The organism is Microcoleus sp. bin38.metabat.b11b12b14.051 (assembly GCF_013299165.1).
GTDB lineage: Bacteria > Cyanobacteriota > Cyanobacteriia > Cyanobacteriales > Microcoleaceae > Microcoleus.
The window spans coordinates 115,343-173,013 of sequence record NZ_JAAFKD010000012.1; the positions used below are offsets into that span (position 1 = coordinate 115,343).

Below are 57,671 nucleotides of genomic sequence, written 5' to 3' on the forward strand. Positions count from 1 at the left end.
CGGCACGGTGACGACTGACATTGCTCGGGCGATCGATGAATTCAAAGGTGGTAAACTAGAATTCCGTGCCGATCGCACAGGCATCGTTCATGTTATGTTTGGCAAGGCAGCTTTCTCAGCGGAAGATTTGCTGGTAAACCTTCATGCTTTGCAAGAAACTGTTGACCGCAACCGTCCTTCTGGTGCGAAGGGTCGCTACTGGCGCAGTTTGTACATATCCGCAACTATGGGCCCATCGATCGAAGTCGATATCAGTGCTCTGCGCGATACCAAACTTGATGCTGTCTAGCAAGTATTGATCCGAAGGCAGAAGTAAAAGACAGCTTCGGTTGTCTGTGTAAATCTCTCAGGAAATTTGCATGATACCCTTGCTAATGTCTGCCTTCTGGTGATAGTCTAATCAAAAATCCATAAGCTGAAGACCGCAGGTGCCTAGCGCTTAATTTCCTGCCGAGGCCCAAGAAATAAAAAGTCAAGAAAATCAATTAAAAAGTTCTATCTTTTAATTCCTAATTCTTAGTTTTTAATTCTATGCCCCGGCTATAAGGTTGGGGTTTTTGATTGGCAGTTTGAGATCCTAAAAGGAGGTGAAATTAGTATGGGCAAAAGTTTAGCAGTAAAAAATGAGATTATTGCAAACCTCAAGCAAACCTTGAGCGAATCTCAACTGGTAATCGCGATCGACTACAAAGGCTTAACTGTTGCTGAAATAACAGATTTGCGGCGGCGTTTGCGTCCCAAAGGCAGCAGTTGCCAAGTGGCAAAAAACACGCTGATGCGAATTGCTGTTGATGGCGATGAAACATGGCAGCCGATACAGGAATTGTTGACTGGTACGTCGGCATTCATGTTCGTGCAAGAAGATATTGGCGGCGCGATAAAAGCTTACCAAGAATTCCAAAAAGCTTCCAAGAAGACAGAACTTCGCGGCGGCGTAATGGAAGGACGGGTGCTGAAAGAAGCTGATGTGAAAGCATTAGCTGATCTGCCGTCGAAAGAACAACTCATGGCTCAAATTGCTGGCGCTATCAACGGTGTCGCAACCAAGTTGGCTGTGGGTATCAATCAAGTTCCTACTTCGATCGCACGTGGTCTCAAAGCTTATGCTGAAAAAGACGGCGATGCAGCAGAAGTAGTAGCAGAAGTAGCAGCAGAAGCATAAACTGCTTAGTCATTAGTCATTGGTCATTAGTCATTGGTGTTGATTAACACGGTGACGAATGGAGACAAGAGACTAATAATTAACGATCGCAAATCCAAAATCCAAAATCCAAAATCCAAAATCGAACTAAGGAGTTTAACGAATGTCTACTGCAACCGACGAAATCTTAGAAAAACTGAAAACTTTGACTTTGCTCGAAGCTTCTGAATTGGTCAAGCAAATTGAAGAAGCTTTCGGCGTCAGCGCTGCTGCTCCTGTAGGCGGCATGATGATGATGGGCGGCCCTGCTGCTGCTGTTGAAGAAGTAGAAGTACAAACTGAGTTCAGCGTCATTCTGGAAGAAGTTCCTGCTGACAAGAAAATCGCCATTCTGAAGGAAGTCCGGGCAATTACCGGTCTGGGCCTGAAGGAAGCGAAAGACTTGGTAGAAGCCGCACCGAAGGCAGTTAAGGAAGCTATTGCTAAGGAAGCTGCTGAAGAAATGAAGAAGCAGCTTGAAGCTGTGGGCGCAAAGGTTTCTATTAAGTAGTCATAGACTGTAGCCGACAGGTTTCTACCTGTCGCTATGTGACCTCAGTTTGCTGTGCAGACTGAGGTTTTTTTGGGTTAGTTAAAGCGTATTGAGATATTTCGATATGCAAGAAAATAACTAAATTCAATTTAGACAACAATTCTTTACATATTCTTGAAAAACAGAAGACAATTTAAACAAGATTTTATCCTCTTTTATTTTCGTCACTAAATACCTTTGTTGTAAAGACTGTAAACCATTAATTAAATCCATTGATGATAAATCTAAACTCTGTCTTAAATATTCTCTGGATACAGGTTGATTAAACTTACTTAATTCTAAGACAAGTTGCTGTTCTATAGGTGATAGTTTGTTAAATAACTGGTTAAAATTATCTTGCATATTTTTGGTAATAATCAAGCTATTATCCGCTAAAAACTCAGCAACATCCCCATCAAAAATCTTTTTGATTGAAATAGCAATACTTTTCAAATAAACCGGATTACCCTCATATAAATTAATTAACTTTAACCAACTATCCTCATTTTTTAATCCTGTACCTTTCAGAATCTCCACATCATCTAAACCTGATAACTCTAAAGACTTAATAGGATATAATTCTTCATCTAAACACTGCATTTCTGCACATTGTTCTTGACTAATTAAAATTACATGACTCTGATGTTCAACTTCTGCGAGCGTGGTAAAAAAGTTTTGATAATCTTGATATTCTGATTTATATTCTCCAGCCAATTGACCGTCAATAAAGACATTATGAACATCATCAAAGATAATCAAACATTTTTTATACATGAGTATATCTAATAGCTGTTTTAACTTCTCATCTAGATTTTCGGGAATATTTTGTTTGTTACAAACCTTCAATAAATCATTTATAAGTAATTCTAAAGATTTAGAATTCTTTAGACTTCTTACCTCAAGAGTTATTTACTACAACTAAAGCTGTTTTTAGTAAAGATTTTTCTGACCAAGCTCATGTTTTTATTGCTAAGTCACAAGATGCTTTAACAAATGCAATTGCTTCAGGATGGTATCCTTTAGTTGTCGATGGAAGAGTAATTGAAAAACATTTAGCAGACCATTATACTTTTGGAAAAGCGCTAGGTTATCCTCACTGTTGTCTTGAGTTTTTTCAAAAGCGAAATCATTGGAATTTTTATAATAATTACTATGAAATTTATCGCAATACAATTAACAAGTCTACATATTTATCAAATGGGTTGTTACGCCATACTCCATTTTCATTGATTCCCCATATACCTTGCTCTTTTAATTGTGAAGCATCTATCGAGTATGCTAAAAGAAATCGGCTTCTAATTAATGAGGAGAGCCAAGAATATTTAGAAGAAATAGAACATCATTTACAAACACCAATTTTATGTTTGTCAGAACTTAAAATTTATCGTTTTGAAGGTAACATTGTTGCTGAAAATGTAGTCAACTATCAATCTGTAGAGGCAATATATCCTACATCACAAAATGATTTACTATATCAAATACTTGTTAAAGGTGATACTTGTATTGTTGAGGGGAATATTATTAGAGTTTACCGAGATAATTTTCAGATAAGTGCTTATTTTGCTAGAGGTGACAAACATGAAGTAGAGATTCCATTTTTAATTAGTTTTTCCAAAGATACTTAATTGACAAAATAGGTATTATTAAAAATATTTTAGGGAGCAGATAAAATGTATACTTTAGTTTTAATTAGACGAGGATTAATATCATGAATCTTGTAGAAAAAATTATTAACAATATTCAAGAAAAAGACTTACAATATATTCTTGATTTAGAAAAAGAGATTTTGAATTCTAAATTAACTTTAGATCGAAATTTGTTAATAGATGTGGAGGATCAAAAAACCGCACAACGATATTTCTATCTTCATACACTACCTATGTTAGAAGGACTAGGAGTTTTAGAGCAGCAGGAAAATGCTATTTTTTGGGGGACTGTGCAATTATGTTTAGATTTACATCTAAGATATGTGGATTACATCATAGATGATGATAAAATAGACATAAGCAGATTATTAATTACGCAAAAATCTTATAACTATTTATTCCGAGCGCAAATGCTACTAAATCAAAAAGGCTATTTGTGGGGTTCCGATCAAATGGCTATTTATACGCAATATTTTGACTACGAGAAGGAGGCAAATACCGATATGTTTCATGATTTTGGTAGCTTATGGAGACGAGTATCTCCTCTATTCATTGTTTCTGAAAGTTACTTAAAATTATCTGGTCAAATAGTTGATTTTGATTTTTATTACAAACGGTATATAAGTTCTTGGCTGCTCAAAGCAGATTGCTCGGATATTATTAAGGATATTCATAAACAAAAAACTCCGATTACCCATTTAGTATATGATTATGATGCTCAAATTGATAAGAATGTAATGTTGATGGCTAAGACTATTAACTCTATTGATGTCAAACTCGATCGAGGTTTAACTCAAATCAAAAACCACATATTTAACAAACTTCCAATATGGACAATAATTATTGAAAGTTTGTTGTCTTAAAGTTTCGCTATAGCCTTTCGAGCGAAAGATGGAGTACGCCGAAACCCTCTGTTGTCAAGCTTTTTAGGTTTAATTATATACCTCATCTATCCAAGAACCGCTATATCAGGCTTGAACGGCTTTGGTTGTCACTGTCTTTGTTATACCATTTATAAAAAGTCGTGCTACAAAACAATTGTTGGGCGGAGTGAAACGGAGGGTTGTTTCCACGGGCCCGAAGTGTAAGGTGCGTCGCCATGAGATTGTTAACTTAATTTAGGGATTTTTCTGGGCGACACACCCTACAAATACTCCAATTATTTTGCCAAATTCTCAAAACTCGGCTTCCATTTGTCGCACGACGGTTAAAGCAGAATAGGAAACACCGGCTGTACCTTCTCCCGGATGGGTAGAGTCGCCGACTAACCAGAGGTTTTTAATTGGTGTGCGGTTGGCAAAGCCGAACGGGCCGAAGTTTGGTACTCGCTGGCCAATTCCACCGACAACTCCTTTATCGCGCGCCGTGTAGCGGGCAAAGGTGCGAGGTGTGGCTGATTCTTGGTGTACAATTTTTTCGGGTGTCAAATCGAAATATTCGCTTAAACGCGCGATCGCCCCTTCAGCGTATTTTTGCTTCAATCCTTCATAATCAGCGGAATTCCACCACATTCGAGTATCAGTAAAAGACGAAGCGATAATTGTCACCATTCCCTCCGGTGCTCGGCCGTCGCCCGCATGACTCACGGAAACAAATAACGAATTATTCTCGCCAATCTCGCCGTCGTAATCGTAGAGAAACTGAAGGTGCGGCGGACAATTCGCTGGAATTGCGCTTTCATGCACTCCCAAATATATCACAAATGCGCCGGATGCGGGTGGCAATTTATCAACTCGATATTTGTAGCCGGCCATTTGATTTGGCAGTTGGTTTGTTGTATCTAAATTATCTGTTAAAGTTTCTACAACAGACTCGTTTGACATCAATTTTACAAGATTTTGGGCTGTGACGTTGGCAACAATACGATCGCCAGTTTCTGTCCAAACTTCGCCTGTTTTTTGATTGCGAATCACTGTAGCTGTGGCTTTACCGTTAGTGGTGACAATACTTTCGACTGTGTGGCGCAGCAGGACTTTGCCGCCGTAAAGCTCGATCGCACTTACCAGGCGATCGCTCAACACCTGCATACTTCCTTGTAAATGATACAATCCCAGCGGCGCTTGGGAAACTCCCAAAGCCGTCGCCGCGTAAAGTAGCGCCGTTTCTTCGGTATCGACTTGGGAATACAATTTTAACTGCAAATCCAGAAAAGTTCTTAACCGCAAATTGTCGCCCAAACCGCACAAGCGCAAAGCATCTCCCACTGTCATAAAAGTGAAAGGTAAAGTAATTAAAGTATCAGGGCGAACTGCTTGAATTAATTGCCAGAAATCCCAGAAGTTTCTCGGCGGTAAAACTGGATCGCGCCCTTGAAAGTTCCAGCTAGCTTGGAACAATGTAGATAGTAATTGCCAAAAAGGTTCGCTTCCGGGGAATTGTTTTTGTCTTTCTTGCTTCCACTTTTGCGGATCTCGCCACACGCTAATCGGTGCGGTTTCTCCCGGCAAAAATACCGCACAAGCCGGATCGCAGGGTGTGGCGGGGGGAAGTTCTATTTCTAATTCTGAGAAAATTCGGTGGTGAATCCCTCCGGGTTCCAATCCTGCAACCTGTGTCGCGCCGACATCGAAGGTAAAGCCTTTGCGTTTGAAGGTGGAAGCGCATCCTCCAGGGACGATCGCCTGATCTAACACTAGCACTTGGTATCCTCTGCGGGCGAGCAGGGCTGCTGCTGTCAGTCCACCGATGCCGGCTCCAATTACCGTGACGCGGCCCTTTGTGTCTGCTGCACTGGGTTTGCTCTCAGGGGTGCGATCGCTCGTCATAATTTATTTATTGTAATATTTCTTAATATTATGCTCATACTTAGCAATAAAAAGCTTGTGCAGATAGCACATAACGGCTGTCTCATGTCCGATCGATTACCACCACAAAAAAGGTTCGTAGTGCGGACTTGAGTCCGCTCTAATGCTGCGGACTGAAGTCCACACTACGAACCGACACAAAAAAGGTTCGTAGTGCGGACTTGAGTCCGCTCCAATGCTGCGGACTGAAGTCCGCACTACGAACCGACACAAAAAAGGTTCGTAGTGCGGACTTGAGTCCGCTCTAATGCTGCGGACTGAAGTCCGCACTACGAACCGACACAAAAAAGGTTCGTAGTGCGGAATGCGAGTCCGCTCTAATGCTGCGGACTGAAGTCCGCACTACGAACCGACACAAAAAAGGTTCGTAGTGCGGACTTGAGTCCGCTCCAATGCTGCGGACTTAAGTCCACACTACGAACCGACACAAAAAAGGTTCGTAGTGCGGACTTGAGTCCGCTCTAATGCTGCGGACTTAAGTCCGCACTACGAACCGACACAAAAAAGGTTCGTAGTGCGGACTTGAGTCCGCTCTAATGCTGCGGACTGAAGTCCGCACTACGAACCGACACAAAAAAGGTTCGTAGTGCGGAATGCGAGTCCGCTCTAATGCTGCGGACTGAAGTCCGCACTACGAACCGATCGCGCGTGCGGTTAATCTGGAGACGATATGAGATGGTGCGTAATTGACCGGATCGTGATAGGAGACTTGTAGGAACAGGGCATTGCCGTGTCCCTACCCGCAGCTTTAAAAAAATCGTATTAGAATCAGGAACGGCGCCACTTATTGAGATAAGCTTCGCCAATCCCAGCCACAGCTTGCATTTGAACGAGCTGTTCCCGTAAACCTTTGATGGTTCTTTGCTGTTCTTGAGACTGTTGCTGCAAATCCTCGTAATTTCGCTGTTTCGCCGCACTTTGACTCAATTGATGTTCTAGAGAGTGGAACTGGACGAGTTGAACTTGCAAGTTGCCGATCGCACTTGACATTTGTGCTAACTGGTGCTGCAAATCTTCGTAACTCGACTTAGACACTGTTTGCTGCAATTGGCTGGCGAGATTTTGCCTTTCCGTAGCGAATTGCTGGTGCAATTGGGCGATCGCACTTTCTTTGTCGGCTACTTGATGCTGCAAAGTTTCCAAATCGCTCGACTTGGAGGCTAATTGCTGCTGCAATTCGTTAGCCCAATGTTCTTTTTCGGCAACTTGATGCTGCAAAGATTCCAAATCGCTCGACTTGGAGGCTAATTGCTGCTGCAATTCGTTGGCCCAATGTTCTTTTTCGGCAACTTGATGCTGCAAAGATTCCAAATCGCTCGACTTGGAGGCTAGTTGCTGCTGCAATTCGTTGGCCCAATGTTCTTTTTCGGCTACTTGATGCTGCAAAGATTCGTAACTTGACTTCGGTACAGTTTCCTGCAATTGACTTTCGAGATTTTGCTTTTCGGTAGCTAATTGCTGCTGCAATTGGGCGATCGCACTTTCGCCTTCGCTCAACTGCTGCTGCAAAGATTCGTAACTTGACTTCGATACAGTTTCCTGCAATTGACTTTCGAGATTTTGCTTTTCGGTAGCTAATTGCTGCTGCAATTGGGCGATCGTACTTTCGCGTTCAGTCAACTGCTGCTGTGAAGCTTCATAACTTACTTGCAGGGGATTTGACTGTACGCTCACCGAGTCCAATAGAGTTTCTGCCGTTATCGCGTCATTACTGTCGCTTTTTTCGGCTGTTTCCCCTTCCAATTCAGCGGTCTCGACCGCAATTTCTTCACCTTTTTTCCAAGTGACACTAACTTGACTCTTGTCCTTAGAAATATCCAGAGCGCCTTTTGCCAAGCGTTCTAGGAGTTCCGACCTTGATATTCCCAGCTTTCGAGCGATCGCGTTCAACCGATCGGCACTAGAAGGAGTCAGCGAAAGTCCGACTTTGACTTTGCTGTCTGGATTTGAACTAACTACATTGCGATTTTTTTTGACCATTGGCATTTTCCTCATGCCAACCTACACTTATTAGTATAGTGGCTGAAGCTTGTATTTAAAATCAATTTTTGTTACTTACCAATTGTGGCAGATTCCGTTCCCAATCTCACAAAAATTCGTGAAGATTCTCTTGGGTTCATTCCTCGCAGCAGAACCGCTTAAACATTCCCCGGGCGGTTTTTTTGCGTCACGATCCCGCAGATAGCACATTTGAGCTTGTCAAATACTATCTAACTTGGCGCTGTTTGTCACGGGTGCGGCGCGATCGACCAAATCCAAATCAGCCGCCCGATAGTCTTTGGAATGCTGCAAAAATAGGAGTCTCCACCATTTCCGTTTCCTTGGGCGACTCCACAGCAACGCCGGCGCGGGAAAATCGGCACCTCAAGCCAAGTACGGTTGATGAGCTTGCCAAATTTGGGCGATCGATCGAGTATACTTAGCCTCGCAGTCAGCGTCACAGCCGAACAGAGGCTGCACATCCAGAACAATCAAATTGCCGCTGGGGATCGTTCTAAATTATCGCATTAATCGATCGGCAGTGCGATCGTAAATTGGGCCCCCTCACCCAACACAGAAGAGCAAGTCAAAGTGCCGCCGTGCATTTCTTCCACTATCTGGCGGCTAATAGACAAACCCAACCCCGTCCCTTCACCGACTAATTTCGTAGTGAACAAGTGGTCAAAAATGTGTGCTTTTACATCCTGAGAAATCCCTTTACCGTTATCTTTAATTTTGACTACGACCCTTTGTCTGTCTTCACTTAATTCGGTTGTAATAGTAATCTTATTAGGAGACGCTTCAATGTCATGATAACTGCGTCCGTAACTGCACTCATTCACAGCATCGATCGCATTTGAGATCACATTCATAAACACCTGATTCAGTTGTCCCAAATAACATTTTACGGGAGGGATATCTTTATATTCCTTAAGAACTTGAATTTCGGGGCGAGTATCTTGAGCTTTCAGGCGGTGCTGCAAAATCATCAGCGTGCTATCAATACCGTCGCAGATGTTAGCCAAGACTTTCACAGCCGTATCGGCGCGGGAGAAGGTGCGGAGGGAAGTGCTGATGTTGCGGAGGCGATCGCATCCGATCTCCATTGATGATAGCATCTTCGCTGTATCTTGCAATACATATTCTAAATCAATGTTTACCGCGTGAAATTCAATATCTTTCCCTGGATTTGGACATTCTTGCTGATAAAGCCGCAAATGCTCAACAATGTCTTGTAATGCCAAATTTAACTCCTTGATATTGCCATAAATAAAACCGACTGGATTGTTGATTTCGTGAGCCACACCAGCAACTAAATTGCCCAAAGCCGACATTTTTTCGTTCTGAATTAACTGAAGCTGCGATTGCTTGACTTGCGCCAAAGCAGAAGTTAGTTCCGCCGTGCGCGAGGCTACGTGCTGTTCTAGTTCTTTATGCAAATTTCGGAGTTTGATGTGAGTATTGACACGCGCCAACACCTCCATTTCTTCAAAAGGTTTAGTGATATAATCAACAGCACCGATCTGAAATCCTTTAATCTTATCTGCTGTATCCGACAAAGCAGTCATAAAAATTACAGGAATGTCCTTGGTAGCTGGCGAAGCTTTGAGGCGGCGGCAGGTTTCAAAGCCGTTAATTCCCGGCATCATGACATCGAGTAAAATTAAACTCGGCAGCGTATACTGAACTTGCTTGAGAGCTCGTTCGCCGTCAATGGCGATCGCAACTTCATAACCCGCATCCGTCAACGCCTCCGAGATGACATCTAGATTAGCGGGCGTATCATCTACTACTAAAATTAACTCAGCTTCTGACATAAATATTTCTCCTGTTAGTTCAGATACTGCTTGAGCAAGTCTTCAATTTTATCAGTTTGAAAGCTCTTTGCCAATTCCAAAATAGGCTGCACAAATTCAGTATAACCCTTGTTTAGTTGTGCAATGCGTTTAGCTTCTTCAGTCAATTTTTTCAAGCGCCCCTGCTGGGCTAAATTGAGTAACAAAGCTAACTCTTCCGGTGCAGGAACTGCCATTGCTGAACTTGGCAGAAGTGAATTACCTTTAGGTTTCGGTGTTAATTGTTCCCCAGCAGTTTCATTGGAGGCTGTCTGCTGATAATTCCATTTGATTTTCAAGTGCTTTTCCACAATAAAAAATAATTCCTCAAGCTGCACAGGCTTCGGCAAAAAATCATCACCCCCAGCATCCAAACTTTTTTGCCTGTCCATCTCATAAACAGAAGCAGACGAGACGACAGTACGCAGATTTTTTAACGATTCAGAACTCCGCAACTGCCGCAGCATTTCAAAACCGTCCATCACAGGCATCGACAAATCAGCGATAATTAAATCAGGTTTTATTTTAGCTGCTTTAGCTAAACCATCCTCGCCATTTTCTGCTTCGACAACCGCAAAACCAATTGGTGCCAAGAGGCTGACAATCACTGAACGGTTCTGCCAGTTGTCATCGACAACGAGAATCGTTTTCTGAGTTCCCTGATAGCCAACAATTTGCTTTCCCGTAGCGGTGGCGGCGGCATTTACCCAGTCAGCAGCTAAGGGGAAATTGACGGTAAAAGCGAAGGTGCTGCCGCTGCCAAAATCACTGGTTACTTCAATTTTACTGTCCATTAAATTGACAATTTTGGTGCTAATTGCCAGCCCGAGTCCGGTACCTTCAGTTTTGCGGTGGGTATCTCCTACTTGTTCAAAAGGTGTAAAGATTTTGGTCATCGAATCAGGAGTCATACCGACGCCTGTATCTTCTATTTGAAAGCGAATCAGGCGATTTTGGATTTTCGATTTTCGATTTTCGATTGAAGATTGGCAATCTAGCGATTCCTCATGTTTGGTTACTTCGACTTTGAAAGTAACGCTGCCTCGATCGGTAAACTTGACTGCATTTCCCAGTAGATTAATTAAGACCTGACGCAAGCGCTTTTCATCGGCTTCTATGCCTTCGGGAAGTTCAGAGTCGGGGAGATAAATCAAATCAATTTGTTTTTGTTCGGTGCGGATGCGAACAATCTCAACAATGCTTTGTAAGAAAGATGGGAAATGAAAAGCTTTCGGATGTAAATCTAATTTGCCTGCTTCGATTTTAGAGATGTCTAGAATATCATTAATCAGTGTCAAAAGATGCGACCCGCACTGGTAGATAATGCTGACACCATTGCGCTCTTTTTCTCCCCAAGATTGCGAACGGTTCATGATTTGAGCGTAACCCAAAATGCCGTTGAGGGGAGTGCGAAGTTCGTGGCTCATGTTGGCGAGAAAGTCGCTTTTGGATTGGTTGGCGGCGTCAGCGGTTTGTTTAGCTTTTTGAAGTTGGGCGGTGCGTTCTTCTACTCGCTGTTCTAACTCATTATTGAGCTTTTTGAGCGTGGCTTCTGCCTGTCTATTTTCATTAATTACCGCAGACAAAACAAAGGTAGTAACAGCGACAACACCGATAAAAGATTGCAGCAGCAACAGCGATTCACTAACGGAAGGCCTGACAAAAGAACCCAAACCGCGGGCTGTGCCAAAAACTGCGATCGCCGAAACAATTACCACCAGCAAAGTCGATTCCCGGGCGCTGAATCGAAATGCCGACCAAATCAGCAGCGGAATCATCATATATTCGACGGGATACTGTTGCCAAAAGGCAATTTTGCTGATGACAACCAGCGATAATAGCAAAAGTCCAAATTCCGAAATCTGTTGCCACGAAAATCTTTGCTGCTGCTTGGGTTTCTGAGCCCACGCCAAAATTGCTGGCGTCACAATCAGCGTACCGATAATGGTTGAGGTAAACCAAACCCAGCAAACTTCTGGGTAAGCACTCCAAGGGCTAATTCCTCGCTGACACAGCACGGTAGCGGCAAGAGTGCCACTAATAATAGGCGTGGGTATCTGTAGCACGAAAAACCTAAAAACATCCTGCGATCTAGCTAGTAAATTTCGGTATTTTACAAAGTGATTTATCAGAAAACTTGCTGCTAGCGGATCTGCAATATTGCAGACACCAAGGAGACAGGATGTGAGTAACTCATTCTGGGGAATTATAAAGCTATTCACTAAATCCGCGAACAAGAGAGCAGGTAAAATGGGGGGCCCTATCAATAAAAAAGCAGCCAAAAATAGACCTCCTGACGGCCAAACTGCTGATATGCCATTTTGGAAGGATAGCAAGAATGATATCTTGCCAAGAATCAAGTGAATCGGAATCACTATTAATGATGCTATCAGGATTTTTTGATCTGGTATAAATGAAAAATTCCGCTTCGCTATGTGTTTTTTTTTAGCTGTCCTAGTATTTTTTGCATTCAACTCAACACTTAAACGATATGGAACTACTGTACTCCAAATTTAGGTTGGTTTGCAGTGATGCCGATCGCAATTCTGGTCAACTTCTAATAAGCCATCTCCGAGCAATTACCGACTAGCCATGTGTCTTGGACTCTCCAATTAAGCGCCCAAGCCAAATAATCAATCCCCAAAGCCCAAACAGTCTGGGAAAATTCGTACTTTTCCGAAGCAATACAACTCATGCAGGTTGCTAAAAGCACAGGCCGCTATCTCGCCGATGGAAGATTGGCAACAACTTCACTCATCGAAATCAACATCGATTGATACTCCCGGGTTCCTGCACGACTATTTGCAACCCTAATTTTCCCGCGCGTAAAACCCTAAATGATTGGAAATCGGACGCTGCTGCATCGGAATCTTGTTCTGAATCGGAGCATTTAATAATTTTGCTCCCGACGGCGACGCTACTGCCAAAGTTACCGATCCGCCACCATCCAAATTCAGCACTGTATCGGCTCCCAACTGCCTCGAAATCTCTGTTATTTCGCTTAATTTCAGCCCTTCGCTGTACAGCCTTTGCTTGCCATCTGCTACAATCAACCACAATTTTTCGCCAGTTTTGTCGATCGCCACAATTGTTCGCGGATAAGGTTTATCATCCTTGATTTTTTCCTTACTTTGTGCTACTGCTTTGCCATTTTTCACCAGCACCGTATCTCCCGCAACCCCATAGGCTGTGCCCTGAGGACAAACACCGTTTTCGACGATTTGAGCGCGGTTTTTGGCGTCAAAACAAAGGGCGGGAAAGTGTGATTCTGCTTGAGAGTAAGCCTCACCTTTAGAAATCGCGTGTCCGACGTTATTTACGCGATCGCCACTGCGGGGATAATAATTCCAAGGTGCTTCCTCAACGCACGGATAGAAGAAATTGGCGTTGACAGCTAATTGTAATTTAAATTCTTTGAGGAATTCAGTAGCGGTGCGGGCGTCGGTTTCTGTTAAATCGGGTGTGGCGCTTCCGGGTGTGACATAAATTCCAATTCCTGGCGCTTTGAGGTCGATACTAACAGTGTGAATGAGGACGGGACGAGGATTTGAGCGAAATTCGCGTCGGTAGGCGATTCCTGGAAATAGCGATCGCACTTCGTTGGTTTGTGCTGGACGCGAAAAGTAGGGAATGTTGTAGGTTAGTATTGGTGCGAGCAAGATTCCAAAACCGAGAATGTGGGAAATTTGTTGGATTTTGTGATTAAGTTTCATTTGGTGACGGAGATTTGTTTTGAATGAACCGCGTTGGCGCAGCCTGCGCGAACCGCTTAGACGCTAAGGACGCGAAGGAAGAGAAGAGAAATATGAGTTATTCTGATACCAATAATTTTAGCAATCAAGTTTTGTGCGATCGATCGTTCCGGGGACAAGTTCTTAACGGTGCTGATTTTGGCGGTGCGGATGTTCGAGGCTGCAATTTTAGAAATGCTGAGTTGGTGGGGGCGAATTTTATTGGTGCGAAAATCGGGCTTTCTGGGCGACAGATTGCTGTTTTGAGTGGCGTGGCGATCGCGATTTGTGTGATTGTGGGCGATGTTGTGACTCGGCTGATTTTGAGCACGCAAGGACAGGTACCGGGTTCTCGCAGTTGGCCTTTTGTGTTGTTGCTGTACGGGGTTTTGAGCGCTGCTGGTGTGGCTGGGGCGATCGCCCGCACGCAGCCGTCAACCTCAAAAATCGGTAGATTGGCGGGCACAATTTCTGCTATGCTATCAGGAGCTTTGTTGGGATTTTTCTATGTTGGGACTGCAACTAACAATAATTCCCAGGCTGCTTTGGCGGGAATGGCGATCGGCGGCGTGTTAATGTTTTTTGTGAGTTCTCGGATTCGCCGTCAAGTTGCTAAAATTGCGATCGTGGCGGCGGGAAGTGTGGCGACTTACGGAGCAGCTTTTTTGTTGTCTGCAACTGCTAGCGCTTTTTTGACCACTCAGAAACTGTTTTTGGGTACGTGTTTCGCTTTGCTGTCGTTGCTGTATCTTTGGTTGGCGTTTGTCTCTTTTTCTGCTATTGTTCGAGAGATTGCCAATGCTGATGGTACTTCGTTTCGAGGGGCAAATCTCACCGATGCTAAGTTCGATATCAATTGCATCAATCTCAAATCTCAAGTTTAGTCGAGTTTAACTAAAAAGAGTTACGCATCAAGCCCCAAAAACCCGGTTTTGCGATCGTCCGTGCGTTAAACTAGGAACAGGCTCTTCGGCCCCTTACACAGAAAAAAACTATTTGTGTGGAACGGGCCGAAGAGCCCGTTACAAAATTAAATTAAAATGACTTTTACAAGATATTTATACTATTTAGTAGCGCTTGCTTAAATTCCGCCGCACTTTTATAATAAATTTCAGGATTGTCAATTAAAGCCAAGTCGATTACCTTTGCTAGCGGTTTGGGAATTGCCGAAGTGCGATCGCGAATTGGAACAGCATCACTTTGCAAAACCGCCAAAAACGGATCTTGACCCTGCAAATTGCGCGGCAAACACCCCGTCAACATCGCATACAAACAAGCCGCCGCCGCCCACACATCAACCTCCGGTTTTGCATACTTAAAATCAATCACCTGTTGTCGCGACATAAAACCCAGAGTCCCTACCGCACTTCCCGTCAGAGTTTGACCGCTTAATCCCGCCAAATCGAAAGCTTTTGCTAATCCATAATCCCCAATTTTCGCAACTTGTTTCCCACCCACATTCGCCAGGAAAATATTCCCCGGTTTCAAATCCCGGTGAATCAAACCGCGTCCTTTACCAAAACTGCCATCAGCCAATTTTACATTAGGAATTTCTGCATTGTGCGTGTAAGTTAAGCCGTCCAAAACTTGCAGAATAATTGCCACAGCTTCATCCACAGGCAAAGTCGTGATACCGCGTTTTTCCATAGAATCAATAACACTACCACCTTGGCAATATTCTAATGTAAAAAAGAACGTTTCATCGGCATAACCCGATTCTTTCAACTCGACAACATTGGGATGTCTTAAACTTTTAGTATTCTCAATTTCCCGCAAAAACCAATTCACCGCCCGCTGATTCGCCGCGACTTTTGGCAACATAACTTTCAGGGCGACTTCTTCGTTTGTCAGTTTATTACGCGCCAAATAAACCAAACTAAAACCACCCTTACCCAACTCTTTTAGTAAAACGTAATCACCCAGAACTCCCACATTAGCTTCTTTGAACAGAAAAGCTTTCAGCATTTCCCACAGCTTCGGTTGATTTGAGGGAACAGTCGGGGGTTTTTCAGATTTGACAGTTTTGAGGTTTTCCGGGTCAAGGGCAATGCCAACTCGAAACGAAGTATCGCTGAGTTTGAATTCATCTCCCCCTTGCAAGTCGCATTCGGGAAATTGGATTTTTGCGGCTTCTTCAGGAGTTTGATGTGATTCTCGCTGACCGATTTTTTTGCCATTAACAAACGTACCATTTTTGCTACCAAAATCGCGGATGCGGATATCGGGAGGATTGATATCGAGGAAGCAGTGATAGCGGGAAATGGTGGAGTGTTTGTCGTCGTCGGGAATTTTGGGATAGCAGTCTTTAGCGCGGCCGATGATGCAGGTGGTGCGAGATTCAAAGGTGAATTCTTGACCTTTGAGATTGCCTTGTGTGATGGTGAGGGTGATTTTTGATGTCATATAAATTGTGAATTATGAATTTTGAATTATAGACACTCTTGCTCCCCCCCTTAGCAAGGGGGGGCTGGGGGGGGGGTAAAAAACCCGATGTTCTCATAGACACTCTTGTCTTGCTCCCCCCCTTAGCAAGGGGGGGCTGGGGGGGGTAAAACACCCGATGTTCTCAACGATTTAATCCCCTCCACAATCACCTCTAAAACCCCATCCAAATTATGATAAACATCATCATTCGTAAACCTCAAAAAATGAATTTTTGCCGACTCAATAAACTCTTGTCTTTCTGCATCATATTCTACAGCGCCATCCACAAAATGGCTGTCACCATCAACTTCCAGTGCTAATTTGATTTCTGGTGAATAAAAGTCGATCGCAAATGCTGCTACACTATATTGTCTGCGAAATTTACAATTCTCAAGCTGTCTGTTTCTGATACGTTTCCATAGCTCCTTTTCAGCTTCGGTCATTTCTCTGCGAAGTTTTTGTCGCTTGAATTTTTCTGAGCTTTTGTTGTAGAGTTTTGTCATTGTTATATAGGATTTTATTGTTGGTTGCTTGGTATTTAACCCCCCCCAGCCCCCCCTTGCTAAGGGGGGGAGCAAGAGTTAGCCCTTTTTAAATCTGGTATTTTAACCCCCCCCAGCCCCCCCCTTGCTAAGGGGGGGAGCAAGAGTTAGCCCTTTTTAAATCTGGTATTTTAACCCCCCCCAGCCCCCCCTTGCTAAGGGGGGGAGCAAGAGTTAGCCGTTTTTTAATCTGGTATTTTAACCCCCCCCCAGCCCCCCCTTGCTAAGGGGGGGAGCAAGAGTTAGCCGTTTTTTAATCTGGTATTTTAACCCCCCCAGCCCCCCTTGCTAAGGGGGGGAGCAAGAGTTAGCCCTTTTTAATGCTGGTATTTTAACCCCCCCCCCAGCCCCCCCTTGCTAAGGGGGGGAGCAAGAGTTAGCCCTTTTTAATGCTGGTATTTTAACCCCCCCCAGCCCCCCCTTGCTAAGGGGGGGAGCAAGAGTTAGCCCTTTTTAAAGGGGAGCACTAAGAGTTTTTGTGTCAGTTTTTTTTGCTGGTAGTCGCGCTTTTTCTGGGCCATCATGGGTTAATTTTGCCCAGGATTCCCAAGGCTGCATCAGTAAGAGTTTTAATAATTGCTGTTTTTTGCGATCGGGTAATTTCTCAGCTAATTCAATTACTTGGTCATCGGTTAATGTCAATGTTAATATTGGCATCGATTCACCTCTCAGTAAAAATCCGCTTTTTCAATATATCTTAACACAAAGCAATAGGCTTAGCAAGATTTAGATTGAAAAACCGAAATATTTATAAACCCGCCGCCACCCCACGCGATGATCAATAAATTCTGAATTTTGTCGAGATTTTGGGTGGGGGAGGGCGGGTTTATTTAGATTGTCGTTGAGTGATATAAATTAGGGTGAACCCGCCCATACAATTCACAATGTATGATGATGAAAGTAATACTTGACTAAGCAAAACTAGCTACTTCTACAGAACGTTCTACCGCTACACTTTTACGCTGGCGTTTAATTCTGTCGATTTCATGGAGTGTTTCGGCTGTGAGATAACTACTGCCACAATGAGGACAGCTTATTACCGGAATGTTTTCTATAACTAGCAAATCTTTGCCTTTACCATAGGTTCTGGGAATTCGGCGAACTCGCACACCTTCTGTTCCGCAAATATCACATACCATTTACTAAGTCTCCTTGCTTAAGGCACGTATACTAGGACTTACGCATGGGTATCCAGAAACCGGGTTTTTTTACGAATTATTCGCTGTAGTGCGTAGATTAGCTAAAAAACCCGGTTTCTAGCCGTGCGAGTGCGTTAGTCTTGATGATGGGATTACTCAATGGCATCCGGCGTTTTTGGCATTGGGTAAGACTTTGGATGAGTGTGCGGCGGCTTATCGCAAATTCTGCAAGCAGTATCGCCCAAAACCAAAATCTGAGAAAAAAAACCATTGGGGAAATCGGCTATTGGCTGGGCTGAAGGTGAAGGGGAAGCCAAAGCAGGCTGCGCGGGGACAGTTGTGTTTGCCTTGGGGGGAATGGGAGGTATCAGGAGAAGTTATCGAGGTGGCTGAAAAGTTCATTTTTGCTAATTGTTACAACCCGCAAATAGCGGGGCAGATACTACAAAAAAATACGGAAAAAGAGCTGGAAACTGTGGATAGTGAGTGCCAGGTATCGGAAACGTAGAACAGGCATGGCTTCGTTCAAAAAGTCTAGTTCACAAGTCTTAATAAAAATCTGTAACGCTTAGATGTTACAGTCTACAAGTCTCGACGCGAGAGAAGAGGCAAAGCACAACAAACACCACCACACCCCACCACGCCACGAAAGACACCGAGGGCCGGCCCAAAGGGCCGGGAGGTGAGCTTCTGGTGCTTTCTCTGAAAAAGTGAGGTCGTTGTAGTACAGCCATGAGTTCTTTTTTCTCCACCCTACCTTGTCGCCATACTTCTCCCAAACTTCTGTATTATACTCCCTAGTTCCCCCCAGACTTTGATAGATGCGCTTCTGCACGCTAAAGCCGAAGCGCCCATTGCTGTATTTTACCCAAAGCTGGTCAATGGTACGCAAGTCCTCGCAGGGAAAATTATCCATATGTTTTTCCTCCAGCCATCCTTCTTTCTCCCTACCCGCCACCTTTAACATCACTCTCTCCGTTTCCTCATCCGCCTCTTTCCACTTTTTAGCTGCTAATAAATTCCGCAAGTTTATATAATCCATCCCCACGGCTGAAATCACCCGCGTAGTCTCAGCAGCCACTGGTTTCGGTATCACCAAATCCAACCATTCCTGCACAGACTGCGGGCGATTTTGCGGTTCCAACTCCATCCCTTTGATAATAGCGGCATTCACCCTGTCGCTAATTTTATTATCATACTGTTTTGGCTGAATAAAAGGATCAATAATCTTTCTACCGGGCGACGGAATCGGCTTGTTATCTGTGAGCATATTATACAGCGTCGCCGCCAAAGAATAAACATCAGTATAAGCGCCAAGTTGAGGGCGTTGTTCCGCAAGTTCAATGGGTGCATAATGCTCAGTTCCCCTGCTACTATTAGTCATTAACTTTCCCGATAACGTCGCCTGTCGCGCCAAACCAAAATCAATCAAAACAGCTTCCATACCGCGCTTTCTGAGCATGATATTTTCGGGTTTAACATCGCGGTGAGTCAGGTTTTGCTTGTGGACGCAAGTCAGTGCATCGCCTAATTGCTGAATCATTGACAAAGCTTTTTGTTCCGACAAACGGCCGTTTTCTTTAAGATGGGCAGCTAAGTCAATCCCCTCGATTAATTCCATTACCATACAATTGAAATCACCCTCGCGAAATATATCATAAACTTCGACAATATGCGGATGACGACACTTGGATAAAGACATTGCTTCCTTGAGGAATTTATTTTGTGTTTTAGCAAAATCCGGCTGAAATTGTTGGTAAAGATTCAGAGTTTTGATCGCAACTGACTTACCTTCATGGCGATTTTGAGCGCGGTAGGTTTCACCGAATCCGCCGCCACCTAGGTATTCTTCGATGATGTATTTGCCGTCGTCTAGTTGTTGTCCGTCGGGCCAGCGTTTCATGGCGGGTTTGTGAGGATGGAGAGGATGGTTTTGATTATAGCTGAAGTGGGGGAATTTTTGTGTAGGCGCTGACCTCAGAAACCCGGTTTCTTTGTTATCTACTCTTGCTCCCCCCCTTAGCAAGGGGGGGCTGGGGGGGGTAAAACACCTAAAGTTCTCAGCGATTTAATCCCATCTTATCTACTCTTGCTCCCCCCCTTACCAAGGAGGGGTAAACGCCTAAGCTTCTCAGCGATTTAATCCCATCTTATCTACTCTTGCTCCCCCCCTTAGCAAGGGGGGGCTGGGGGGGGGTAAACGCCTAAGCTTCTCAGCGATTTAATCCCATCTTATCTACTCTTGCTCCCCCCCTTAGCAAGGGGGGGCTGGGGGGGGTAAAACGCCTAAGGTTCTCAGCGATTTAATCGCAGCGACAATCACTTCTAGAACCCCATCCAAATTATGATAAACATCATCATTTGTAAATCTTAAAAAATTAATTCTTGCTGCTTCAATAAATTCTTGTCTTGCTGCGTCATATTCTACAGCACCTTCTTCAAAATGACTATCACCGTCAACTTCTAGTGCTAATTTGATTTCCGGTGAGTAGAAGTCGATCACAAATTCTGCTACGCTGTATTGTCTGCGAAATTTACAATTCTCAAGCTGTCTGCTTTTGATTTTTTCCCAGAGACGTTTTTCGGCATTGGTCATTTCTCTGCGAAGTCGCTGTCGTTTGAGTTTTTCTGAGGTTTTGTTGTAGAGCTTTGTCATTGTTTTATTTGGGTTTTTTCGTTGTTGTTTGGCTTTTTACCCCCCCCGAGCCCCCCCTTGCTAAGGGGGGGAGCTAGAGGAAGAGGGTTTTTTCGTTGTTGTTTGGTCTTTTACCCCCCCCAGCCCCCCCTTGCTAAGGGGGGGAGCTAGAGGAAGAGGGTTTTTTCGTTGGTTTTTGGCCTTTCTTACCCCCCCCCAGCCCCCCCTTGCTAAGGGGGGGAGCTAGAGGAAGAGGGTTTTTTCGTTGTTGTTTGGCTTTTACCCCCCCCCAGCCCCCCCTTGCTAAGGGGGGGAGCAAGAAATTTTGTTTGAGTTGTTGTGAAAAACCGGGTTTTTGACTACCAATTCGTAAGTGCCGTAGATTCAAAAAAAGGGCGACTTGCATCGCCCCTTTTCTAATTAACTTGCTGCAAAATTATGCTTTCACAGCAATCTTTTGTTCCGAAGCCTCGGGCGAATTCGCTTCGCTTGGCGGCACAACTTGCCAGAACTTCGGCAAGTATTCCGACCAATTGGCGAGAATTTTCGCGGCTTTTTTGCTGTTAGTTCGATCGCGCTGCATCTCAACTAACTCTTTCAATTGCGCCTCTCCAGCGGTCGTAGAAACCCGCTGCATCTTCACAATCTCTCCGTTGACGTGCGCTGGGAAATTGCCATCTTCATCGAGGAAATAACCCAAGCCGCCAGTCATTCCAGCGCCGACGTTCCGGCCGACTTTTCCTAAGACGACTATGACGCCACCTGTCATGTACTCGCAACAGTGATCGCCGGCACCTTCAATGACTGCTTTCGCCATTGAGTTACGCACTGCAAATCGTTCGCCCGCTTTACCGGCTGCTAGCAGGATTCCGCCTGTTGCGCCGTACAAGCAAGTGTTACCAACGATCGCATTTTCGGCAGCATCATAGGTTGCACCAGTCGGGGGTTCGATCGCGATTTCGCCACCGTGCATCCCTTTACCAACGTAGTCGTTAGCTTGGCCTGACAGTCGCAGTGTCATTCCTGGTAAGTTGAACGCGCCGAAGCTTTGGCCTGCGCTACCTGTGCAGTTGAGGGTGATTTCACCAGTAAAGCCTGTGTTGCCGTGTTGCAGGGCGATCGCACCTGATAAACGTGCTCCTACAGTGCGATCGGTATTTACCAATTTTACACTCTTGCTGACAGTGCCGTGATTGGCGATCGCACTTTGAATCTCAACATCCGCTAGCAAGTCGTCGTCTAAGACTGGGCCGTTGCTGTGAATATCGCCGTGGACTAAGAAAGATCGATCGCCCTTAGTATCCGGTAACTTGGTTAAACAATCCAAATTAATCGCTTGGGTTTTAGTTAGTTTCACCCCTTCGCGCATTTTCAGCAAATCCCCGCGGCCGATGATATCTGCGATCGACTTATAACCCAATTTTGCCAACAAACTCCGCACTTCTTCTGCTACGAAATAGAAGAAATTCACCACGTGTTCCGGTGTTCCGGGGAACCGTTTCCGCAAGTGTTCTTGTTGAGTTGTGACGCCTACAGGACAACTATTCATGTGGCAAACCCGAGCCATGATGCAGCCTTCGGCAATCATTGCGACTGTGCCGAAACCGTACTCTTCGCCGCCCATCAAAGCGCCGACAACTACGTCCCAGCCGGTTTTGAAGCCGCCGTCAACGCGCAGTAAAACTCGATCGCGCAACTTATTCTCAATCAGCACTCGGTGAACTTCGGTTAATCCGAGTTCCCACGGAGAACCTGCGTGCTTAATCGAACTCAGTGGAGACGCACCCGTGCCGCCGTCGTGACCGGAAATTTGAATCACATCGGCATTTGCCTTTGCAACACCCGCTGCGACTGTTCCGATGCCGACTTCCGATACCAACTTCACCGAAACACCCGCTTTCGGATTGATTTGATGCAAGTCAAAAATCAACTGCGCCAAATCCTCGATCGAATAAATGTCGTGGTGAGGCGGTGGGGAAATCAAAGTTACGCCCGGTTTCGATCGGCGCAAATAGGCAATGTACTCGCTGACTTTCGGCCCTGGTAATTGGCCGCCTTCACCCGGTTTCGCACCTTGTGCGACTTTAATTTCGATTTGTTTGGCGCTCATCAGGTACTCGGGAGTTACGCCGAAACGCCCGGAAGCTACCTGTTTGATTGAGGAACAGGCTGTGTCGCCGTTCTGCAAACCTTTTAAGTGAGGTAGGGTTTGTGAGAAACCAGCCGCGCTCACATCGTTGATCGCATTGTATCGGATCGGGTCTTCGCCGCCTTCGCCGGAGTTGGATTTGCCGCCGATGCGGTTCATCGCGATCGCCAAAGTTTCGTGGGCTTCCGGGGATAAAGCGCCGAGAGACATTCCACCGGTGGCGAAACGTTTGACAACATCTGCTACAGATTCGACTTCTTCGATGGGGATGGAAGGGCGATCGCTCGCAAAGCCCAACAAATCCCGCAAAGCTGTGACAGGACGGTTTTCGAGCTGTTGCTTGTAAACTTCGTAATGGTCGTAAGCCGTTTTTGCTTCGGCCGCGTTACCGTTACCGTTACCGTTACCGTTACCCTTTCTTCCTTCTTCCTCTTCCCTTCTTCCTTCTTCCTTCTTCCTTCTTCCTTCGTCAAAAGTAGCGACAGCTTTGTGCAAAGCCTTGGCCATTTCCGGGCTGTTCATGTGATATTCGCCACCGCGGCGGTACTGCACGAAACCGAAGTTTTCCAGCTTTTTCTGGAGTAATTCGGGGAAAGCCTGAGAGTGGAAAGACATTACTTCGTTAGCAAGTTCCGCGATACTTAAACCACCGATGCGGGAAACAGTGCCTTTGAAACCCAAGTTTAGCAAATCGCCGCCAATGCCGATCGCCTCAAAGATTTGTGCTCCTTGATAGCTAGCCAGCAGCGAGATTCCCATTTTCGACATGATTTTCAGCAAGCCGTTTTCTACCGCTGTGCGGTATTTAGCTTGAGCTTCAGTCACGGTAATTTTGGGCACCTTGCCGTGCTGCATCAAGTTTTGAGTTTTGCTGTCAGCCCACCAGCCGCGCACGCTTTCCAAGGCTAGGTAAGGGCAAACTGCGATCGCGCCGTAACCGATCAAACACGCAAAGTGGTGAGTGCTCCAACATTGGGCGGTATCCACAACGAGGGAAGTTTGCATCCGCATTCCGACGCTAATTAAATGGTGGTGAACTGCACCAACTGCCAACAAAGGCGGAATATAACTACATTCAGCACTCAAACCAACAGCAGATAAATCTCCCTCTTCCTTCTCCCCTCTTCCTTCTTCCTTCTTCCTTCTTCCTTCTTCCTTCTGATCTCGATCGCTCAAAATCAGAATTCTCGCACCGTCGCGCACTGCATTAGCAGCATCTTGACAAAGTTGCTCAACTGCGCTTTGCAAACCTCCGGGCCCGGCCGCAATTTTGTACAGCGTTGACAATTCCTTTGCGGGGAAAGACTTTTGCTCTTTTAAGAAAGATAGTTCACCGTCGTTGAGTACCGGGGAATCAATTTTTAGCAGCTTGGCATTTTCCGGTGTTGCTTGCAGTAAATTGCCTCGCAAACCCATATTCATTGTCAGCGACATCACCATTCCCTCGCGCAAAGGGTCGATCGGCGGATTAGTCACTTGAGCAAACCGTTGTTTGAAATAGTTGTACAGCAACTGAGGCTTTTCCGACAACACAGCTAAGGGAATATCATCGCCCATGCAGAAAGTCGGTTCTTTTCCAGAACTTGCCATCTCGACAATTACCATATCCAAATCTTCGGCTGTGTAGCCAAAAGCAGTTTGGGTTGCTAACAGCGTTTGCGAGTCGAGAGTTGCGGTTTCAGCAAAAGGTTGCGGTTGCAAGGTTTCGCGGTTTTGTTTCAGCCATTCGCCGTAGGGGTGGCGCTTCGCAATCCGCTGTTTTAGCTGCCAATTTTTGAGAATTTCCTTGGTTTGCAAGTCAACTGCAATCATTTGTCCAGGCCCCAAGCGGCCTTTTTCGACAATATCTGATTCAGGAATATCGACAACTCCGGCTTCGGAGGCGACAATTACCAAACCGTCTTTAGTAATGCAGTAGCGGGCTGGACGTAAACCGTTGCGATCGAGCGTAGCACCTACTTGCTTCCCATCGCTGAATACCAGCAGCGCCGGGCCATCCCAAGGTTCTTGAATACCGCTGTAATATTCATAAAAATCGACAATTTCGGGATAGGTTGCCAAATCCGGCTGATTTTTGTAGGCTTCTGGCACCAAAATTGTCAGGGATTCCAGGGGACTGCGCCCGGAATGCACCAACATTTCCATCACGTTGTCCAAGTTTGCCGAATCGCTGCTGTCGGGATTGACAATGGGGTTGAACGTGTCGATATCGGCTTGAGTCCAATTCGGGTGAGATAAATTGGCTTGTCGCGCCGTCATCCAGGTAATATTGCCCAACAGCGTGTTAATTTCGCCGTTGTGTCCCAACAAGCGCATGGGCTGGGCGAGGTGCCAGCGAGGCATCGTGTTGGTACTGAAGCGGCGGTGATAGACAGCAAAGGCGCTTTTGTAAGCGGGATTTTTCAGATCGAGGTAAAATTCTCCGAGTACAGCCGATCGCACCATACCTTTATAGACGATCGTGCGGCAGGAGAAAGAGCAACTATAAAATTCTTGACGAGTGAAGCCGGGGCGATCCGATAGCGAGTGCCCGATGGTACGACGGGCGAGAAATAGCTGTCTGTCGAGATCATCTCCGGCTAAGTTCGGTGAACTTACGATGACTTGTTCGATTTGAGGTTGATTTTCTCGGGCTTGCGGGCCCAAAACCGACGGTACAACCGGAACTTTCCGCCATCCCACAACGGTGAAACCGCGTGCTTGCATAACTTCCTCTACCACCTGCCGCGCTATCTTCGCTTGACTTTCGTCTTGAGACAAAAACAGCATTCCCACGCCGCAGTTTTCCTGTGGAGGAGGCACAATGCCCTGTTCGGCAAACCAAGTATGCAACAATTCCCAAGGAATCGCTGTCATCAAACCTGCACCGTCCCCGGAATCGGAGTCAGCGCTACAACCGCCCCGATGTTCCAGACAAGTTAAGGCTGGGAGGGCTTTTTGAATCAGTGAGTGAGTAGCTTCGCCACTTTGGTTGGCAATAAACCCCACACCGCAGGCATCTCTTTCTTCCACAAGCCAGTTTTGACCGGCATAGGGAGTTCCTCGCCCAGGTTGATGCACATTTGTGTTTGAATCGATCGTGTTACCCATGTTGATTGAATGTTATTTCTGTGATTGTGTGGTTGATTTGTTTTTATAGCTCGGAGAGAGAATGCTGCCGAGTGGTGGAAGTCTAGTAAATCTTAAAACAGCACATAGCAAGCTGATTCGGTCAAAATTTACGTAGATGCTACCTTTACGTAACGTGGAAACCCTGTTTGGAGATTCTAATTTATCTTGATCGCATCACTTCGGGAAAGTCTTGTATAAATAAGCCACTCTGAGAAAGCAGCGATACTGTGACACGTCTCCGAAGTGCAACTAGATTACATTGCAGCTATTTCCTAGGGGATAGCTGCGCTTGACAAGTTTTTTTGTTTTTTTCCTGAGTCGGCTCGATCGCCTTGCTGCGAACATTGGTAGATAGTAACTCTAACTTTATTTTGCTCGCTGTGCTGTTGAGTTGCTTCGAGGCAGCGCCAGCAAACACAAAAGCCACCTATCAAATCGGTCGGTAGGTGCAACATTGTCGCAGTGCAGCTCACAAACAATAAAACCCTGCCTTATATTATGCAATTGAATTACAGCTAACTACACAGCCAAAGAAATTAAGTTTATCCAATAAAATTATATTTTTTTACGGTTGTGCTGTATTGCAGGCGTTTTTGACGGTTAATGGTTTTAAGTTTCCAGAATTAAAAAAAATGCACGGTAGACAAAAACGGTTAGTACCAGCTAACAGAAGGCGATCGAGTGTTTTGCCCTGGATGTTGTCAGTCTCGATTTCGCCCATACTGGCGATGATCGTCCTGTGCTCAGTGTGGAATCAGCCGGGAAGAGCACAGCAGAGTAAGAGTAGCACAGACATCTTGCCTGTGGCATTTGGGGGAATCTTGCCTTTGGCATTTGGGGGCGGGCAAGATGCCCACCCCACACAGCAGTTAATTGATGGTGGCACAGGCATCTTGCCTGTGGCCCACAAGGGCGGGCTAGAAGCCCACCCCACAAAGAAAAGCTCGATCGATAGTGGCACAGGCATCTTGCCTGTGGCCCACAAGGGCGGGCTAGAAGCCCACCCCACAAAGAAAAGCTCGATCGATAGTGGCACAGGCATCTTGCCTGTGGCCAAGTCTGAGTTAAAACTAATGACTCAATCTATACCGCCAGTGGCCAGAATTAGACAAGGCCGCCAAGTTTCTCTCAACGGCCGAATTCTGCCGCTAGCTTGGACTCAGCAGCCCACAAATAACACATCTGCCAATTTCCGAACTTGGATTGCCGATGTTGGCTTAATGCAATCTGCCGGAGTCGATTTGCTCAATACAGCCGATCGCACCAAACAACCGGTACAGTGGTTTTCCGTATCTTTAACTAATGCTCAAAGTTTGACAACCCGAACCACAGGCTCGTATCGTTACTTAGATATTACCGACTTTGCTAAACTTGCCGGCTGGCAAATATCGATCGACAACAATATTCTCAAAATCACCTCCCAAGCTGCAAATGTCACCGGAATTCGGCAAGCAGCCAGAGAAACCGGCGATCGCATTGTTCTCGATCTCGATCGCGCCGCCCCGTGGCAAGTCAACATCGTCGATACACCAACTCCATCGCCAACACCCGCACCGCGAGACACACCCGACGACCCCACAAAACCCGCTATCCCGCTGCAAATGGGTTCCCCAGCGCCAAACCTCGAAACACCAGACGACCCGACCAAACCCGCTCTCTCGCAGCCGCTAGCACCCGTACAGACGATCGCCAGTCAAGAATGGTCGATCGCGATCGATGCCAAAGTCGATCGCACTTTTGTCGATCGCGCTTTTGCGATCAGTCAACAATTGCGATCGTTCAAAATCGAACCTGCGGGGAATCAAACCAGAATCAAAGTACAAATTCCTTTAGGTTGGCGGCCGCAAGTTTTCAGCCTGGGAAATCCCAATCGATTAGTAATCGACATTCGGCCCGACTCATTAGTAGAAAAAGACATTGCTTGGGCGGCGGGAGTTCGATGGAGACAGCAGTATCAAAATTTAGGGACAGCTCGTTTTCCCGTATATTCCTTAGAAGTAAATCCGCGTCAATCCGGTATAAAAATTAGACCGCTGTTGAGCAATCCGCCGACCGAAAAAGGCACGGCACCTTTATTGCAAACAGCCGAAGTTTCGGGAACGGCTGCTGCAATTAACGCCGGATTTTTCAATCGCATCAATCGACTAGCTTTAGGAGCGATTCGGCGGGATACTAAATGGCTTTCCGGCCCGATTTTGAATCGCGGGGCGATCGCCTGGAACGACCGAGGAGAATTTGTCATTAACCGTTTGACTTTGCAAGAAACCTTGATAACTTCTGCGAACCAACGCTTATCTGTTTCCCAGTTAAATAGTGCCTACGTCGAATCTGGAATCGGTCGCTACAATTCCGATTGGGGAGCGACTTATACTCCGTTTTCCGACGATGAAATAGTTGTAACCGTTGCGGGCGAGCGTGTTGTCAGCCAATCCCCCGGAGGTGCGCTGGGAAAAACCAATTTTCCAATTCCAGGGAACGGTTATATTTTAGCTTTGCGTTCCGATTTGTCCCCGGCATCTCAATTAGCTGCTGGCACTCTACTGCGTTTGGAAACTAACACAATTCCGGCGGATTTCAACCGTTTTCCGTACATTCTCGGTGGCGGGCCGGTGTTGGTACAAAACAGTCGAGTGGCTGTGGATGCGAAGGCGGAAGGGTTTAGCGATGCCTATGTTCGACAGACAGCGATTCGGAGTGCGATCGCACGAACTGCTGCGGGTAATTTGCTAATCGTAGCCGTCCACAACCGCGCGGGCGGGGCCGGCCCAAATTTCGCAGAACTGGCGCAGATATTGCAGCAAATGGGGGCTTTGGAGGCTTTAAACTTGGATGGGGGAAGTTCGACAAGTTTGTATTTGGGAGGCAGTTTGCTCGATCGCCCGCCGTCTACTGCTGCGAGAGTCCATAATGCGATCGGCATTTTCATCCAACCATAAATCAATCCCAAAAAAGGTTCGTAGTGAGGACTTTAGTCCGCATCAAAGAAAGGACTAAAGTCCTCACTACGAACCCGGACGATATCAATCTGCCATCACAGATAATACATACTCTCCTTGATTTACCGACTGATTGGTGGAGACATCAAAAACGAAAACATCCGACTCAGCCGCAACTTCAACTACACTCGGAAGTTCCCAATTCTTGTGAAAACTGAGGATTTGATAAAGCCCATGGCCCTTTTTGACAATACTCCCCAATTGCACTCGATTTTGAATCATGCCGCCCGCCGGAGCATAATATTTTTTCACTGACTTTTTGGGAGTCAGATTTATTTCATGCGCCGCTGTTTCAGGGAGCGGAAATCCTGGGATTTTCAACATCCCTTTACTGGCTAGGTAATTTTTGATTCCTCGCAAACCTTTGGCTACCGACTCGGGATTCATCTGCATTCCCGAACCTAATTCTAAAGTCCAAGCTTCTACATCAAAAACACCGATCGCACTTCCCAACTGAGTTAAACTCTTTTCCAGCGCCAGCCAAGGCTTGAGAAACGCCTCGTCAAAAGCATCGCCGTCGTACTCGTCCATCAAGATTCCGCGATCGAGCAAAAAAGCCTTGGCGCTTTCCTCGCGAGAACTAAAACAGTAAACGTAATCGACAGCTTGATTCGTGGAACTGTGCAAATCCAACACGTAATCGGCATCGAGACACAAAGATTGTAGCTTGTACCGATAAATTTCGCTGTAAGGCCGGCAACTGGGAGCATTAATTTTTGCCAACTGTTTCGCAAAACTCAAAGCAATCTGTTTTCTGTAGTTAAATTTGATCGTATCAGCATCAAGATTGATATGAGATTTCGCAAAACCCTCAATATCTTCGCCCTCTTTTTCAAAATCCCAAAAAATCCGGTTCCAGTCTGCTCCGTCATAATGATTGTAGCGGCCAGGCGAGAAATGGTGCGATCGCTGGCTGACACCGACAGGATTGCAAACCGGTACCAGCAAAATTTCCCCAATTAACAGATTGCTGTCTTGGGACATCAAAAACTCAATTAATTGATGAATCACAGCATTGCCGCTAATTTCGGCGCCGTGGAGGTTAGACTGTATGTAAGCCTTTTTGCCGGGAACGGCACCTTGAAACTGATAAATTTGTAGCGAAAGCCGATCGCCCGAAGCAAGCTGCACCACAGGAATAGTCGAAATAACAGGAATCATAGACTGGGGAATGGGGAATGGGGCATGGGGCATGGGGCATGGGGCATGGGGCAAACAGGGCAAACAGGGCAAACAGGGCAAACAGGGCAAACAGGGCAAACAGGGCATTGGTAATGGGAATAATCATCCGCAAGTAGAAGCCCAAAGTAAAATTCTCCCTCTCTCCCCCTCTCCCCATCTCCCCATCTCCCGCTCTCTCTCTTTGTTCGAGTGCCGATTTGCGGGCGTTGGTCTAAAATCAATACAGTCCTCTGCTGCCTTGCTTTGGGCAAGATAGAAGCATACCTACCCTGAAACCTCATAATAATCCTTGTGTCAGAAACTTCCCAGAACCGCCCAGCGCTGGATCTGAAGACCATATTTCCATTCGAGCTAGATAACTTTCAGAGAGAGGCGATCGCCGCCCTCGATGCAGGCAAATCCGTTGTCGTGTGCGCTCCGACGGGCTCAGGGAAAACATTAATCGGCGAATACGCCATCCATCAAGCACTCTCCCGGGGAAGGCGTGTCTTCTACACTACTCCCCTCAAAGCTCTCTCCAACCAAAAGCTGCGCGACTTCCGCAGTCAATTTGGAGACGAGATGGTAGGTTTGCTCACCGGCGACATCTCCTTCAATCGAGATGCGCCGATTTTGGTGATGACTACCGAAATATTTCGGAATATGCTCTACGGAACGCCCATTGGCGCTGTCGGTGCTTCCCTCACCGGAGTCGAAACCGTGGTGCTCGACGAGTGTCACTACATGAACGATCGCCAGCGCGGTACAGTTTGGGAAGAATCGATCATCTACTGTTCCAGCGAAATTCAACTGCTCGCTCTCTCAGCAACCGTCGCTAACAGCGCCCAACTCACAGACTGGATTAACAAAGTCCACGGGCCCACGCAGCTCGTCTACTCAGACTTTCGCCCAGTCCCGCTACAATTTCACTTCGCCAATCAAAAAGGCGTATTCCCCCTGCTAGACGAAACCGGCAAAAGAGCTAATATCCGGTTAGTCCCCAAAAAGAAGCAGCAAAAAGCAGAAAGAGGTAGCATCCCTACTCCCAGTTTGGCCGATGTTTTGTCTCGGTTGGACGATCGAGATATGCTCCCAGCAATTTACTTCATCTTCAGCCGTCGCGGATGTGACCAAGCAGTTGCAGAAGTCAGCAATTTCTCCCTCGTTAACGAAGCCGAAGCAGCCGAACTCAAACGCATCATTGACGATTTTTTACAGCGCAACCCAGAAGCAGAACGCTTCGGTCAAAAAGAAGCACTCTTAAAAGGCATCGCCGCCCACCACGCAGGCATTTTACCCGCTTGGAAAGGCTTAGTAGAAGAACTCTTCGGTAGAGGTTTGATTAAAGTCGTATTTGCCACCGAAACCCTCGCAGCCGGGATTAATATGCCCGCCCGCACCACAGTCATTTCCACCCTGTCCAAGCGCACCGACAAGGGACACCGACTGCTAAACGCTTCAGAATTCCTGCAAATGGCCGGTCGGGCAGGTCGCCGGGGTATGGACGAGCTGGGGCACGTGGTCGCAGTTCAGACCCGCTTTGAAGGCGCAAAAGAAGCCTCTTATTTGGCAACAGCCAAGGCTGACCCCCTCGCCAGTCAGTTTACCCCCAGCTACGGCATGGTGCTGAATTTACTGCAAACTCACACTCTAGAAGAAGCTCAAGAGTTGGTAGAGCGCAGTTTTGGTCAATATCTATCAACTTTGTACTTGCAGCCGCAGCAAGCAGAATTAGACAAGTTGCAAGCAGAATTGGCAGTGCTCGAAGAGTCGCTCGCAGCCGGAGGTAATGTCTCTACCCTGGAAAAAGAACTCGCCCATTACGAAAAATTGCAGGGAAGGCTCAAAGAAGACAAACGTTTGCTGAAAACTTTATTGCAGCAAGCAGAAGAAGCCCGAATTAAAGAGATGTCCGTGGCTGTGGCTTTTGCAGTCCTCGGTACGGTTCTGAGTCTGAAGGGTAAACACGTCCCGACAGCCAAACGATCGCACACAACCCCCGTTCCCGCCGTACTGGTTGCCAAAATCCCTGGTTCGGGCCAAGCACCAAATTTGGTGTGCTTGGGCAAAGATAACCGCTGGTATGTCGTCGCCATTAGCGATGTCGCCAGCCTGCACGCCCAAATGCCCCGCTTGAGCGTCGCAGATACCCTGAACCCGCCGCCGGAAATGACCCTGAGACTCGGCCAGTGCCGCTTGGGAAGTGAAGAAACTATCGCAGTTGCTCAATCGATTCCAGAATTGCCCGCGCCGGAACCGAGCCCGGAGGCGATCGAGCAACTGCAAAAAATCGAGGCCCTAGAAGCTAAACTAGAAATTCACCCTGTTCTAGAATGGGGCAATCCCGGTACTTTGCTCAAGCGCCAGCGCCGCGGCGAAGAATTGAAAAAAGAAATCCGCAAAGCCGAACAAGACTTAGAAAAGCAGCGAGCTCGCTACTGGGAGCAATTTCTCAATTTAATTGACATCTTGCTCAATTTCGGTTGCTTGGAAAGAGTAGTTTCTCCAGATGTGAACCGAGATGAATCCTCCGACAGGTTGGTACCCACAATCTTGGGCCAAGCTTGCGCCGCCATTCGCGGCGATAACGAACTGTGGCTGGGTTTGTCCCTAATGTCTGCGGAATTTGACGAACTCGACCCCCACCACCTAGCTGCTGCTTGCGCGGCCTTGGTGACAGAAGTTTCCCGCCCTGATAGTTGGACTCACTACTCGCTGTCGCCGGAAGTTTTGGCACCTTTGGACAATCTGCAAAAAGGCCTCCGCCGCCGCTTGTTTCAAGTGCAGTACCGCCACGAAGCTGCCATCCCGATTTGGCTGGAACGCGATTTGGTAACTTTGGTGGAACAGTGGGCTCTGGGCGTGGAATGGTTGGAACTCATTAGCCATACCAGTCTGGATGAAGGCGATGTGGTGCGGATTTTGCGCCGGACTTTGGATTTCTTGTCTCAGATTCCTCATGTTCCTCACGTGGCGGATTCTTTGCGCCGAAATGCTTGTCGGGCGATGCAGTTGATCGATCGATTCCCGGTAAACGAAGCCGCAACTCAGTAAGGTTTGTAGTGAGGACTTTAGTCCTTCTTAAATGCGGACTGAAGTCCTCACTACAAACCTGGTAAACGAAGCTGCAACTCAGTAAAGTTTGTAGTGAGGACTTTAGTCCTTCTTAAATGCGGACTGAAGTCCTCACTACAAACCTGGTAAACGAAGCTGCAACTCAGTAAAGTTTGTAGTGAGGACTTTAGTCCTTCTTAAATGCGGATTGAAGTCCTCACTACAAACCTGGTAAACGAAGCTGCAACTCAGTAAAGTTTGTAGTGAGGACTTTAGTCCTTCTTAAATGCGGATTGAAGTCCTCACTACAAACCTGGTAAACGAAGCTGCAACTCAGTAAAGTTTGTAGTGAGGACTTTAGTCCTTCTTAAATGCGGACTGAAGTCCTCACTACAAACCTGGTAAACGAAGCTGCAACTCAGTAAAGTTTGTAGTGAGGACTTTAGTCCTTCTTAAATGCGGACTGAAGTCCTCACTACAAACCTGGAAAACGAAGCTGCAACTCAGTAAAGTTTGTAGTGAGGACTTTAGTCCTTCTTAAATGCGGACTGAAGTCCTCACTACAAACCTGGTAAACGAAGCTGCAACTCAGTAAAGTTTGTAGTGAGGACTTTAGTCCTTCTTAAATGCGGACTGAAGTCCTCACTACAAACCTGTTTTAATTCTGGTTGTTCGATCGCACATTATATGACTTTGGGAGAAGATTAGCGATCGAATTCGCTCCCATGGCAAGCGTCGTAGTGCATTTTTCTGATTCAGGTTGCAGGCAAAGATCGATCGCTCGAAATTGTTATAGAAATTTTATTAATTGGTGTGGTGGGTAATTCTCGTGTCAATGCAACAAACCAAAAAGCCCGATCGAATTCCTGAAGCCTCCTCTGGGGTTCAAAAAACTAGATTTTTCACTTTCTGGCAAAGAATCTTAGTTGGAACTTTAGCGAGTACATTACTCAATCTCTCCATTCTATTTCCCTCTCCGAGTTTTGCGGAAGTAGTTCTGGGTGTGGTTCGCAGTTCCGAGAATTCTCCCGATTGGGTGAAGATTACCACCCGCCTCTGGGAAAGCGGCATTGCTTACAAACCGATCAATCTCGAACAAATTAAAAGTCCGGCGGATTTAGCAGGCGTTAATGTGCTGTTTTTGCCCAATATTGAAACTTGGACGCCAGCACAAATTAGAGTTCTAGAAACTTGGGTATCTCAGGGCGGGCGCTTGATTGCTTCAGGGCCGGTGGGCCGCAGTTCCCCGGCTTTGGTGCGCCAATCTTTGCGATCGCTCCTCGGCGCCTATTGGGCTTTTCCATTAACTCAGCGGGTAGCGCCGCAACCCCGCACCCGATGCCGGGATCTCGCCTGCACCGCTTCTAGCAATTGGGTGCCACCCGAACAAAAAAATGCCTCTGTTCAAGGCGGTGTCTTGATTCCCGCCGACGCAAACAGTCAAACAGTCGCTACTTGGAAAGATAGTTCTGGTTCCTCCGCAGCCATCGCCACCGATCGCGCTACCTATCTCGGCTGGCGCTGGGGTAGCGACGGTGCCGCAGCTATAGATAAAGCTTGGCTCCAAGCCTCGATCGCCCGCTGGGGAGGCACAATCGCTCAGCGCCCTACAGCACCACCAACAGCGACTGCACCCCCACTCGCTACCCCCCCCTCAAGAGTTACTAGAAACACCCCTATTTCACCGCGCACTAACCCGCTGAGCCGACTTTCTCCTTCGGGTTCCCTGGGCGATCCTGTACCTCCAAATTTCACCGATCCTTCGGATCAGTCGGCGCCGGCGGGTTTGGACGTGCAGGTAAATTCCAATAAGCCGATCGTCAGCATTGAAGCCTACCTGATGCGTCAAGAACTCGCCAACCTCCTCGGCAGGTTTGAAAGCGCCCTGACAGCAGCTAATTCCGCCAATACCGCCGTCAATCTCACTGCTCCTAACCCCGCTCAACTGGTAGCGGGAAGCAACAGTGCCGGCGGCCCGAGTGCGAGCCGCCCGTCTGTTTCGCAAGGGCCTCCGCTGCGGGCGATCGCCAGCGCACGGCAGGTTTTGCAAACTTTCGACCAACTCCTGCAAGAGCAAAAATACGCCCAGGCGAGACAGCAGTGGGTGCAAGCACGGCAGCTTCTCTGGCAAAATTACCCCCAGGAAGGGCAGCGCGTGGGAGCGGAAATTCGCGCGGTTTGGCTCGATCGCGGTACGATCGTCGCGGCTCGATCTCCACAGGGTTTGGCCGCCGTGTTCGATCGGCTCGCCGCCGCCGGTATCAATACCGTTTTCTTTGAAACTTTAAATGCCGGATATCCGATTTATCCCAGTCAAGTTGCACCCCAACAAAACCCCCTCACAGTTGGCTGGGACCCGCTGGAATCTGGGGTTAAATTAGCCCGCGAGCGAGGCATGGAACTGCACGCTTGGGTGTGGACTTTTGCCACCGGAAACAAGCGCCACAATGCCTTGATCGGCAAGCCTAATTCCGATCCAGGCCCGGTGCTTTCGGCTCATCCCACTTGGGCTAATATTGACAATAAAGGACGCATACAAAATCCTAACGATGGTAAATTTTATCTCGATCCTGCTAACCCAGAAGCGCGCAGTTATTTACTGCAAATTATCAACGAAATTACCACCCGCTATCAAGTAGATGGCGTGCAATTAGACTACATCCGCTATCCTTTTCAAGATGACAATGCAGGTTTTACCTACGGCTACGGTGCTGCGGCGCGGCAGCAATTCAAGCAGTTGACTGGTGCAGATCCGGTGAATATTTCGCCGAGTGACGGCAGTTTGTGGCGGCAGTGGGTTGAATTTAAAACTAATCAAATTAATAGTTTTGTAGCTGAAGTTTCTCAGCTTTTGCGGCAGAATCATCCGCGCACTATTCTGTCTGTGGCAGTATTTCCCCACCCTCCCAGCCAGCGGATTTACAAAATTCAACAAAATTGGGAAGTCTGGGCGCGTCAGGGGATTGTTGATTTGATTGTACCGATGACTTATGCTTTGGATACTAACCGGCTCGAACGCATCACCGAACCGCTGGTAAAGGAGGAAATGCTCGGTTCGGCTTTGATTTCTCCGTCGGTTAAGTTGTTGAGTCTTCCTGAGGTGGTGGCGATCGACCAAATTCAAGCTTTGCGCGATTTGCCGACAGGAGGCTATGCTATTTTTGCGGTGGAAAGTATCAGCAGCGGAATGCAGGGCTTTTTTAACCGCACTCAAGGGCGAGGAGTGCGTTCCACGACTGCTGCGGAACCAATTCCCTACCGGCAGCCGTTTGCGGCCGCTGCTTCGCGGTATACTGCTCTCAAGCAGGAGTGGAGTTTTTTGCTGGCTAACAACCAGTTGCGGGTGTCGGAATCTGAACTGAAAGTTCTCCAAAGTCGATCGGACGAATTGGGCCTTGCTTTGAGCAGATTAGCCGCGAATCCGAATCGTGAAAGTTTAACAACAGCTAAAAGATTGTTGGCGAGCTTTCAATCTCAATTTCAATCTTCCATGCGCTTGCATTCTGCTGACAATAGCTACCAGGTTCAAACTTGGCAAAATCGTTTGGAAAGCTTGGATATGCTGTTGCGTTACGGCGAAAGGGTGGAGTTGAATCGCAGGTAAATGCACGTGTTTCGGGTGGCGGAGGCGGAGGGTAGCGCGATTCCTGAACAGGGATAGCTTCGCTTCACGTACTCTCCCCAGAAATAGGCTATAGTAATTTAAATTCATCCTTGTAGTAGTGTCAGTAAGATCAAATCCCATCCCTGCACTCATAGTAATCTCTATTGCCTGCAATAACTAGGCGGTGGACACCTACAGCGCTTACCAAAAAAGTGCTTGAGGTCTCCCCTCGATCCAGCAAAATAAAATTTTTTCGCTCGCTCGGAATGCGATTCCGCATCCAAATCAGAGGAGCGAAGTCATCACTAAAAACACTTTTTATGAGGAAGAATTAACCAAATTTGCTGTGATTCGATCGTCTCTAGAATAGAGCGCAGATTTTAATATTTACTAATTTACCTTGCCCGCTGCTGTTACTCTGATGGCGTTTTTAAACTTGCACAACATACTCGTCAGTTGTCTTGCTAATTACCAAGTATCAATTATCAATTTTAAATTCCAAATTACCAATCACCAATTACCAATTATCAATCTGTACGCGACTCACTTGAAAATCCCTATAGGATAAATATGTTTCCTAAACTTCTCAATCGGTTTGCTACCAAAATTATCGGCAAAGCTCCATTACAAACAGTCCTCGTAGTTCCTTTTTTAGTGCAAATTGTCGGCACGGTAGGAGTTGTAGGTTGGCTGTCGTTCCAAAACGGTCAGCGGGCGGTCAACGATGTTGCGGCCCAGTTGCGCGAAGAAATTACAGCTCGCATCAAAGACAGAATAGAAAATTATATATCAATTCCTCACATTGTTAATCATCTGAACGTTCAAGGCGTAAACCAGGGGCAATTGAACCTAGAAGAAAAACAAAAATTAGAACATCATTTCATCGAACAAATTCAATATTTTGATTCAATCAGCATTATTTACATCGCCCAAGAAAATGGAGAACACTCGGGAGCCATCCACACTAAAGACGATCGGGTTCTGATATCTGCTGCCGACGCATCTAGTGGCAACAAGTTAGCTCGATATACTGCTGACTCTCAAGGAAACCGCATTAATTTAGTACAAATATCCCCGAAGATTTACGACCCGAGAATTCGCCCTTGGTACGTAAGAGCATTAATAGCAAAAAAACCAGTTTGGACTCCAATATATACAGATTTTTTGACGAGAGAACTGGCAATTACTGCGGCTTTGCCAATCTACAACGACGCTGGTAAGCTGTTAGGAGTAGCTGGCAGCGATTTGCTATTTTCCAAAATGAAAGAATTTCTGGTAAGTCTCAAAATTGGCAAATCGGGACAAACTTTTGTCATGGAGCGATCGGGAATGTTAATTGCCACTTCCACGGCGAGTCCAGAATTCATAGTCGAAGGTCAAGAAACAAGACGTATTAAAGCTTCAGCCAGCGATAATCCGGTAATTCGTCAAGCCGCACAGCATTTAGAGAAATCCTACGAGAGCTTAGCTAAAATCAAGATTTCTCAACAGCTTACTTTTGATATTGACGGTCACAAAAATTTTATTGAGGTAGCTCCTTTTCAAGACGACCGCGGGTTAGATTGGCTGATTGTGGTAGTTGTACCCGAGTCCGACTTTATGGATCAAATTAACGCCAATACGCGTACAACTTTTTTGCTGTCGGTGGCCGCTTTGATCGGGGCGACAATTCTGGGGATTCTTACTGCTAAATGGATCGTGCGGCCGATTTTAAGATTGAATGCGGCGGCGAAAGCTTTGGCAAATAATGAATGGGACACAAAGCTGACTCTGAATCGTGAAGATGAACTCGGAGAACTTGCCGCTGCTTTTAACAGCATGGCCGAGCAGTTACAGCATTCCTTTACTTCGCTATCGGAAAACGAAAACCGAGTCAAACAATTTCTCAATGCAGTACCGCTAGGCATTTTTATTGCCGAGCCAAATGGTCAACCTCACTACATTAATCCTACAGGAGAGCAACTTTTAGGTCAAGGAATTGTGGCAGCCGACGCCGAAAATTTGCGTAAAATTTACGGAGTTTATTTAGCTGGAAGTCAGGAAATTTACCCGGCGGAACGCGACCCTGTTTTAAATGCTTTTCAAGGGAAAAGTGTCACTATTGATGATATGGAAATTTATGCGAGTAACAAAACTGTTCCCCTGCAAGTCTGGGGAACTCCTATTTACGACGCCCAAGGAAATATTATCTACGGAATGTGCGCTTTTCAAGATATTACGCAACGCCAAGAAACCGAGAAACTGTTAAGGGAATACAACCAAAATTTAGCAGCGCAAGTTGCAGAACGTACCGCCGATCTTGCGAAAGCAAAAGAAAAGTTTTCTAAGGCTTTTCGTTCTAGTCCGAATGCGATTACAATTACGAGAATCAGTGACGGTCGCCACATAGAAGTCAATGATAGTTTTTGCCGGATGATGGGCTACAGTCATGAAGAAATTATTGGTAAAACAGCGGTAGAGCTAAATTTTTGGGCAAGTTTGGGAGAGCGCGATCGCATGATTCAAATGTTGAAAAACAAGACAGCTATTCACAATTACGAGCTGAGATTTCGCAATAAAAATGGTACAGAAAGAACGGCACTGCTGTCAATCGAAACCATCGATATTGACGGAGAAGCTTGTTTTCTGTCGATTTCCAGCGATATTACCGATCGCCAAAAAGCAGCAGTCGCCCTCCGCGAAGCAGAAGAAAAGTACCGCAACATTTATGAAAATGCTTTGAATGGCATTTTTCAGACCGCTGCTGACGGGAAATACATCAGCGCGAACCCGGCTTTAGCTGAACTATACGGTTACGAATCGCCCGCAGAATTAATCGCAGCACAGCCGAATTTCACAAATCAACTTTACGTGAATCCCGAGCGCCACAGCGAATTTGTAGCGCTGATCCACCAGGACGGAATTCTGTCTAACTTTGAATCGGAAATTTACCGCAAAGATGGTAGCATTATCTGGATTTCCGAAAATTGTCGCGCTGTCTGCGATGACGCAGAAAATCTGCTTTACTACGAAGGTTTTATTAAAGATATTACTGATAGCAAACAAGCGGAAATTAAAATGCAGCAGGCCAAAGAAGCGGCCGAAGCAGCCAACAAAGCTAAGAGTACCTTTCTCGCCAACATGAGCCACGAATTGCGATCGCCCCTGAACGCAGTCATCGGCTTTGCTCAAGTCATGATCCGCAGTAAAAATCTTTCTCCCGAAAATCAAGAGGATGTCGGAATTATTCTGCGGAGCGGCGAACATTTGCTGGCTTTGATCAATCAAGTTTTAGATTTGTCTAAAATCGAAGCTGGACGCACTACCATTAACGAAAAAAGCTTTGACTTTTATCGATTGCTTGACGATTTAGAAGATATGTTTGCTCTCAAAGCTGAACAAAAAGGCTTGCAATTAATCTTCGACAGGGATGCAGAAGTTCCCCATTATATTTGCACGGATGAAGTAAAACTGCGCCAAGTTTTAATTAATTTCCTAAATAATTCAATTAAGTTTACTTCTCAGGGTGGAGTGTCGGTGCAAGTGAAAGTAGGCAGGCGAATTATACATAAAAATACCGCCAATCAATTGCCAGGTCGCTACTGGCTACATTTTGAAGTTCATGATACTGGTGTAGGGATTTCTGCCGAGGAAATACCTCACCTTTTTGAAGCATTCGTGCAGACAAAAAGCGGTAAAGATTCTCAGGAGGGAACGGGTTTAGGTTTAGCTATCAGCCGCCAGTTCGTGCAATTAATGGGAGGTGAAATTAGTATCAGCAGCGAGGTGGGCAAGGGTTCAACATTTCAGTTTGACATTCAAGTTCATCTGGTTGAGACTGCTGATATTGAAAGCAAAAAAGCTCAACGTCGAGTAGTTGCCCTCGCACCGAATCAGCCTGACTACCGCTTGTTAATTGTGGATGACAAGCCCCTAAACCGCCAACTGTTAGTCAAACTTCTGAGTCCGCTGGGATTTCAGTTGAGAGAAGCGAATAACGGTAAAGAAGCGGTGGATATTTTTAGCGAGTGGGAACCGCATCTGATTTGGATGGACATGAGAATGCCCGTGATGGACGGGTACGAGGCCACGAAACAGATTAAAACTACAACTGGCGGGCAAGCAACGGCGATTGTGGCTTTGACTGCTAGCGTTTTAGAAGAAGAACGGGCGGTGATTCTTTCGGCGGGTTGCGATGATTTTATGCGAAAACCGTTCCGGGAAGAGGATATCTTTGCGGCCATGGGAAAACATTTAGGAGTAAGCTATATTTATGAAGATCCCACAGATGTCAGTGTGGCAGGTATGGGGGAGTCAAGTCAGGAGGTGCTGACACCGGAGGCGATCGCCTCTCTTTCTCCCGAGTGGATGGCTCAATTCAAGCAAAATCTTTTGACTGTGGATATGGAGGCGATCGCCACTTCGATCGCACAAATCGGCACTGTCAACTCCTCTCTTGCTGACACGCTTCAAGATTGCATTAATAATTTTGAATACGACAGAATTTTGAATATAATAGAGCTCAGCCATAGCAAGCAAACATCCAATGACTTCAACTTTACCGAAAACCAATAGAGCTAATATTTTAGTAGTGGACGATACGCCAGAAAACCTGCGGCTGCTGGCAGGAATCTTGAGCGAAAAAGGCTATCAAGTTCGCCCGGTTCCCAACGGCAAGCTAGCACTGTCTGCTGCTCAAAAAATGCCTCCGGATCTTGTGTTGCTGGATATTATGATGCCGGAGATGGACGGTTATCAAGTTTGTCAGCAGCTCAAAGATTATGAAGCAACAAAAGATATTCCGGTGATTTTTATCAGTGCGATTAACGACGTGATGGATAAAGTTAAAGCTTTTGGAGTTGGAGGAGTAGACTTTATCACCAAACCGTTTCAGGTTGAAGAGGTTTTGGCCAGGATCGAAACTCATTTAAAAATTTGTTCGCTGCAACAAAGTTTGCAAGAAAAAAATCAAGATTTAGCAACTGCCATTCAACAACTGAAAGCCGCCCAAGATCATTTGATTCAATCGGAAAAAATGGCAGCACTGGGACAACTGATTGCCGGGATTGCTCACGAAATCAATACCCCGCTAGGCATTATAGGTTCCTCTATTGATAATATTGCTATTTTTTGGGACGACAATTTAGCAAAAATGCCTCAATTTTTTCAACAACTTTCTGGAGAAAGCCAATCTTACTTTTTAAGTCTACTGTACAGAGCTACCCATCAACAAACTTTATTTACAAGCAAAGAAAAGCGGAAATTTAAGCAGCAGTTGATCGGGGTTTTAATAGCAGGAGCTGTGGAAGATGCCGAGGAAATTGCGGATACTTTAGTTGATATGGAAATTTACGATAATATAGAACCGTTTCTGCCACTTTTTAAATTACCTGATTGGGAATTAATTTTAAATACTGCCTACCAATTTTCTAGCTTTAAAAGAAGTATTAGCCTGATCCAAAGAGCCACAGCTAAGTCTGGAAAAGTAGTATTTGCCTTGAAAAGTTACGCTCATTTTGATAGCAAGGAGCAAAAAGTTCAGGCGAACTTGCAAGAAGGGATTGAAACGGTGTTAACCCTCTATCAAAATCAACTGAAACACGGTATAGAAGTAGTGAAAAATTATGGCGATTTACCGAAAATTGTCTGCTATCCCGATGACTTAAATCAAGTTTGGACGAATCTCATTCACAATGCCCTGCAAGCAATGGATTATAAAGGTATTTTGACGATTGAAACTCAGCAGCAAGAGGGAAATATTGTCCTGAAATTTACTGATAACGGCACAGGCATTCCCCCAGAGGTTATTCCCAAAATTTTTCAGCCATTTTTTACCACTAAATCTGCGGGGGAAGGTAGCGGTTTGGGATTGGATATTGTGAGAAAAATTGTTGAAAAACATGAAGGCAAAGTTGCCGTAGAGTCTGTACCGGGAAATACAACCTTTACAGTCTCGTTACCAATCTATTAAACAAATTTACATTATTTGCAAAAAATCATGCAGCTTGCAGCCAGCTCCCACCCGCGACTGATTGCTCATCCCCAATCTAAGGCCTGAAAGCTCAAATGGTATTAAATTGTTACCATTTTAAATTGGATGCTGGGGGCGGATTCGCACTCGAATCGAACTCATGGCTCGATGGTTGCTTGACATATAATTGAAATGCTGCAACAGGTTACGCCCACAGGGGCTGATTCCCCCTAACGTAAGTGGCTGTCTCGCTGACAAATATCAAGTTTATGGCATCGACCCGGTTTCTGTGGGGAAGTCCTATTAAAATAAGATAGGGGACAGATATTGTGATATTATTTTGCATCCTCGACCCCCATCCCTCCTGTAGAAGCAAGTCGTGTCTGTAAAAACAGTTAAATGAAATCACAGAGGAAAAGATGAGTAAGCCTGTAATCCTTTGCGTTGACGACGAACCAGATATCTTGAATACTCTCAAAACGCAGCTTAAAAATGAATTTAAAGATAATTACTTTTACGAGTTAGCAGAAAGTGGTGATGAAGCTTTAGACTTACTTGAGGATTTTCAATCCGAAAGTCAGGTAATTGTGGTTGTTTCTGATTGGCTGATGCCGGGTATTAAAGGTGACGAACTTTTAATTAGAGTTAATAAAAAATATCCTCAAATTGTCAAGGTAATGCTGACGGGACAAGCTGATGAAGCGGCGGTGCAGCGGGCATTTAAAGAAGCTAATTTATACTGCTGTTTGCACAAGCCTTGGCAGAGCAAAGATTTAATAGAAACCATCAAATCAGGAGTCGCAAAGTTTTTATGAAAAAACCTGTAATTGTTTGTATTGACGACGAACCTGACGTTTTGAACAGTTTAAAGATTGAACTAAAAAAGGCGATCGGCGATCGGTGTATTATTGAAACGGCAGAAGGTGGGGAAGATGCTTTAGAGTTGTTGGCTGATTTGCAGGCTGATGAATACGAGATTGCCTTGGTGCTTTCTGATTATATCATGCCGGATATTAAAGGGGATGAATTACTGAAAAAAATTCATGAATTTTCGCCGGATACGCTGACGATTATGCTGACGGGGCAAGCTGATTTGGAAGCCCTGGGGAATGCTATTAAGTATGCTAAACTCTACCGTTATATCCCTAAGCCTTGGCAAAATGAAGACTTAAAATTAACGGTAGTAGAAGCAATTCACAGTTACTTGCAAGACCAAAAGTTAACAGATGAAATCCTGAAGCGGGAAGAAGTAAACCAGGAGTTAAAGGTAGTAAATGAGGCGCTGTTTGCCAGTGAAGGCCGCCTGAAGCAATTTTTAGCAGCTTTGCCAGTGGGGGTATGCGTTTACAATCCCGACGGCTCGATCGCCTATTTCAACGACACAGCCGGGGAATTGCTCGGTGCAGAGACTCTCTCGCAAATCACAGCGGAACAATTAGCGGCAACTTATCAACTTTATGTTGCCAATACTGATGAGCTTTACCCGCCGGACAATCTGCCAATTTTGCGCGCGCTCAAAGGAGAGTTTGTCAAGGTTGACGATATAGAAATCCGTCAAGATGGCAAAATAATTGCGATCGAGCTCAATACCACGCCGATTTTTGACGTTAGCGGCAATATTGCTTACGCGATCGCAGTTTTTCAAGATATTAGCGATCGCAAACAAGCCGAAAAAATATTAGCCGATTACCACCACACCTTAGAAGCCCAAATTGACGAACGCACAGAACAACTGCAAAAATCCGCCTTAGCTGCTGAAGCAGCAAACAAAGCTAAAAGCACGTTTTTGGCCAATATGAGCCACGAATTGCGTACCCCTCTCAATTCCATACTCGGGTTTGCCCAAATCATGGAACCCAGTCCTAATCTTACTGTCGAAAACCGAGAAAATCTGAGTATTATTCGCCGCAGCGGCGAACATTTGTTGAGCCTGATTAATGAAGTTTTAGATTTATCAAAAATCGAAGCGGGGCGGATGATACTAGACCCGAAAAACTTCGATTTGTATCGCTTGCTGGATGATTTAGAAAATATGTTTTTACTGCGGACAGAAAAACACGAATTGCAGTTGCTTTTTCACATGGAGAATGACATTCCGCAGTACGTGCGTACCGATGATGTTAAACTGCGGCAAGTGCTGATAAATCTACTCAGTAATGCGGTTAAATTCACACAAACAGGGTCGATAATATTAAAAATTACCAGGTTAGACGATTCGGAAATTGTCGAGCTATTGGCGCATCCTACAGCTTCCATCGATAGCAAAGAAAGTATTAAAGACTTTGCGCTCGATCGAACTCATTTAGCAAATGCTGTATTGAGAGATGAGCCTGATAATTTAGATTTGGAGCGAGTGAGTTTCCTGCAATTTGAAATATCAGATACGGGAGTTGGTATTGATCCGCAAGAGTTAGACAATGTTTTTAAGGCATTTGTACAAACAGCTTCTGGTCAAAAGAATCATAAAGGTACTGGTTTGGGATTGACGATAACCCGTCAATTTGTCCGGCTGATGGGAGGAGAAATTGTCGTCGAAAGTCAACTCGAACGCGGCACTACTTTTAAATTTGAGATTCCCGTCGGCGCGGTTGATGTTGCTGATATTCCCACCCCAGAAATTAACCGCGAAGTTACTGGCTTGGTACCAAATCAACCTTGCTACCGGATTTTAATTGTGGACGATCGCGAAGACAACCGCCAACTTTTAGTTAAAATGCTTTCCCCCTTGGGTTTGGGAGTGCAAGAGGCTAGCAACGGCTGCGAAGCAGTAGAAATGTGGGAAAGTTGGCAGCCGCATTTAATTTTGATGGATGTGCGAATGCCACTGATGGACGGCTACGAAGCTACTAAAGAAATTAGGAACAGAATCCAGCAGCGAGAGCAAGAGCCGCAAGAAAACGGCTCTTTGATTCCGAAAATTGTTGCTTTGACAGCTAGTACGATTGAAGGGAAGCGATCCTTTGCTTTATCGATCGGCTGTGACGATTTTATTAGCAAACCTTTCCGCAAAACTGATATATTTGATGCCCTCCACAAACATTTGGGGGCGAAGTATCTCTACTCTAACTCAACGGAATTGATGTCAGCGGGCGATCGCCACCATCAACCTGACGAGTCCTCTAATGCTCCGCTTGCTTATTTGCCCGCACTGCCCGCAGAATGGATAGAAAACATGAGGCAGGTAATCCGTAGCGCTGATTTTGACTTAATTGCTAGGACAATCGAGCAAATAAGAGATGACCGTCATGAATTTGCCACACTCCTCCAGGGTCATCTCGATAATTTTGATTACCATAAAATTATCAATTTAATTGCGGAGGTTGAGAAATCTGCTGGTGCAGGTGAAGACTGATCTAAAACTGTGCTTTTAATGACTTATGACCGTAAAAACAGATATAATCCCTATAATCAAGTGGTGGGACTATAAAAAATACTGTCAACTTGAATTGCGTTCATTCACATAAAATATTTAAATTATCTGTGTTACTATTCGTTCATCTGCTGTTTTTATCTAAATGAAAGCTTCATGCAAAAGCTCTCATGAATTTCAATTTATCAAATTTATCTTTGGAACAAATCTCAAAGTAACTGACTGGGCCGGGTAATGCGCCAGTAATACTGGCAGATCAAGCAAATTTTAATTACTTTTTTTCCCTTATGAAACAGTGAATAGCGAAGAAAACTCAAAAAAATATGGCTAAGAAATTCATGAAAAAACCTGTGATTGTTTGTATAGATGATGAGCCTGACGTTTTGAATAGTTTAAAAATAGAACTCAAAAAGGCGATGGGCGATCAATGTATTATTGAAACGGCAGATGGTGGAGAAGATGCTTTAGAATTGCTGGCAGATTTGCGGGCAGACGAGCATGAAATAGCTTTAGTAGTTTCCGATTATATCATGCCGGATATCAAAGGAGACGAACTGCTGCAAATAATTCACGAGCGCTCGCCTAATACCCTGACGATCATGCTGACGGGACAAGCCGATTTACAAGCTTTGAGCAATAGCATCAAGTATGCAAAATTATACAGATACATCCAGAAGCCTTGGCAAAAAGAAGATTTGAAGTTAACAGTAGTCGAAGCAGTTCACAGTTATTTGCAAGAGCAAAAGTTGGCTGATGAAGTTATTAAGGGACGAGAAGCAAACAAGCAGTTACAGATAGTAAACGAGGCATTGTCGGCGACTGAAAGCAGGTTGAATCAATTTTTAGCAGCTTTGCCTGTGGGGGTATCTGTTTACAATTCCGACGGCTCGATCGCCTATATCAATCATGCAGCGCACCTGTTGTTGGATGCAGGTACTGAGCTAGCAGACGCTATGCTAGGCAACAGTCTGGAACAAGTCGCAAGTTCTCAATTTTATGAGGCTGAAAACGATCGCCTGTATTTCCCTGAAAATTTTCCGATTTTGCGGGCGCTGCGAGGGGAATTTGTCAAAGTTAGTGAAGTAGAAGTCATTCAATACGGTCTGACAATCACTCTAGAAATAAGTGCCAGACCAATTTTCGACAATCAGGGAAATATTGTTTTTGCGATCGCAGTCATTCAAGATATCAGCCAGCGCAAAGAATTAGAAAACTTCTTGGCAAATTACCAGCGCACTTTAGAAGGTGAAATTGTCGAACGCACAGAACAACTGCAAAAAGCCGCTTTCGCCGCCGAAGCAGCAAACAGAGCAAAAAGTACGTTTTTGGCCAACATGAGCCACGAGTTGCGGACTCCCCTGAATGCGATACTCGGCTTTACTCAAATTGTCGAACCCAGCCCGAATCTCACAGCAGAAGACCGAGAAAATCTCAGAATTATTTACCGCAGCGGCGAACACTTGTTGACTTTAATCAATCAAGCTTTAGACTTGGCAAAAATCGAAGCGGGGCGGATGACACTTTTGCCGAGTAACTTTGACCTTTACCGCTTGCTTGACGAATTGCAAGAAATGTTTGAACTGCGAGCGAGAAATCAAGATTTGCAGTTGATTTTTCAGCGCGGGGCTGACCTTCCGCAGTACCTGCGAACCGATGAGGTGAAACTGCGGCAAGTGCTCATCAATCTTCTCAGTAATGCGATGAAATTCACTCAAATCGGCGGGGTTTCAGTAAGAGTGCGGCGCAAACTAGAAGGTACTCCAGCAGCGGATGCGATCGCGAATACAACCAAAATAAGCGAGGAAGGGGAAATTATCAATCCCTTGTCAAGTTCCATATATTCAGATTTTGGAGCAAGCAACAATCCAGAAAATCCCCGAATCAGCACTCAGTCTGAGATTGAAAAATTGGCGATAACGGATAATTCAAATATCTCTAGTTCCCTGTTATTGGAGTTTGAAATAGCAGATACTGGAGTTGGTATTGCCCAAGAAGAATTGGGCAATCTTTTTCAAGCATTTGTGCAAACAGAATCCGGTCAAAAAACTCAGCAAGGTACTGGTTTGGGCTTGACTATCAGCCGCGAATTTGTCCGGTTAATGGGAGGCTATATCACTGTAGAAAGTCAGCTAGAAATTGGTACGACTTTTAGATTTGATATCGCAGTTGATGCAGTTGATTCCGCTAAAATTTCCACTCCAAAAATCATCCGTGAGGTGATGGGAGTGGAACCCGATGTGCCATGCTATCGAATTTTAATTGTGGACGATCGCGCAGACAACCGCAAACTGTTAGTCAAAATGCTTTCTGCCTTGGGTTTCGCAGTGGAAGAGGCTAGAAACGGCGCTGTGGCGGTAGAAATCTGGGAAAATTGGCAGCCGCACTTGATTTTCATGGATTTGCGAATGCCGGTGATGGACGGCTACGAAGCGACGATCGAAATTAGATCCAGGATACAGCAGAGAATGGAAGAGCAAGAAGGCGATCGCGAGATGGATATTCCCAATCCTGAATTCCTGTGCCCGAAGATTATTGCCTTAACAGCTAGTACCCATGAAGACAAGCGCTCTTTTTCTTTGTTGGTGGGTTGTGATGACTTTATCAGAAAACCTTTCCGCAAAACGGATATATTTGATACGCTGACCAAACATTTGGGGGTGAGTTATATTTATTCTGACTCAACAGGCTCTGACTCAACGGGCGATCGCCAGAACCTATCTAATCCTTCTAGTGCTGTGCTTGCTTGTTCACCCAAACTTCCCGCAGAATGGACTGACAACATGAAGCAGGCAATCCGCAGTGCTGATTTTGACTTAATTGGCACGACAATCGACGAAATCAGGGATGCTTATCCTGAATTTGCCGCCATCCTTCAAAGTCATCTCGATAATTTTGATTACCAAAAAATTATCAACTTAATTATGGAATCAGAGAAATCAAATAGTACAGTTGAAGGCTGATCTAAAAATCTGGTATTCATAAAATGTGCCCGTCAATAACAGATATAATTCCTATAATAAAGTGGTGAAAAAATCAAAAATACACTTAACTATAATTGCATTTATTAACCCAAAGTATTTAAATTATTTCCTTTAATATTCATTTTTATGCGGTTTTCATGTAAATGAAAGATTCAGGCAAAAAAAATCACAAAATTTAAATAATAAAAATTATCTGTGGAGTAAATCTCAAAGCAACTGACTGAGCTGGGTACTGCGCCAGTGACAATGGCAAACAAAGCGGATTTTAATTACTTTTTTTTCCCTTCTGGAACAGTGAATAGTCAATAAGATTCAAAAAAATATGGCTAAAAAATTCATGAAAAAACCTGTGATTATTTGTATAGATGATGAGCCTGATGTTTTGAACAGTTTAAAGATTGAACTCAAAAAGGCGATCGGCGATGAGTGTATTATTGAAACGGCAGAAGGTGGAGAAGATGCTTTAGAATTGCTGGCAGATTTGCGGGCAGACGAGCATGAAATAGCTTTAGTAGTTTCCGATTATATTATGCCGGATATTAAAGGAGACGAACTGCTCAGAAAGATTCACGAAAAATTGCCGGATACGCTGACGATAATGCTGAGTGGACAAGCCGATTTACAAGCTTTGAGCAATAGTATCAAGTATGCTAAATTGTACAGATACATCCAGAAACCTTGGCAGGATGAAGATTTGCAATTAACAGTAGTCGAAGCAGTTCACAGTTACTTGCAAGACCAAAAGTTAACAATTGAAAGGGCCAAGCGAAAAGAAGCTAACGAGGAGTTAACGAGAGTCAATGCGGAGTTAGAGCTAGTAAACGCAGAGTTGAAGCTAGCAAATGAGGGATTATCGGCGAGTGAAAGCCGCTTGAATCAATTTTTGGGAGGTTTGCCCGTGGGGGTATCTGTTTACAATCCCGATGGCTCGATCGCGTATTTGAATCACGCAGCAGAGCAATTGCTTGATGCACAAACTGTCCTCGCCAGGGCTGCGGAAACCTGGCCGGGAATGGATCAATATTATAACAGCGAGAGCGATCGGCTGTATTTTCCGGAAAATTTTCCGATTTTACGGGCGCTGCGAGGAGAATCTGTCAAAGTTGATGACTTTGAAATCACTCAATACGGTTTGATAATTACTTTAGAGGTAACTGCTACGCCAATTTTTGACACTGACGGAAATGTTGTTTATGCGATCGCAGCTATTCAAGACATCAGCGAGCGCAAAGAAGCAGAAAGAGTCCTAGCCAATTACCAGCGCACCTTAGAAGCTGAAATTGTCGATCGCACGCAACAACTGCAACAGGCTGCATTAGCTGCTGATACAGCCAACAGAGCGAAAAGCACGTTTCTGGCCAACATGAGCCACGAGTTGCGGACTCCCCTGAATGCGATACTCGGCTTCACTCAAATTCTCGCACCCAGCCCGAATCTCACAGCAGAAGACCGAGAAAATATCAGAATTATTTACCGCAGCGGCGAACACTTGCTGACGTTAATCAATCAAGCTTTAGACTTGGCAAAAATCGAAGCAGGGCGGATGATGGTTTTTCCGAGCAACTTTGACCTCTACGACTTGCTGCACGAAGTGGAAGATATGTTTCGACTGCGAGCGAAAAATCAAGGTTTGCAGTTAGTTTTCGAGCGCAATACAGATGTTCCCCAGTACCTGCGAACTGATGTGGTGAAACTGCGCCAAGTCCTCATCAATCTCCTCAGTAATGCCATAAAATTCACCAAAATCGGCGGGGTTTCAGTAAGAGTGCGGCGGCAGGCGCTAGGCGGTTCGGCAGCAGGCGATGTATCGGATGTCATAGAGGGAAGGGATCGAGAAGAAACCACAGGAAATGATTCAGAACTGGAAATTGTCACGAACACTGAAAATCCCACAAATTTAGATGGTTCGACAATTGATTTTTTATTTAACTCTAAAAAAATAATCGAGAATAATTTAGAATCTGCTGATTTATTATGCCTGCAATTTGAAGTAGAAGATACAGGCAGCGGTATTTCTGCCGAAGAATTGAGCAAAGTTTTTCAAGCATTCGTGCAGACAGAATCCGGTCAAAAAGCTCAAAAAGGAACTGGCTTAGGCTTGACGATTTGCAGCCAATTTGTACGCCTGATGGGCGGCAATATTACTGTAGAAAGCCAAGTCGAACGCGGTACGATTTTTAGATTTGAGATTCAAGTTAATGTAGTTGATGCCGCTTCGATTCGGGCCCCGGAGATTAGCCGCGAGGTGATTGGACTGGCGCCGGATGTGCCACGCTACCGGATTTTAGTTGTGGACGATCGCGAAGACAACCGCCAACTTTTAGTCAAAATGCTTTCTCCTCTGGGTTTTGCAGTGCAAGAGGCCAGCGACGGCATCGCAGCGCTAGAAATCTGGGAAAACTGGGAGCCGCACTTAATCTTGATGGATTTGCAAATGCCGCTGATGGATGGCTGCGAGGCCACGCTGGAAATTAGGAACAGAATCCAGCACAGAGAGGAGAACCAAGCAACAAGCGAGGAAATCAACGTTTCCGCTCTCAAACCCCTGATTCCGAAGATTGTTGCTTTGACAGCTAGTACGGTTGAAGGGAGGCGATCGCTGGCTTTATTGGTGGGCTGCGACGATTTTATTACCAAACCTTTCCGCAAAACAGATATATTTGATATCCTCCACAAACATTTGGGGGTGCAGTATCTCTACTCTGACTCAACCGAGTCGATCGATTCGGGCGATCGCCACAATCGATCGGACGTTCAATTTAATGCTGCGCTTGCTTATTTACCCAAACTTCCCGCAGAATGGATGGATAACATGAAGCAGGCAATCCGCAGTGCTGATTTTGACTTAATTGCGAGGAAAATCGAGGAAATAAGGGATGCTTATCCTGAATTGGCCGCAATCCTTCAGGGTCATCTGGATAATTTTGATTACCAAAAAATTCTTAATTTAATTGCCGAGGGGGAGGAATCAGATCGTGGAGATGGATGAGGAACAAATTGACAGCTATCAAGCAGATATTTTAGTAGTTGACGATACGCCGGACAATCTGCGTTTATTGATTAGAATTTTGCAAAAAAATAGCTATAAAGTTCGACCTGTAACTAATGGTTTTTCTGCCATAGATGCAATTCAATCTAGCGCACCAGATTTGATTTTGCTTGATATTATGATGCCGGATTTTGATGGTTACGAACTATGTAAAAAATTGAAGTCGCAACCGCAGTTTATGGACATACCAATTATTTTTATTAGCGCGCTAGAAGAAGGAATAGATAAGGCAAAAGCTTTTGAAGTGGGCGGAGCAGATTATATCACAAAACCTTTTCAGGTAAAAGAAGTGTTGGCGCGAGTCAGCAATCAACTGACTGTGCGTTTGTTGCAAATGCAGTTGCAACAAAAAAATCAAAAATTGACCGATCAAAATGTTCTGTTGCAGCAGGAAATCACTGAACGCCGACAGGTAGAAATGGAAACGAGGTTGCTGCTAGAGGCAACTCAAGCTATTAGCAAATCTGAAAATTTTGAGTCGGCTATAGATGTGATTTTAGGTTTGATTTGCCAAACTATAGAATGGAATTTGGGCGAAGCTTGGATTCCCAACAGTGAGGGCGTTTTAAGATGCGCTACAGGCAGGTACGTCAGCGACTCGAGTTTTGCCCAATTCCGGAAGACAAGCTGGCAGTTAACTTTCTCCCCGGGTGTGGGACTCCCGGGGAGAATTTGGCAATCGCAGCATTCTGAATGGATCGAGGATGTTTCTCACGCACCGGAAGAAGTTTTTTTGCGATCGGAAATTGCAGTGAATGTGGGATTGAAAGCTGCTTTTGGGGTGCCAATTTTGGCAGAAAGCCAAGTGTTAGCTATTTTGATTTTTTATCGCGAGAAAGTTCTGGAATGTCAGCCGCGCTTGTTGGAATTGGTGAGTGCGGTTGCTACGCAGCTCGGTTCGCTGATTCAGCGGAAACAAGCTGAGGCGGCGCTGAAATTGCAGCAAGAGCAAACAGAGAAATTGCTGCTGAATATTTTACCAAAACCTATTGCCGAGCGCTTGCAAAAAGAGCAAAAGTTGATAGCGGAGCATTTTGATGAGGTGACGGTATTGTTTGCCGATTTGGTGGGTTTTACAGAGTTTTCGACTCACAAAAGTCCGACGCAGTTGGTGGAAATTTTGAACGGGATTTTCTCGGAGTTCGATCGGTTGTCTGAGTTGCACGGGTTGGAAAAGATTAAGACGATTGGGGATGCTTACATGGTGGTTGGAGGTTTGCCGACGCCGCGGGCGGATCATGCGGAGGCGATCGCCCTTTTAGCTTTGGAAATGCAGGCAGCTATCAGACGGTTTAATATCAAAATTGGCGAAAGTTTTGAATTGCGGCTCGGGATTCACAGCGGCTCGGTGGTGGCGGGAATTATTGGAATTAGCAAATTTAGCTATGATTTGTGGGGCGATACTGTGAATGTTGCTTCAAGAATGGAGTCGAACGGATTGCCTGGTAAAATTCAAGTGACTGCGCCGACTTACGAGCGCTTGAAAGAGCAGTTCGTTTTTGAAGAACGGGGTCAGATTCCGGTTAAAGGTAAGGGAACAATGCTGACTTACTGGTTGATTGAAGAACAAACTATAGCCTTGCTCTGAAACATGAGTTATGTCAGCTCATTGGGAAAAAAGTAATTGGTAATGGGTAATGGGTAATTACTCGTGCCTCTAGGTTTTTTGATGTTTCTGGGAGTAAAAACTCTCGGTAGCGATCTTAACCCGATCGCAGAATGTGGTATATTTCATCTTTGTGAAAACTGCTATAAATATATTTATTTTTTTGAATCAATTTCAATTAAGATTAAAATTGAATCAAAATTGCACTCTCGGGAGGGTTCATCTTTTGCAAACAGTTGAAAAAACAAAATCAGCGACAGCATTCAAAAAAGTCCTTGTTATTTTAATGTCACTGGTAGCGGTAGCGCTACTGGCGATCGCAACTTTTATCCTAATTCCCGGAGAAAAAACAGTGTTTGCTGGAAAAAAACCTGCCAATATCGGCATCGTATCAGGAAAACTCGCAGCGTGTCCTGCTTCGCCCAACTGCGTCAGCAGCTTCAGTCAAGATGCCGAACACCAAATCGAGCCTTTGGCTTACACTTCGTCCCCTGCTGAGGCTATGGCGAAGCTCAAAGGGGCGATCGACTCCTTTGGCAAAACTAAAATTGTCACCGCCACTGATAATTACCTGTATGCAGAGTTCACCAGTGCTTTGATGGGTTTTGTGGATGATGTGGAATTTTTGGTAGATGATGCAGCAAAAGTCATCCACGTGCGATCGGCTTCGCGTCTGGGAGAGTCGGATTTAGGAGTTAACCGCAAAAGGATAGAAACCATCAGAGCTCAACTAAATTAAGTGCGATGTAATTTCTAGCTTTTTTTAACACAGCCCTCTCCTGTTTGCAGGAGGGGCTTTGATTTTGGTACCTCGATCGCCCACGGCGGTTGCAACCGCTAACCGAGTCAAACTTTCCTCGGCTCCAAGCGGACTCAAGAAAGTAAGGTAATTTTGACCCGTCTTCACACTCTGGCTCGATCGCGTGAATTTTTGTAAGCAAGCGGTTTCAAGGGCCGTGTCTTCTCAACGTACAATAGCTGAGTGCGCTATTGCAACACCGTGTTGTATTCCTATAGTATTAAACCCCCTACATTGTACACTTCCGACTTTAGGGAGAGGGAACTAAACCATTTATTTCCTACTATTAATTTAACAACATAAATGAGTAAAAAACATATGGCACTTCAAAGAATTGCAGATTTTGAGCCTAACTATAAAGAAGAGATTTTTGCAGGAGAGGATATCAAAGGATTTGATGTTTATGCCGGCGACTCTGACGAAAAAGTAGGCACCGTTTATGACGCTTTGGTTGATGAAACAGGTCGCTTTCGCTACCTGGTAATTGATACCGGCATCTGGATTTTTGGCAAAAAAGTATTGCTGCCGATCGGCTCTGCCCGCTTCGACTATGGCGCCCGCCGCGTCCATGCAACAGGCCTTCGCAGCAAAGCTCAAGCAGAACAACTGCCGGCTTACAACGAATTAGAACCACTAGATTATGATGGCGAAGAACAGGTAAGAGGCGTCTACCGCAATCAAGCCACACCAGCAGCAGCCACCCCAGCAGCAGCCACCCCAGCAGTTCCCGCTAGCTACGATCGCAGCAACTACAACTACGATATGGATCGCCCCCTGTACGAAACCAACGAACAGAACCACCAAAATCTCAAGCTTTATGAAGAACGCTTGGTTGCCAACAAACAGCGCGCCAAAACCGGCGAAGTAACAGTTGGTAAGCGCGTGGAAACTGAAACAGCACGAGCATCCGTACCCATTGAAAAAGAACGAGTGGTAATCGAGCGAGTAACCTCCGCAGAAGCAGGCAGAGTAGTTTCAGTCGGCGAGGCTGACTTCCAATCAGGAGAAGTTGCACGCATGGAAGTCTACGAAGAAACCGCAGACATTCACAAAGAAGCCTACGTGCGCGAAGAAGTCAAAATCAAAAAAGAAGTTGTCCGCAGCACGGTTGACGCCGAAGAAACCTTGCGCCGCGAAGAATTAGACGTTAAGACTGACGGCACTCCGGTTGTAGATAACAAAACTATCTAAACCAACCGTAGTAGGTCTGCCCTAGGGATTGCGAACTAATCACATAACGCTGTCACTGCACAGGTTTGAATTGTGGTATCGCGCAATTCCTAGGCGATATCAGTTTTGCAAAAGAGTGCTACTGTATGCGAACTCTTAACTCTCATGCAGTAGCTGATCTTGTGTCCCATAGATTGACCGCAATAAAATTAGTTTGTAGTGCGGACTTCAGTCCGCAAAACGCTTTGCGGACTGAAGTCCGCACTACAAACCGTTTTTGTGATGGTAATCGACAGGACACGATCTGACTCTCAATCGAAAATGGTAGAACCTAGCGGGTGGAGTAAAAAACTTGTCAGTTTTTGGCAAAGTTTATGCACTTTACCCGCCCTTACCAATTCATAATAAAAAGCCCTAACTAGGAAAATTTAAAAAATGAACGGTCAAGCATCAGCCGAAACCATTGCAACGGCTAAATCAGCTACTCGTCTTAACCGGGTGCCGGAAAAAGTCAGGACTAAGCTAAAAAGTTTTACAGTCAAAGATAACCAAGGTCACTTGGCAGGCAAAATAAAAGATGTCTATTTTGATGATAACGGTCAGCTAAATTTTGTGGTAGCGGGGCTAGGTAGAGAAAAACCCCGAATTTTTTTAGTAAGTATTAAGCTGCTAAAAAAAGTCGATTACCACCAAAAATCGCTGTTTCTAAGTATTACCCCTGAGCAAGTAGACCTGCTGCCGGGAGTTTCAGCAAATGCCGAGCCTCACTCTTTAGAAAATTCCTCAGAAGTGCTGAGTGAATTTAGCAACAGCCACTCCACAAATCCCTCAACACTTATGTTAAATCAAACAGATGCCGATCGCCAAAATGACAACTTGCACATAACTGAGCATGAAGATGGCTTTGATGTGGTCGATAGAGAAGTAATTCGCTTGCTAGAAGAACGACTGGTGATCAATCGCAGCAAGCGCAAAGTCGGGGAAGTCATTGTCCGCAAAGAAATTGAAACTCGGATGGTGCAAGTGCCGATCCAGTGGGAAAAGCTGATTGTCGAGCAAGTCGGCGACGATCCGAAGGTGCTAGCCGAAATAGATTTGGGCGAGGGAAACATCACTGGTATAGATTTGAAGGAGATTAAAAGCGATCGCCAGGAACCGACAGTTAAGGCTGAATTTACGTCGGTGCAGAAAGCGAGCAAAATCTTAAACTCGATCGCCTCTCAACCCCGCCACGGTTGCGTCAAAGTCCGCATAGAAATCGTTCTAGAGAACAAGCAACTCGAAGAAACTTACCAAAAATGGATGACCGAACACCACGGGGATAGTTAAATCAAATTAGTTTGCCTTCAGGAATCCGAGTCCTCACATTTTGATGAGGACTCGGATTCCGCACGCTCGAACACCTGGAAATTTTGAGCGATCGGCATCTCGACAAAAATGTACCGCATTGCGGTAAAATTGTGATGCTCAGATTTACAAGTATTTGAAAATGCCCAGCACTATCTCCGACATTAATGTAAAAACGATCGCAGGCGCAGACAAGCAGCTAGGAGAGTACGCAGGCAAGGTACTCTTAATAGTTAACGTAGCTTCCAAATGCGGCTACACACCTCAATACAAAGGACTCGAACAATTGAGCCAGAAGTACGGCGCTGCGGGACTCAGCGTGTTAGGATTTCCCTGCAACGACTTCGGAGGCCAAGAACCCGGAAGTAACGCAGAAATCGTCAATTTCTGCACAACCAAATACGGCGTCAGCTTTGAATTATTTGACAAAGTAAGCGCCAAAGGCAGCCAGCAGCACCCGCTGTACGCTAAGCTGACGAATGCCGTCGAACCCAAGGGTGAGGTTTCGTGGAATTTTGAGAAATTCCTAGTTAGCAAACAAGGTGAAGTGGTTGCCAGATTCCGCAGCAGTGTCGGCCCCGACTCGCCCGAATTGCTTGCTGCGATTGACCGAGAATTGGCAAAATAAGCAGTTCGGTAACAGATTCTTTAACCGAGATAACGGATCGATGTTTAGTTATAGTAGGGTGCGTCAGGGCTGAATATTTTGCATTAAGACTAACAAATTTCCCCCTGACGCACCCTACGTTTGATTAGTTAGCTTGTTTTTTTCTTCTCTTCCCCATTATTGAGAAGCAATCAACAATTAACAAATGGCGAAGATTTGATTTAATTGGAGAATGGTTTAATTTAATGGAAAATACATCGGGATTAGAT

Annotated in this window: 38 protein-coding genes and 1 other annotated feature (1 of these 39 cut by a window edge); of the genes, 23 read left to right on the forward strand and 15 right to left on the reverse strand. The window is 45.4% G+C overall.

From position 1 onward, the window contains the following. The 3 genes from rplA to rplL form a co-directional block, all read left to right on the forward strand. Positions 1-289, forward strand: partial view of a 50S ribosomal protein L1 gene (gene rplA / locus QZW47_RS14795; protein WP_293128201.1) — the 3' portion only. The gene continues 425 nt to the left of window position 1, outside the view; 289 of the gene's 714 nt are visible here — the last part of the coding sequence; its start codon lies beyond the left edge, outside the window; its stop codon occupies positions 287-289. A 108-nt stretch (positions 290-397) separates the two neighbouring features. Next, positions 398-569, forward strand: a sequence feature (ribosomal protein L10 leader region). 29 nt (positions 570-598) lie between these two features. Next, positions 599-1,162 (forward strand): 50S ribosomal protein L10, encoded by a 564-nt coding sequence (gene rplJ, locus QZW47_RS14800; RefSeq protein WP_293128202.1) that lies wholly within the window; start codon positions 599-601, stop codon positions 1,160-1,162. A gap of 142 nt (positions 1,163-1,304) precedes the next feature. Next, the gene (gene rplL / locus QZW47_RS14805) at positions 1,305-1,691 is read left to right on the forward strand and encodes a 50S ribosomal protein L7/L12 (RefSeq protein ID WP_293128203.1); all 387 of its coding nucleotides are present in this window, start codon (positions 1,305-1,307) and stop codon (positions 1,689-1,691) included. A 126-nt stretch (positions 1,692-1,817) separates the two neighbouring features. On the opposite strand, the gene QZW47_RS14810 is transcribed toward rplL, so the two are convergent. Beyond that, the gene (locus QZW47_RS14810; protein WP_293128204.1) at positions 1,818-2,558 is read right to left on the reverse strand and encodes a hypothetical protein; all 741 of its coding nucleotides are present in this window, start codon (positions 2,556-2,558) and stop codon (positions 1,818-1,820) included. Positions 2,559-2,710: 152 nt separating this feature from the next. On the opposite strand from QZW47_RS14810, the gene QZW47_RS14815 reads away from it, so the two are divergent. After that, positions 2,711-3,337 (forward strand): DUF483 domain-containing protein, encoded by a 627-nt coding sequence (locus QZW47_RS14815; RefSeq protein ID WP_293128259.1) that lies wholly within the window; start codon positions 2,711-2,713, stop codon positions 3,335-3,337. 83 nt (positions 3,338-3,420) lie between these two features. After that, positions 3,421-4,221 carry a hypothetical protein gene (locus QZW47_RS14820; RefSeq protein WP_293128205.1) on the forward strand — a complete coding sequence of 267 codons (801 nt, stop codon included), beginning with the start codon at positions 3,421-3,423 and terminating at the stop codon, positions 4,219-4,221. 312 nt (positions 4,222-4,533) lie between these two features. Here the strand turns inward: QZW47_RS14820 and crtD are convergent, their stop codons facing one another. After that, positions 4,534-6,123, reverse strand: a complete 1,590-nt coding sequence (crtD, locus tag QZW47_RS14825) for a C-3',4' desaturase CrtD (RefSeq protein ID WP_293128206.1) — start codon at positions 6,121-6,123, stop codon at positions 4,534-4,536. Positions 6,124-6,930: 807 nt separating this feature from the next. Beyond that, the gene (locus QZW47_RS14830; protein ID WP_293128207.1) at positions 6,931-8,142 is read right to left on the reverse strand and encodes a ribbon-helix-helix protein, CopG family; all 1,212 of its coding nucleotides are present in this window, start codon (positions 8,140-8,142) and stop codon (positions 6,931-6,933) included. A 182-nt stretch (positions 8,143-8,324) separates the two neighbouring features. Between QZW47_RS14830 and QZW47_RS14835 the strand changes: the two genes are divergently transcribed. Beyond that, complete coding sequence (locus QZW47_RS14835) at positions 8,325-8,585, forward strand: hypothetical protein (RefSeq protein WP_293128208.1); 261 nt, start codon at positions 8,325-8,327, stop codon at positions 8,583-8,585. 84 nt (positions 8,586-8,669) lie between these two features. Here the strand turns inward: QZW47_RS14835 and QZW47_RS14840 are convergent, their stop codons facing one another. The 4 genes from QZW47_RS14840 to QZW47_RS14855 form a co-directional block, all read right to left on the reverse strand. After that, positions 8,670-9,959, reverse strand: coding sequence for a response regulator (locus tag QZW47_RS14840; protein ID WP_293128209.1), 1,290 nt, complete (start codon positions 9,957-9,959; stop codon positions 8,670-8,672). A gap of 14 nt (positions 9,960-9,973) precedes the next feature. Further along, positions 9,974-12,352, reverse strand: coding sequence for an MASE1 domain-containing protein (locus QZW47_RS14845; protein WP_293128210.1), 2,379 nt, complete (start codon positions 12,350-12,352; stop codon positions 9,974-9,976). A gap of 182 nt (positions 12,353-12,534) precedes the next feature. Continuing rightward, positions 12,535-12,690 carry a hypothetical protein gene (locus QZW47_RS14850; RefSeq protein WP_293128211.1) on the reverse strand — a complete coding sequence of 52 codons (156 nt, stop codon included), beginning with the start codon at positions 12,688-12,690 and terminating at the stop codon, positions 12,535-12,537. 97 nt (positions 12,691-12,787) lie between these two features. After that, positions 12,788-13,690, reverse strand: a complete 903-nt coding sequence (locus QZW47_RS14855; protein WP_293128212.1) for a phosphodiester glycosidase family protein — start codon at positions 13,688-13,690, stop codon at positions 12,788-12,790. Between the two features lie 23 nt (positions 13,691-13,713). Here QZW47_RS14855 and QZW47_RS14860 point away from each other — a divergent pair, with 23 nt between their 5' ends. Further along, the gene (locus QZW47_RS14860) at positions 13,714-14,592 is read left to right on the forward strand and encodes a pentapeptide repeat-containing protein (RefSeq protein WP_293128213.1); all 879 of its coding nucleotides are present in this window, start codon (positions 13,714-13,716) and stop codon (positions 14,590-14,592) included. Between the two features lie 163 nt (positions 14,593-14,755). Here QZW47_RS14860 and QZW47_RS14865 read toward each other — a convergent pair whose 3' ends face one another. The 4 genes from QZW47_RS14865 to QZW47_RS14880 form a co-directional block, all read right to left on the reverse strand. Beyond that, positions 14,756-16,111, reverse strand: a complete 1,356-nt coding sequence (locus QZW47_RS14865) for a protein kinase (protein WP_293128214.1) — start codon at positions 16,109-16,111, stop codon at positions 14,756-14,758. 122 nt (positions 16,112-16,233) lie between these two features. Further along, positions 16,234-16,635, reverse strand: coding sequence for an endonuclease domain-containing protein (locus QZW47_RS14870; protein ID WP_293128215.1), 402 nt, complete (start codon positions 16,633-16,635; stop codon positions 16,234-16,236). Between the two features lie 492 nt (positions 16,636-17,127). Next, a complete protein-coding gene (locus QZW47_RS14875; RefSeq protein WP_293128216.1) occupies positions 17,128-17,331 on the reverse strand; it encodes a hypothetical protein in 204 nt (67 codons plus the stop codon). Positions 17,332-17,585: 254 nt separating this feature from the next. Next, positions 17,586-17,813: a type II toxin-antitoxin system MqsA family antitoxin gene (locus QZW47_RS14880; protein ID WP_293128217.1), complete on the reverse strand. Its 228-nt coding sequence runs from the start codon at positions 17,811-17,813 to the stop codon at positions 17,586-17,588. Positions 17,814-17,994: 181 nt separating this feature from the next. On the opposite strand from QZW47_RS14880, the gene QZW47_RS14885 reads away from it, so the two are divergent. After that, positions 17,995-18,321 (forward strand): hypothetical protein, encoded by a 327-nt coding sequence (locus QZW47_RS14885; protein ID WP_293128218.1) that lies wholly within the window; start codon positions 17,995-17,997, stop codon positions 18,319-18,321. Positions 18,322-18,381: 60 nt separating this feature from the next. Here QZW47_RS14885 and QZW47_RS14890 read toward each other — a convergent pair whose 3' ends face one another. The 3 genes from QZW47_RS14890 to QZW47_RS14900 form a co-directional block, all read right to left on the reverse strand. Further along, positions 18,382-19,716, reverse strand: coding sequence for a serine/threonine-protein kinase (locus QZW47_RS14890; protein ID WP_293128219.1), 1,335 nt, complete (start codon positions 19,714-19,716; stop codon positions 18,382-18,384). A gap of 351 nt (positions 19,717-20,067) precedes the next feature. Continuing rightward, complete coding sequence (locus tag QZW47_RS14895) at positions 20,068-20,469, reverse strand: endonuclease domain-containing protein (protein WP_293128220.1); 402 nt, start codon at positions 20,467-20,469, stop codon at positions 20,068-20,070. 415 nt (positions 20,470-20,884) lie between these two features. Continuing rightward, complete coding sequence (locus QZW47_RS14900; RefSeq protein WP_293128221.1) at positions 20,885-25,687, reverse strand: glutamate synthase-related protein; 4,803 nt, start codon at positions 25,685-25,687, stop codon at positions 20,885-20,887. 653 nt (positions 25,688-26,340) lie between these two features. Between QZW47_RS14900 and QZW47_RS14905 the strand changes: the two genes are divergently transcribed. Further along, entirely contained in the window at positions 26,341-28,644 is a 2,304-nt protein-coding gene (locus tag QZW47_RS14905; RefSeq protein ID WP_293128222.1) for a phosphodiester glycosidase family protein, read from the forward strand. Between the two features lie 84 nt (positions 28,645-28,728). On the opposite strand, the gene QZW47_RS14910 is transcribed toward QZW47_RS14905, so the two are convergent. Next, positions 28,729-29,865, reverse strand: coding sequence for a succinylglutamate desuccinylase/aspartoacylase family protein (locus tag QZW47_RS14910; protein ID WP_293128223.1), 1,137 nt, complete (start codon positions 29,863-29,865; stop codon positions 28,729-28,731). A gap of 10 nt (positions 29,866-29,875) precedes the next feature. Between QZW47_RS14910 and QZW47_RS14915 the strand changes: the two genes are divergently transcribed. The 14 genes from QZW47_RS14915 to QZW47_RS14980 all read left to right on the forward strand — a co-directional run bounded on the left by QZW47_RS14915 (position 29,876) and on the right by QZW47_RS14980 (position 57,423). Beyond that, positions 29,876-30,142, forward strand: coding sequence for a hypothetical protein (locus QZW47_RS14915; protein WP_293128224.1), 267 nt, complete (start codon positions 29,876-29,878; stop codon positions 30,140-30,142). Between the two features lie 35 nt (positions 30,143-30,177). Then, positions 30,178-32,919, forward strand: coding sequence for a DEAD/DEAH box helicase (locus QZW47_RS14920; RefSeq protein ID WP_293128225.1), 2,742 nt, complete (start codon positions 30,178-30,180; stop codon positions 32,917-32,919). Positions 32,920-33,754: 835 nt separating this feature from the next. Continuing rightward, a complete protein-coding gene (locus tag QZW47_RS14925; RefSeq protein ID WP_293128226.1) occupies positions 33,755-36,523 on the forward strand; it encodes a family 10 glycosylhydrolase in 2,769 nt (922 codons plus the stop codon). 570 nt (positions 36,524-37,093) lie between these two features. Then, a complete protein-coding gene (locus QZW47_RS14930; RefSeq protein WP_293128227.1) occupies positions 37,094-41,077 on the forward strand; it encodes a PAS domain S-box protein in 3,984 nt (1,327 codons plus the stop codon). Then, entirely contained in the window at positions 41,049-42,473 is a 1,425-nt protein-coding gene (locus QZW47_RS14935) for a response regulator (RefSeq protein ID WP_293128228.1), read from the forward strand. Before QZW47_RS14930 ends, QZW47_RS14935 begins: the two co-directional genes overlap by 29 nt. A 419-nt stretch (positions 42,474-42,892) precedes the next feature. Beyond that, positions 42,893-43,288, forward strand: a complete 396-nt coding sequence (locus tag QZW47_RS14940) for a response regulator (RefSeq protein WP_293128229.1) — start codon at positions 42,893-42,895, stop codon at positions 43,286-43,288. Beyond that, complete coding sequence (locus tag QZW47_RS14945) at positions 43,285-45,825, forward strand: response regulator (protein ID WP_293128230.1); 2,541 nt, start codon at positions 43,285-43,287, stop codon at positions 45,823-45,825. Before QZW47_RS14940 ends, QZW47_RS14945 begins: the two co-directional genes overlap by 4 nt. 341 nt (positions 45,826-46,166) lie before the next feature. Then, positions 46,167-48,803, forward strand: coding sequence for a response regulator (locus tag QZW47_RS14950; protein ID WP_293128231.1), 2,637 nt, complete (start codon positions 46,167-46,169; stop codon positions 48,801-48,803). Between the two features lie 343 nt (positions 48,804-49,146). Beyond that, positions 49,147-51,813, forward strand: coding sequence for a response regulator (locus QZW47_RS14955; protein WP_366930882.1), 2,667 nt, complete (start codon positions 49,147-49,149; stop codon positions 51,811-51,813). After that, positions 51,800-53,461 (forward strand): adenylate/guanylate cyclase domain-containing protein, encoded by a 1,662-nt coding sequence (locus QZW47_RS14960; RefSeq protein WP_293128232.1) that lies wholly within the window; start codon positions 51,800-51,802, stop codon positions 53,459-53,461. Before QZW47_RS14955 ends, QZW47_RS14960 begins: the two co-directional genes overlap by 14 nt. A 304-nt stretch (positions 53,462-53,765) precedes the next feature. Next, on the forward strand, positions 53,766-54,218 hold the full coding sequence (locus QZW47_RS14965) for a DUF1499 domain-containing protein (RefSeq protein WP_293128233.1): 453 nt from the start codon (positions 53,766-53,768) through the stop codon (positions 54,216-54,218). Positions 54,219-54,596: 378 nt separating this feature from the next. Then, entirely contained in the window at positions 54,597-55,469 is an 873-nt protein-coding gene (locus tag QZW47_RS14970; RefSeq protein ID WP_293128261.1) for a DUF2382 domain-containing protein, read from the forward strand. Between the two features lie 414 nt (positions 55,470-55,883). Continuing rightward, positions 55,884-56,777, forward strand: coding sequence for a PRC-barrel domain-containing protein (locus QZW47_RS14975; protein WP_293128234.1), 894 nt, complete (start codon positions 55,884-55,886; stop codon positions 56,775-56,777). Between the two features lie 160 nt (positions 56,778-56,937). Continuing rightward, positions 56,938-57,423, forward strand: a complete 486-nt coding sequence (locus tag QZW47_RS14980; RefSeq protein ID WP_293128235.1) for a glutathione peroxidase — start codon at positions 56,938-56,940, stop codon at positions 57,421-57,423. Positions 57,424-57,671: the final 248 nt, after the last annotated feature.

Coding starts and splice junctions, on each gene's coding strand:
- QZW47_RS14905 (WP_293128222.1), top strand. CDS start 26,341: ATGCACGGTAGACAAAAACGGTTAGTACCAGCTAACAGAAGGCGATCG.
- QZW47_RS14915 (WP_293128224.1), top strand. CDS start 29,876: ATGGGGAATGGGGCATGGGGCATGGGGCATGGGGCATGGGGCAAACAG.
- rplJ (WP_293128202.1), top strand. CDS start 599: ATGGGCAAAAGTTTAGCAGTAAAAAATGAGATTATTGCAAACCTCAAG.
- QZW47_RS14910 (WP_293128223.1), bottom strand. CDS start 29,865: ATGATTCCTGTTATTTCGACTATTCCTGTGGTGCAGCTTGCTTCGGGC.
- QZW47_RS14930 (WP_293128227.1), top strand. CDS start 37,094: ATGTTTCCTAAACTTCTCAATCGGTTTGCTACCAAAATTATCGGCAAA.
- QZW47_RS14865 (WP_293128214.1), bottom strand. CDS start 16,111: ATGACATCAAAAATCACCCTCACCATCACACAAGGCAATCTCAAAGGT.
- QZW47_RS14900 (WP_293128221.1), bottom strand. CDS start 25,687: ATGGGTAACACGATCGATTCAAACACAAATGTGCATCAACCTGGGCGA.
- QZW47_RS14830 (WP_293128207.1), bottom strand. CDS start 8,142: ATGGTCAAAAAAAATCGCAATGTAGTTAGTTCAAATCCAGACAGCAAA.
- QZW47_RS14970 (WP_293128261.1), top strand. CDS start 54,597: ATGGCACTTCAAAGAATTGCAGATTTTGAGCCTAACTATAAAGAAGAG.
- QZW47_RS14890 (WP_293128219.1), bottom strand. CDS start 19,716: ATGAAACGCTGGCCCGACGGACAACAACTAGACGACGGCAAATACATC.
- QZW47_RS14965 (WP_293128233.1), top strand. CDS start 53,766: ATGTCACTGGTAGCGGTAGCGCTACTGGCGATCGCAACTTTTATCCTA.
- rplL (WP_293128203.1), top strand. CDS start 1,305: ATGTCTACTGCAACCGACGAAATCTTAGAAAAACTGAAAACTTTGACT.
- QZW47_RS14925 (WP_293128226.1), top strand. CDS start 33,755: ATGCAACAAACCAAAAAGCCCGATCGAATTCCTGAAGCCTCCTCTGGG.
- QZW47_RS14950 (WP_293128231.1), top strand. CDS start 46,167: ATGGCTAAGAAATTCATGAAAAAACCTGTGATTGTTTGTATAGATGAT.
- QZW47_RS14955 (WP_366930882.1), top strand. CDS start 49,147: ATGGCTAAAAAATTCATGAAAAAACCTGTGATTATTTGTATAGATGAT.
- QZW47_RS14860 (WP_293128213.1), top strand. CDS start 13,714: ATGAACCGCGTTGGCGCAGCCTGCGCGAACCGCTTAGACGCTAAGGAC.
- QZW47_RS14875 (WP_293128216.1), bottom strand. CDS start 17,331: ATGCCAATATTAACATTGACATTAACCGATGACCAAGTAATTGAATTA.
- QZW47_RS14895 (WP_293128220.1), bottom strand. CDS start 20,469: ATGACAAAGCTCTACAACAAAACCTCAGAAAAACTCAAACGACAGCGA.
- QZW47_RS14945 (WP_293128230.1), top strand. CDS start 43,285: ATGAAAAAACCTGTAATTGTTTGTATTGACGACGAACCTGACGTTTTG.
- QZW47_RS14940 (WP_293128229.1), top strand. CDS start 42,893: ATGAGTAAGCCTGTAATCCTTTGCGTTGACGACGAACCAGATATCTTG.
- crtD (WP_293128206.1), bottom strand. CDS start 6,123: ATGACGAGCGATCGCACCCCTGAGAGCAAACCCAGTGCAGCAGACACA.
- QZW47_RS14980 (WP_293128235.1), top strand. CDS start 56,938: ATGCCCAGCACTATCTCCGACATTAATGTAAAAACGATCGCAGGCGCA.
- QZW47_RS14840 (WP_293128209.1), bottom strand. CDS start 9,959: ATGTCAGAAGCTGAGTTAATTTTAGTAGTAGATGATACGCCCGCTAAT.
- QZW47_RS14820 (WP_293128205.1), top strand. CDS start 3,421: ATGAATCTTGTAGAAAAAATTATTAACAATATTCAAGAAAAAGACTTA.
- QZW47_RS14975 (WP_293128234.1), top strand. CDS start 55,884: ATGAACGGTCAAGCATCAGCCGAAACCATTGCAACGGCTAAATCAGCT.
- QZW47_RS14880 (WP_293128217.1), bottom strand. CDS start 17,813: ATGGTATGTGATATTTGCGGAACAGAAGGTGTGCGAGTTCGCCGAATT.
- QZW47_RS14935 (WP_293128228.1), top strand. CDS start 41,049: ATGACTTCAACTTTACCGAAAACCAATAGAGCTAATATTTTAGTAGTG.
- QZW47_RS14855 (WP_293128212.1), bottom strand. CDS start 13,690: ATGAAACTTAATCACAAAATCCAACAAATTTCCCACATTCTCGGTTTT.
- QZW47_RS14870 (WP_293128215.1), bottom strand. CDS start 16,635: ATGACAAAACTCTACAACAAAAGCTCAGAAAAATTCAAGCGACAAAAA.